Below are 57671 nucleotides of genomic sequence, written 5' to 3' on the forward strand. Positions count from 1 at the left end.
AAGCCCGCCCAGTCGGCGCCGCGCCCGAAGCCCGCCCAGTCGGCGCCGCGCCCGAAGCCCGCCCAGTCGGCGCCGCGCCCGAAGCCCGCCCAGTCGGCGCCGCGCCCGAAGCCCGCCCAGTCGATATGTCGGGCGCTTCGCGCCGCGACATATCGGATTTTTCGTATAGGTCCGAGTCGGCGAGGCTCAGGCCAGTGGGAGTGGCGCGGCGCCGAGGTTGTGCACCGAGGACTTCAAGGGCTTCGTGCTCATCAGGTAGCAGGTGAACGCCTGGTCGCTGCCGAGCCACTCGTTCGCCGTCTTCGGGCCGACGGAGCCCGCGGTCAGGTCCGTCCGGCCGCCGTCGGCGGGGAGGCCGAGATAGCTCAGGCCCACCGAGGTGCAGCCCTTCGCCGTGGCGGACCGGACGGCGGTTTCGTCGAATGGGGCCTCGGGCGGAGTGATGGTGTAGACGCCCGAGTACTCGCCGTCGTGGGGGTCGGAGCACTGGACGTACCGGAGCTGATTGATGCAGGCGATGGCCAGGGGCGAATCCTGTGCCAGTGCGCCCTTGAGCGTGCCGGAGTGCGGCGCGAACTGGTCCCCGGCCGGGCCGGTCACCTCGGCCAGGCCGCACCCGAAGAATCCGTCGGTCGCGGGCTTGATCCACGCGGCCACGATCTGCAGGCGGGCCTCGTGCCAGCCGCCGCCGAGGAAGATCGGGCCCTCCACCAGACAGGCGCGGCGGGCCTGGGCGTAGAGCAGGGCCTGGGTCACCTTCACGTCGTCGCCCTTGGCGTCGTCGAGCCGGTGCAGCAGGTCCTTGCCGACCTGGCCGACGTGGAAGAGCTCGACGGTGTGCGGGCCCGCGCAGTCGACGGGGTCGCCGGCCCAGGGCAGCGCCGCCTTGGCCTCACCGGCGTCGACCTTGTAGCAGGTCCCGGCCTTGGGCGCGCCAGCCGGCGGCGTGCTGGGGATGTCGCGACCCTGCCCGCGCTCGTACATCCAGTAGAGCCCGCCACCGATGAGCGCCACGACCACGGCGATGAGGGCGACCCGCTTCATGAGGAAGCAGTCTGCGTTACTGGCCGGTAACTGTCCACCCCGGCGATACATGCTGATATTTCGGATAAGTCCGGATGCGGAGCGTTCGGACGTATCTGCCGCAATCCCCACGAACAAAGGACGCCCCGGACCGCACAAGGAGAGCGGCCCGGGGCGTCCAAGAAAGCAAGCGTCAGATCGCCCCGCTGCCCATGCCCTTGATGGACTTCGTGACGGTCTTCTTGTCGAAGAGCATCGCGTAGCACCGAGCCGACCGGTTGCCCCGGTTCCAGTTCTCCTCGTCGACCATCCAGAAGCCGATGCCGACCTGCTGGTGGTTGGTCAGCTGCGACGCCGTCATCCCGAGGTACTTGGCGCCGAGCGCCTCACACCCGGGCCGCATCGCCGTCTTGCGCTCGTCCGAGTTCGACGGGAACGGGCGGTCGGTCGACGTGTAGGTGCCGACGTATTCCATGTTGTGCGTCGCCGTGCAAGTCGTCGGCGTGTAGTCCAGCCACGTCTTGCCGTCGGTGTCGTAGACCTCCATGGCACACCCGAGCGCGAGCGGCTTGTCCCCGCTCAGCGCGCCCTTGAGGCTGCCCGAGCGGCTGACCGGCTTGTCGCCGTCGCTGACCACCTCGGCGAGGTCGCAGCGCAGGTAACGCGCGCCGGCCGACCACTGGGTCGAGGAGGGGACGAGCACGAGCAGCTCGAGGCGGCCGTCGTAGTAGCTGCCGCCGAGGAACTTCTCGGCCTCGGTGTTGCACTTGGTCCAGCCGTCCTTGAGCGCCTCGCCCTTCGGCGGGGTCGTGCCGCTCGCGGCCGCGCCGGTGAGGTCGCCGACGTAGAAGGTCTCGCTCGCGTGCGACGAGGAGCACGAGTCCACCGACTTGAAGGAGAACTGGGTGGTCGTCGCGGTGGCGAAGTAGTCGACGGACGTCGAGTAGCAGGCGCCGACCGGCGGCGGCGGGATCTTGGGCGTGGTGAGCATCGCCCAGTCGTCGGTCAGGTCCTTGTCGGTGCCGGCCGGCGTGCCGCAGCCAGCCAGCACGGCCAGGGCCATCACCGGCACCAGCGCCGCGATCAGCTTGCGCGCCATCCTCGTCTGTCCCTCCCCCGGGCCTCGGCAGATGCCACGGCCGTCCGCCTCACCATAGACGGACTTGGCAACGGGCCGATAAAGGCGCTTAAGAGCGGACGAGGTCGCCCCGGACGGGAGAACCGGCCATTCCGGGCACGGCGTCGGCGGGGTCGGAGCCGAGCTCGATCACGCGGTTGTCGGCATCGACGTGGACGATCCGCGGCTGGTAGGAGCGGGCCTCGGCGTCGGCGAGCTGGGCGTAGGAGATCAGGATGACCAGATCGCCCGGATGCACCAGGTGCGCCGCGGCGCCGTTGATGCCGATCACGCCCGAGCCGCGCGGTCCGGCGATGACGTACGTCTCCAGCCGAGCCCCGTTCGTGACGTCCACGATCGCGACCTGCTCGCCGGCGAGCAGGTCCGCCGCGTCCATCAGATCCTCGTCGACTGTCACGGATCCGACATAGTGCAGGTCGGCCTGCGTGACCGTGGCGCGGTGAATCTTGGACTTGAGCATCGTGCGGATCACAGCTCGGCTCCCAGGTTGTCGATCAGTCGGGTGCCGCCGACCCAGGCGGCGGTCAGGGCGCGGGCGGGACCGTGCGTGGGCGCGGGCCCGAGCATCGGGTCGGTGAGCACCAGGTAGTCGGGCTTGACCTCGGGCACCGCGGCGAACTCGGCCAGCCCGGCCTCCACCGAGCCCGCGGCCACCGTGGCGGTCAGCGCCCGGTGCAGGACCAGCGCGGCCTCGCGCTCGGCCGGGGCGAGGTACCGGTTGCGGCTGGACAGCGCCAACCCGTCGGCCTCGCGCACGGTCGGCACCCCGCGGACCTCGATCGGCAGGTCGAAGTCGCGGACCATCGCGCGGATGAGCGTGACCTGCTGGTAGTCCTTCTCGCCGAAGTACGCCAGGTCGGGCCGGGTGAGCTGGAAGAGCTTGTTGACCACGGTGAGCACCCCGTGGAAGAAGCCCGGACGGCTGGCGCCCTCGAGCACATCGCCGAGCGGGCCGGGATCGACGCGGACCGCGGGCTCGCCCAGCGGGTACAACTCCTCGCGCGTCGGGGCGAAGACCATGTCGACACCCTCGGCGCGGGCCAGCTCGAGATCGGCCTCCATGGTCCGCGGGTAGCGGTCGAAGTCCTCGTTGGGGCCGAACTGCAGCGGGTTCACGAAGATCGTGAGCAGCACCGACCTCGCCTCGGCGCGGGCCTGCCGGATGAGCGCCGCGTGCCCCTCGTGCAGCGCGCCCATGGTCATCACGACGGCGACGTCGCCCGGGAGGGCACCGGCACGCAGCGAGGCGCGATCGGAAACGACCTTCATACAATGCGCTCTTTCTGTGCGGTGGCCAGAACGTCGAGCAGGGGCGAGGCGTCCTGCGGGCGCAGGCGGCCCGCGGCGATGACGCGATCGGCGGTCCTTCGGGCCAGCGCGAGATATGGCGGTACCGAACCCGGATCCACGGCGTCGAGAGCCCGCAGGTGCTTGCGAACGGTCCCGGCGTCCCCGCGCGAGACCGGCCCCGTGATCGCGGCGTCGCCGAGCCGGAGCGTGTTGTCCAGGGCGGCGCCCAGCAGCGGGGCCAGCACCCGCTCGGGCTGGTGCACGCCCGCGTCGCGCAGCCGGTCCATCGCCTCTGCGACGAGCGTGGCGAGGTGGTTGGCGCCGTGGGCGAGCGCGGCGTGGTACAGCGGCCGCCGCTCCTCGTCGATCCACTCGACGATGCCGTGCAGGTCGCGGACCAGCCCCTCCGCGAACGTGTGCAGCTCGTCCGGGGCGGTCACGCCGAAGGAAATGCCGGCCGCGAGGCGCTCGAGGTCGGCCGCGGTGCCGGTGAAGGTCATGGCCGGGTGCAGCGCGAGCGGGAACGCGCCGGCCGCCGCGACCGGGGCGAGCACGGCCAGCCCGTGGGCGCCGGAGGTGTGGGCGACGATCTGGCCCGGGCGCAGCGCGCCGGTCTCGGCGAGGCCGGCGACCAGGGCGGCGAGGGCGTCATCGGGGACCGCCAGGATGACGAGGTCCGCGGCGGCGGTCACCTCGTCGGCCGGCAGCAGGCGCGCGTTCGGTATCAGTGCCGCGGCGCGGGCCTTGGAAGCGGCCGAGACGGCCACGGCGGCGACAACGGTGTGGCCGGCTCTCTCCAGGAGAGCGCCGAGCACCGCACCTACTCGCCCGGCACCGATGATGCCGATGTTCCTGCTGGTGGCAGCGTTGTGCATGCGATCGATCCAGTCCTCGGAAGTGGGGTACCGGTCGATCAGAAGTATGCGTCGCAGCGGGCAAAGCGGACAGTTGTTTGTGGGATTCTCAACAGCCCGCCTCGCCCGCCGTGATGCACTAGAGCCGGTGGTGCAGGTACTCCTTGATCAGCGCCTTCGCCTCGCCCAGCACGACGGGGTCGCCGTCGGTGGACTTGCGGAAGGCGAGCTTGATCAGCGCGTCCGCGGCCTCGACCGCGATCGCCAGCACGAACTGCAGCCGCTGCCGGTCGAGGATGCCGAAGCGCTCGACGAGCAGGCCGGACAGCTGCGAGACGATCACGTCGTTGTTGTCCCGCTCGTCGTCGAGCAGGTGGATGTCCACGACGTCGCCGAAGTGCAGCGTGCGGAAGCCCGGCACGGTGCGGTGCATGTCGATGTACTCGTCGATGGCCGCGTCCACCGCGTCCCACCAGTGCGAGATGCTCTCGTCCTCGGACAGCCGGGCGCCGAGGCGCTCCAGGTAGCCCTCGAGGCTGCGCAGCGTCAGCGCCTGGACGATCGCGCGCTTGTCCGGGAAGAACTGGTAGACCGAGCCGATCGCCACCCCCGCCCGCTCCGCCAGCAGCGTCGTGGTGAGGCCGTCGTAGCCCACCTCGTCGACGAGCTCGGCACAGGCGTCGAGCATCCGCCCGACCCGCGCCACGCTGCGCCCCTGCACCGGAACCCGGCGCAGCGGCTTCGTCCCGGCGCCGGCCACTGTCTGCGTCGCCACCCGGTCTTCCCCCTCTACCTCGTCGGGCCTGGCCCATAGCCCAGTTGCCCGCCTTTGAAACCTACTCACGTCAACGACCGGGCACGATCGACGGATAGGGCATTTCACCCTTGTGATTGACGGGGGGCATACATGAAGGGTACTCAGGTTTCGTGACTTCTCCGTGGACCAACTGGGCCGGCAACCAGACCGCGACCCCCGCCCGGGTCGCCCACCCCGGCAGCGCCTCTGAGCTGGGAGAACTCCTCCGCGCGGCGGCCGCCGAGGGGCTGACGGTGAAGGCCGTCGGCAGCGGCCACAGCTTCACCCCGACGGCCCTGACGGATGGTGTTCGGGTGGAGCTGGACCGGATGGCGTCCCTCGTCCGGGTGGACGAAAGCCTGGTCACGGTCCAGGCAGGGATGAAGCTTTCCACGCTGAACGCCACGCTGGCCGCCAACGGGCTGGCGATGCCCAACCTCGGCGACATCGACGCGCAGACCATCTCCGGCGCGCTGTCGACGGGCACGCACGGCACCGGGGCCAAGTACGGCTGCCTGTCCACGTTCATCGAGGCGCTGACCCTGGTCACCGCGGACGGCACGGAGCTGTCCTGCTCGGCGACGCAGAATCCGGACCTGTTCGCCGCGGCGCGGGTCAACATCGGCGCGCTCGGCGTGCTCACCTCGGTGACCCTGCGCTGCGTGCCGACGTTCACGCTGCGGGCCGACGAGCGCCCGGCGAGCCTCGACGACGTCTGGTCGGGCCTGGACGAGCACGTCGGGGGCAACGACCACTTCGAGTTCTACTGGTTCCCCTACACCGACCGCGTGCAGATGAAGCGCAACAACATCGTGCCGGCCGCGGACACCCCGCTGCCGGGCTGGCGCCGGTGGCTGGACGACGACTTCCTGTCCAACACGGTCTTCGGGGCCGCGTGCCGTCTCGGTCGCGCCGTTCCTTCGACGGTACCGACGGTCAGCCGCATCTCCGCCCGGGCGCTCTCCGCGCGCACGTACACCGCGACCTCCCACGAGGTCTTCTGCACCCCGCGCCGGGTCCGGTTCGTCGAGATGGAGTACGGGCTGCCCCGCGAGGCGCTGCGGGAGGCCTTCGACGGGCTCCGGAAGATCGTGGACGGGCTGCCGTACAAGATCCAGTTCCCGGTCGAGGTGCGCTTCACGGCGGCCGACGACATCTGGCTGTCGCACGGCTACGGGCGCGACAACGCGTACATCGCCATCCACCAGTACGCCGGCGCGCCCTACGAGGAGTACTTCCGCCGGTTCGAGGAGGTCACGACGCCGCTGGGCGGGCGCCCGCACTGGGGCAAGATGAACTTCCGCACGGCCGAGTCGCTGGCCCAGGCGTACCCGCGCTTCGCCGACTTCACCGCGATGCGCGACAAGCTGGACCCGAACCGTGTGTTCGCGAACGTCTACACGGAACGGGTCCTCGGCGCCTAGTCTTCCGTCTTCTTGCGCGACGAGGTGGCCTTCTTGGGGGCCGCCTTCTTCGCGGGCGCCGCCTTCTTCGCGGCGGTCGTGGTCTTCTTGGCGGCCGTGGCCTTGGTCGCCTTCTTCTCCGGAGCCGCCTTCTTCGCCGCCGGGCGGGCCTTCTTCGGCGCCGGGCCCTTCGCGCGCTTCTCGGCCAGCATCTCGCTCGCCTCGTCCAGGGTGAGCGTGTCGACCGCCTGGCCGCGGCGCAGGGAGGCGTTGAACTCGCCGTCGGTGACGTACGGGCCGAATCGCCCGTCCTTGATGACCAGCGGCTTCTCGGTCGCCGGGTCCGCGCCCATCTCGCGCAGGGGCGGCTTGGCGGCGGCGCGCCCGCGGGTCTTCGGCGCGGCCAGCAGCTCCAGCGCCTCCTCGACCGTCAGGGTGAACAGCTGCGCCTCGTCGGCCAGCGAGCGGGTGTCGGTGCCGCGCTTGATGTACGGCCCGTAGCGCCCCGGCGAAGCGGTGATCTCGTTGCCCTCGGCGTCGTTGCCGACCACCCGCGGCAGGGTGAGCAGCTGCAGGGCCTGCTCGAGGGTCAGCTCCTCCGGGCTCTGGCTGCCCAGCAGCGAGGAGGTCTTGTCGCCGCTGGCCACGTAGGGCCCGTAGCGGCCGGCCTTGACCACGATCAGCTCGCCGGTGTCGGGGTGCTCGCCCAGCTTGCGCTCGCCGCCCTGGCCGCCGACGAAGAGCTCGGCGACCTTCTCGGGGGTGAGCTCGTCCGGCGCGATGCCGTCGGGCACCGGCGCGCGGTCGCCCTCCTCACCCTCGGGCGGGTTGGGGAGCGTGCGCTGCAGGTAGGGGCCGTAGCGGCCGACCCGGACCACGACGTCACGCCCGGCCTCGTCCCGGAACAGCGGGATGGAGTTGATGCCGCGCGCGTCGATCTCGCCGAGGCGCTCGGTGACCATCCGCTGCAGGCCGCCCTGACGGGGCACGGAGCCCTCGTCGCCGGTGTCGCCGCCGAAGTAGAACGGGTGCAGGAAGTTCACCGCGCTCTCGTCGCCGTTGGCGATCTCGTCGAGCACGTTCTCCATCGAGGCGGTGAAGTCGTAGTCGACCAGCCGCGGGAAGTGCTGCTCGAGCAGCCCGATCACCGCGAAGGCCAGGAACGACGGGATCAGCGCCTGGCCGCGCTTGAACACGTAGCCGCGGTTGTTGATCGTCTCCATGATCGACGCGTAGGTCGACGGGCGCCCGATGCCGAGCTCCTCCATCGCCTTGACCAGCGAGGCCTCGGTGTAGCGGGGCGGCGGCTGGGTGGTGTGGCCGGCCGGGGTGAGCCCCTTCTCGGTCAGCGGCTGGCCCTTGACCAGCACCGGCAGCCGGCGCTCGGCGTCGTCGGCCTCGGCGGTCTCGTCGTCGGAGGACTCGACGTAGGCCCGCAGGAAGCCGGGGTCGGTGATCGTCTTGCCGGTGGCGCCGAAGTCGACGGACTCCTGGGCCGGGGTGACGGCGTTGATGCGCACCGAGGTCGAGTTCCCGACCGCGTCGTTCATCTGCGAGGCGATCGTGCGCTGCCAGATCAGCTCGTACAGCTTCAGCTCGTCGGCGCTGAGCTCCTTGGCCACGTCGCCGGGCGTGCGGAAGCTGTCGCCCGCGGGGCGGATGGCCTCGTGCGCCTCCTGGGCGTTCTTGACCTTGCCGGTGTACCGCCGGGGCTGCGGCGGCACCGCGGCCGCCCCGTAGAGGTCGTGGATCTGCTGGCGCGCGGCCGCGATCGCCGCCTCGGACAGGTTCACCGAGTCGGTACGCATGTAGGTGATGTAGCCGTTCTCGTACAGCCGCTGCGCGATGCGCATGGTCTGCGCCGAGGAGATCCGCAGCTTGCGGGCCGACTCCTGCTGCAGCGTCGAGGTGATGAACGGCGGATACGGCTTGCGGCGGTAGGGCTTCTCCTCGACCCGGGTGACCGTGAACCGCTGGCCCTCGAGCCGGGCGGCCAGCCCGCGGGCGCCGGTCTCGTCGAGGTGGATGACCCCGGCGTTCGGCCGGACCCGGCCGGTCTCCGGGTCGAAGTCGCGCCCGGTCGCCACGCGGTCGCCGTCGATCGCGATCAGCGTCGCGTTGAACGTGCGCGTGTCGTTCTCGGGGAGCAGGCGGGCGATGATGTCCCAGTACTCGGCCGAGCGGAACTTCATCCGCTGCCGCTCCCGCTCGACCACGATCCGGGTCGCCACCGACTGCACACGGCCGGCGGACAGGCCCCGCTGGACCTTCTTCCACAGCACCGTGGACACGTCGTAGCCGTAGAGGCGGTCCAGGATGCGCCGCGCCTCCTGGGCGTCGACCAGCGAGCGGTTGATCTCGCGCGGGTTGGCGACGGCGGCCTGGATGGCGGGGCGCGTGATCTCGTGGAAGACCATCCGCTTGACCGGCACCTTGGGCTTGAGCGTCTCGAGCAGGTGCCAGGCGATGGCCTCGCCCTCGCGGTCCTCATCTGTGGCGAGGTAGACCTCGCTGGCCTGCTTCAGCAGGTCCTTCAGCCGCGAAATCTGCTTCCGGCGGTCGGCGGAGATGATATAGACCGGGGTGAAATCGTTGTCGATGTCGACGCCGAGGTACGCCCAGGGCTTGCTCTTCAGCGCGTCGGGCATGTCCTTCTTGCCCACCGGCAGGTCACGGACATGGCCGAAACTCGCCTCGACGAGGTAATTCGGGCCGAGATAACCCGAAATCGTCTTGGCCTTCGCCGGCGACTCCACGATCACCAGCCGCTTTGTGTTGGCGGAGTTCGGCACAGTTCTCCCCGGTGCGGACGGACAGACGTCAAACGTAACGCTCGCTTTGGCGCCGAGTTGCGCAATGGGACGTCCCGGCTGTCGGCTTACGACACGCCGATCGGCGCCACGGTACACCCATGCACAACCGCGACCTGCCGGATCTTGTCAACGTGTCGCGCTACGTGCCTGGTTTATGCCGTTTTGTCGGGGCCGTTCGCGGGAAATCACATATACGGAGCGGCTCGATCATCCTACGGGGGGTGATCTGCGGCTAGGCGGGCCAGACGCCGGCGGGCGCCTCGGCCGGAACCTCGCCCACCAGCTCCGCGAGGCGGCTGATACGCCTGGGTCCCACGATGCGGTACGCCGGGTCGCCGGAGTCGGCCCCGACGAGCACCGCGGGCAGCCCGACCGCCACGAGCGCGTCGCCGACGGCGATCCAGTTGTCGGCCACCTGCCGGTCGATGACCGTCGGCTCGCGCTCAACATCGGGCGTGATGGGGTCCAGCTCGACCGCGGGCAGGTCGTCGACCCACTCGCCGGCGTCGAAGACCTCCTCGGCATCGGCGAACTCGTCCGGCCCGGGATCGAAGGATGTGATTTTGCTCTCGCTCTTGCGCTTACGGACGTTCGGAACCTCGCTTTTCGGCCTCGGGGGCGCCTGAGGGGGTGGTTCCTCCAGCTCAAGCGGCTCGAAGACGATCTCGTCGATCTCGAGGACCTCCGGCGGCGTCACCGGGCGCGGGGCGAGGCGCAGCAGGTAGGAGCGCGGCCCGTCGTAGGTGCCCGCCGCCGCCACCCACAGCCGCAGCCGGCGCCCGTCCAGCGCCAGCGTGGGCGGGGACACCTTCGCGCCACTGTCGTCCAGCCAGACGGCGGCGAGGGGGGCGAGCAGGGCGGAGTACGACGTCCGCAGTTGCCACCGGTCCTCCTCGCCGGTCGGCTCGCAGGTCACGGTCAGCCCGCGCAGTTCCAGCTCGGCCCGCAGCACCGCGCCGCGCCAGGCGTCGTCGACCACGATCGAGACCCGCCCGGTCCCGCCCATCCGGCCCACCTGCCCGGCCCCGGCCAGCAGCCCCTCGAGGTCGAGCGGCGCCGGCGGGCGCGCCTCGACCCCGAACAGCGACAGCTGCCGGGCGCGGGTGGGGGTCATCGGCACTCGGGCACCTCGTCGAACGCCTTCTGGAGGTCGGACGGGCCGACGTGGGCCGGGTCGATGGCGCTGCGCTCGTATTCGTCCTTGAGCGTCGTGAACGCCTTGCCGACCTCGCCGTAGAAGGTCTTCGCGTTGTCGGTGGGGATCCCGGACACGGTCCGCTTGGCGTTGCCGTAGGCGTCGCGGGCCTTGGCCAGCGACGCGGTGAACCGCTCGGCCACCTGCGCGCCGTCGTCGACCCGGGGCACCCCGGCGCCGTCGACCCCGGCCCGGGCCTTCTCGCTGGACGCCTCGGCCCCCGAGAGCAGGTCCACGATGTTCGTCTTGGTCTGGGCCGGCGTCTTGGCCGCCTGGAGCTGCTGCTGGGCCTTGCTGGTCAGGTCGGCGATCTCGGCCCGCCAGGGGGTCAGCGCGACACACACCTGCTTCGCCCACTGCTTCGGTTCCACGCCGTCCTGGCCGCACCCGGCCAGACACAGGGTCAGGGCGGCGACTAGGACCCGGACGGCTCGCATAGATGCAGCGTAGATCCGATCGTCTGTTCGAGAAACACAACGCCCCGGCCGAGTGTCGGCCGGGGCGTTGTCGTGCGGGTGCCTCGTTACGCGGTGACCTTCTCCGACGTGCTCTCCGTGGAGGAGGCGCCGTTGCCGTCGCCGGCGTCGACCGCCACCGACTTGCGCTTGCTGACCAGCACCGCGGCGGCGATGATCAGCACCGCGACGATCGCGATGGCGTAGCGGGCGAACTGGTTGCCGTTGCCGACGGTCATGGTGACCACGGCGGGGGCGATCAGCAGGGCGACCAGGTTCATCACCTTGATCAGCGGGTTGATGGCCGGGCCGGCGGTGTCCTTGAACGGGTCGCCGACGGTGTCGCCGATGACCGTCGCGGCGTGGGCCGGCGAGCCCTTGCCGCCGTGGACCCCGTCCTCGACCAGCTTCTTCGCGTTGTCCCACGCGCCGCCGGAGTTGGACAGGAAGACCGCCATGAGCGTGCCCGTGCCGATCGCGCCGGCGAGGTAGGCCGCCAGCGGGCCGACGCCGAGGCCGAAGCCGACGGCGATGGGCGCCAGGACCGCGAGCAGACCCGGCGTGATCAGCTCACGCTGGGCGTCGCGGGTGCAGATGTCGACGACCTTGCCGTACTCCGGCCGCTGCGAGCCGTCCATGATGCCCGGGAACTCGCGGAACTGCCGCCGGACCTCGAACACGACCGCACCCGCGGAGCGGGCCACGGCGTTGATGGCGAGGCCGGAGAACAGGAACACGACCGCGGCGCCCACGAGCAGGCCGACCAGGTTGCCCGGGTTGGCCACGTTGAGCAGGATCGCGGTGGCCGCGTCGTCGGCCTTCTCCCCGGCGCTGAGGAGGGCGTTCTTCATCGTGTCGGTGTACGAGCCGAAGAGGGCGGTCGCGGCCAGCACGGCGGTGGCGATCGCGATGCCCTTGGTGATCGCCTTGGTGGTGTTGCCCACCGCGTCGAGCTCGGTCAGGGTGCGGGCCCCGGCCTCGTCGATGTCGCCGGACATCTCGGCGATGCCCTGCGCGTTGTCGCTGATCGGGCCGAAGGTGTCCATGGCGACGATGACACCGACGGTGGTGAGCAGGCCGGTGCCGGCCATGGCGACGGCGAACAGCGAGAGGGTGATCGAGCCGCCACCGAGCAGGAAGGCGCCGAAGACGCCCGCGCCGATGACGATGGCCGAGTAGACGGCCGACTCGAAGCCGACGCTGACGCCCGCGAGCACGACCGTGGCGGGGCCGGTCAGCGCGCTCTTGCCGATGTCCTTGACCGGGCGGCGCTCGGTCTCGGTGAAGTACCCGGTCAGGGCCTGGATGATCGCGGCCAGCGCGATGCCGATGACGACGGCGATGATGGCCGTGACGTGCGGGCCGAACGGCGGCGCGTCGTCACCCGAGGCGTTCTTGAGGGCGTCGAGCGCCGTGGTGCTGCCGGTCAGGCCGCTCCACTTGGCGGGCAGGTAGAACAGCGCGGCCGCGCTGACCAGGATCGCCGAGACGACGGCGGAGATGTAGAACGCCCGGTTGATCGCGACGAGCCCGTTGCGGTCGGACTTGCGCAGGCGGGTGAGCGCAACACCGAGGATCGCGATGATCACGCCGACGGTCGAGACGATCAGCGGGAACACCAGGCCCTGCTCGCCGTAGGCGGCACGGCCCAGGATCAGCGCCGCGACCAGCGTGACGGCGTAGGACTCGAAGAGGTCCGCCGCCATACCGGCGCAGTCACCCACATTGTCACCCACGTTGTCGGCGATGGTCGCCGCGTTGCGCGGGTCGTCCTCGGGGATGCCCTGCTCGACCTTGCCGACCAGGTCGGCGCCGACGTCCGCGGCCTTGGTGAAGATGCCGCCGCCGACCCGCATGAACATCGCGAGCAGCGCCGCGCCGAAGCCGAAGCCCTCGAGCACGATCGGCGCGCGGTCCTTGAAGATCAGCACCACGAGGGCGGCGCCGAAGAGGCCCAGGCCCACGGTGAGGAAGCCGACCACACCACCGGTGCGGAACGCGATCTGCATCGCCTTCTCGCGGCCGCCGTCCTCTCGGGCCGCCGCCGCGACGCGCAGGTTGGCGCGGGTGGCCAGCGCCATGCCGGCGCCGCCGATGAAGGCCGAGAAGACCGCGCCGACGACGAAGAACGCCGACCGGCCGATCTTGATCATCGTCTCGTTGTCACCAGCATCGTTGACCGGGAGCAGGAACAGCAGCACCACCGCGATGACGACGAAGATGCCGAGGGTCCGGAACTGACGCACGAGGTACGCGCTGGCGCCCTCCTGCACCGCCCCGGCGATCTCCTGCATCTTCGGGGTGCCTCGACCTGTCGACAGGACCGCCTTGACCAGCGCGGCGGCGAAGCCGAGCGCCACGAGGGCGATGACCAGCGCGACGACGATGTAGGTCAGATTGCTCCCGGATAGGGAAATCTCGCCGGCTGCGACGAGTTGTACGGACATTCGTTGTCCTCCTGTACCGACACATGACAGCGCCGCGAGCGGTCAGGCCGGCGGCGATTCTCCCCGCGGGGAGCGTGCTGAGCGCCCGAGGTACCCAATGACCAGGGACGTCATACACGATCGCCGTACTCTAGCCGGATCACGTGTCAGTGGTCACACCGACTTGCGTGTTTGCATAATCGCTCTTTGTCGATTTTCTCACGCCGACGCGCGTTTCACCCTGTGCTGGCCAGTGAGCGGCCACTCCGCTTCGCTCACGTACTGACCACGCGTCAGTCGCTGGACCGCTCCAGCGGCCAGGACATACGGACCTCGGTGCCGACACCCTCGGATAATTCGGACACGTTCAGGTCGTCCACGAGGCCGGCCAGCAGGGCCAGGCCCATCCGGGCCGCGACCGCCTCCTCCGCCAGCAGGTCCGGCGGTGTCGTCAGCGGCAGGGCGGGATCGGAGAGCAGCACGACGGCCTCGTCCTGCGGCGTGCGGTGCACCATCGCGCCGTTGGCCGCCCGGTCCACGACCCGCACGGTGAAGCGGTCGCCGTCGGCCATCGCCACGTCGACCAGGGCGTCGAGGCCGTGGGAGCGGTGCAGCGCGACGGCCCGGGAGCACGCCTCGCCGATCGCCAGGCGAACCTCTTCGAGCAGCTCCTCGGCCACGCCGGCACGGCGCGCGACGGCCACCCCGACGAGCCGGGCGGTCCGGACGTGCGCCGGCGCGGGAGAGAAGGAGAGTCGTACCGTCGGCATGGACCTACGCCGGGGAGTCGGTGCCCGCGCCGCTGGCGGCGATCGCGGCATCGACGGTGTCGTACAGCTGGAAGACGCGGTCCAGGGCGGTGATGCGGAAGATCTTCAGCAGCCGCTCGTGCGCGCAGACCAGCCCGAACGACCCGTTGACCGCGCGAAGCCGCTTGAGCGCGCCGACGAGCACGCCGAGCCCGGTCGAGTCGAGGAACTCCACCCGGCTCAGGTCGACCACCACGTGCCGGGCGCCCTGCTCCACGAGCTCGACGAGCTTCTCGCGCAGGCGAGGGGCGGTGTAGACGTCCACCTCACCGCCGACTTCGAGCACCTTGTGGTCGCCGGAGTCGTACGCCGACAACGACAGCTCCATGCGGACCTCCTCCTCTGGCGGCCAGAATGTGCGAGCCCTCCAGGGGCATCTAACCATCGACGCCCCCGTCAGGCGACGCTCCACCCCCATTCCCACATTCGCCCGGCGTGTACCGTGATTCACCTTTCGAACAGGTGTTTTAGAGTGCTGACGTGCTGCTCCACACCGAAACGCTCCCGCGCCGCGCCGGCACCGTCGTCCCGTGGCCGGACTGGGTGCCGCCGGATCTGCGTGCGGCCTTCGGCTTCGAGCCCTGGCGGCACCAGGCGGAGGCGGCCACCGCGGCCTGGGAGGGCACCCACACGGTGGTCGCGACCGGCACCGGGTCCGGCAAGTCGCTTGCCTACCAGCTGCCCGCGCTCGCCCGGCTGCTCACCGATCCGCGGGCCACGGTGCTGTACGTCGCCCCGACCAAGGCCCTCGCCGCCGACCAGCTCCGCTCGCTGACGGAGCTCGGCGTTCCCGGCCTCTACCCGGCCACGTACGACGGCGACACCTCCCGCGAGGAGCGCGACTGGGTCCGCCAGCACGCGCGGGTGGTCCTCACCAACCCCGACATGCTCCATCACGGCATCCTGCCCGGCCACGGGGCCTGGTCGCGGTTCCTGCGCGGGCTCGCCTACGTGGTGGTCGACGAGTGCCACGCGTACCGCGGAGTCTTCGGCTCCCACGTCGCGCACGTCCTGCGCCGCCTGCGCCGGGTGGCGGCCCGCTACCGCAGCGCTCCGGTGTTCGTCCTGGCCTCGGCGACCTCGGGCGACCCCGCCGCGTCGGCGCTGCGCCTGACCGGGGTCCGCTGCGAGCCCTTCGTCGACGACGCCTCCCCGCGCGGCGAGATCACCTTCCGCCTCTGGGAGCCGCCACTGCTGACCGACGACGGCCCCCGCCGCTCGTCACTCAGCGAGACGGCCTCGCTGCTGGCCGACTCCGTCGCCCGGGGCACCCCCACCCTGGCGTTCGTCCGCTCCCGCAAGGGCGCCGAGCTCGTCGCCACCATGGCCCGGCACAACCTCGACCTGGCCGTCCCCGGCCTGGGCGCGCGCGTCGCCGCCTACCGCTCCGGCTACCTCCGCGAGGACCGCCGCGCCCTCGAACGCGACCTCCTGGACGGGCGCCTCCTGGGCCTGGCCTCCACGAACGCCCTGGAGCTCGGCGTCGACCTGACCGGCCTCGACGCGGTGCTCATGTGCGGCTACCCCGGCACGATGGCGTCGCTGTGGCAGCAGGCCGGTCGCGCCGGAAGAGCGGGAAGAGCCGCCAGTTGTACTCTCATCGCCCGCGACGATCCCCTGGACACCTACCTCGTCCATCACCCCGAGGCCCTCTTCGGCCGCCCGGTCGAGGCGACGGTCTTCGACCCCGCCAACCCGCACGTCCTGGCCCCGCAGCTCTGCTGCGCCGCCGCCGACATCCCCCTGACCGAGGCCGACGTCGAGCTCTTCGGCCCGACCACCCGCGACCTCCTGGACGCCCTGGTCGCCGCCGGCATGCTCCGCAAGCGCCCCGCCGGCTGGTACTGGACCGAGCGCGACCGCCCCGACGTCGACCTCCGCGGCGCGGGCGGCGGCCCGATCGCCGTAGTCGAGTCGTCGACGGGTCGCCTGCTGGGCACCGTGGACACCGGCTCGGCCCACCAGCAGGTGCACGACGGCGCCGTGTACCTCCACCGCGGCGCCACCTACGTTGTCGACAAGCTCGACCTCGCCGACAACTGCGCCCTCGTCCACGCGGAGGACCCGGACTGGAGCACTCACCCGCGCGATGTGACCTCGATGGTGATCCTCTCCGTGCGCTCGACCCGAACCGCGGGGCCCATCACCCTGTCGCTGGGCGAGGTCGAGGTGACCAACCAGGTGGTGAGCTACCAGCGCCGCAAGCTCATGTCGGGCGAGGTGATCGACAGCGTCCAGCTCGACCTGCCGGAGCGAATCCTGCGTACCGTCGCCGTCTGGTGGACCATCGACCCCGACGCCCTGGACGAGGCCGGAATCCCCGACGTGGAGTGGCCGGGCGCCCTGCACGCCGCGGAGCACGCGGCGATCGGCCTGCTGCCGCTGATCGCGACGTGCGATCGTTGGGACATCGGCGGCCTGTCGACCGCGGCCCACGCGGACACCGGCCTGCCCACGATCTTCGTGTACGACGGCCATCCTGGCGGCGCCGGCTTCTCCGAACGAGCCTTCGAGACGGCCGCGACCTGGCTGCGAGCAACGCACGACGCAATCCGAGCGTGCCGCTGCGAGAACGGCTGCCCGTCGTGCGTGCAGTCCCCGAAGTGCGGCAACGGCAACAACCCCTTGAACAAGCCCGAGTCCGCGCGCCTCCTGTCCCTGGTCCTGCAACACATCTGACGCCACGCAGCCTCCTCTTCCCGGCCTGCAACACACGCGCGCCTTCTCACCCCGACGGCGTGCTCGGCGAGCGGGTCCGCGCCGCCGTGGTGCCCCGCGACGGCTTGGTCCCGTAACGCATCTGACGGCACGCAGCGGCTACGGGCCTCCTCACCCCCGACGAGGCGCTCGGCGAGCGGGTCCACGCCGCCCATGGCGCTCCGCGACGGTCTGGTCCTGCAACGCACCTGACGGGGGCGCAGCGCCGGGCGAGGACCGCGAGCAGCGCGCCTGGTCGCGGCGGGCGACGAACCGGCCGAGGCCATGATCGCGTGTCGAGGGGGCCCGGATTCGCCAGTCCGGGCCCCCTCACACCAGGTCAACGTTCGCTCAAACGCACTCCCCTCTCCCGACTCTCCCGGCCCCTCACGCCGGGCCCCTCATGCGTGCCGCTCCGCCCGCGCCCCGACGGGACCACCCACGGGCCCTGGTCTTCCCCGCCCTGCTCTACGGCTTCCTCGCCCAGCTCTGTGGCTTCCGCGCCCTGCGCCGGCCCGGCCCGAGCTCTGGCCTTGGCCACGATCCCGCTCCGAGTGCGCACCTCCACCGTCACCGTGACGATCGGCCCACCGACCTCGCACTCCGCAAGCCGCCCTCCGTTCTCCACCGCGAACCGCTCGGCCGCCGCACAGGCCGCCCCCTTTCCACGGGCCGCCATCAGCGCCCCGGCCAGCGCCGCGAAGTCGGCCGCGTTCTGCGCCCGATGCCGAGCCACGACGACTTCACCCGCGGCCAAGATCCCGATGGCCAGCGCCACCAATGCCAGCCCGACCCCGAGGCAGATCAGCGACGCCGACCCGCGCTCCCGCCCTCCTCTCCCCAGCCCTGCGCCCAGTCCCCGCTTCACGGCCCGGCGGCGGCCTGCGGCTCGACCATCGCCACCGCCGTCTGCTCGACGAAGAACCCCGCGAAGATCGGGCTGGTCACCTTCCGCCGCACGGTCACCCGCACCACGTCGCCGTCGTGCACGACGGCGACCACCTCGGTCCCCGAGCCCAGCTGCGGCACCTGCTCCCCCCGAGCCGCGGCCCGGGCCGCCGTCCCGGCACTGTCGATCACCGAGATCTTGTTGGTCAGCACCGTGAGCGAGATGACCCCGGTCATCAGGAGCAGCAGCAGGACGGGGATCGTCATCGCCACCTCGAGCGCGGCCGACCCGCGCTCGCGATGCCCTCGATGACTGGCCGCCACCGCCCGTCTTCGCCGATGCCGCGCACTCTTGCCCGACGCCGATGCCGACGCCGGCTTCGGCTTCGGCTCCGGGACGGTCTCGACCGGAAGCGTGACCGGCGTGACTGGCGCGAAGAACCCGCGCCACGGCGGAACGGCCGCCCTCCCCCGGGCAGTCACGCCGGGTCCTTCATGATCAGCTCGGTGAGGTGGACCCGCATCGCATCCGAGTGAGCGATGCCGAGCAGCACCCCGACGATGATGATCCCGACGATGACCAACGCCGCGTACTCGATGGAAATCGCCCCGTCGTCCCGCCGAACCAGGGCCAGAAAACGGTCTTTTGCCACGTGCATGTCTCTCCTTCAGGAATTGGGACTTCTCGTTGTGTCGGTTCAGCGCAGCGAGGCGGCGCGCCACACGGAGCGCGGACTTTCACCGCCTCGCGTGCAGCCCTCGCCGCGCGGCGGGAGCAGCCCTCGCCGCGGCGGGCGCGGCACGCTCACAGCGCGGTGAAGACACGGCGAGGCAGCGCGCCACACGGAGCGCGGACTCCCACCACCGCGGAAGCAGCCCTTACCGCGCGGTGGGAGCAGCCCTCGCCGCGCGGTGGGAGCAGCCCTCGCCGCGCGATGGGAACGGCACACCTCACAGCGCGGTGAAGACGCCACGGACGAACGCGGCGAGGAGCGGCACGATCCCGACAAGGACGAACGCGGGCACGAAGCACATCGCCACCGGCAGGATCGCGAGCACCCCCACGCGCCGAACCGAGGCGCCGGCGGCCGCCGCCCGGGCCACCCGCAGGTCGGAAGCCTGCCGGTCGAGCGTCCGCGTGAGCGCGAGCCCATGCTCCGCACTACGAGTCGCGGCCCGAGCGAATCGCTCCCCGCCCGGCAGATCGGCCAGCTGCCCCCAGGCCTTCTCGGGCGACGCCCCGAGCCGCAGCGCCCTCCCGGCCCGGACGAGCCGCTCGCCGACCGGCCCGCCAAGCGCTTCCCCGACTGCGAGCGCGGCGCGATCGGGCGGCGCACCGGCCCGCAGCGCGGCCGCGAGCAGATCCGCCGCGAAGGGCAGATCGGACCGGGCGGTCGCCCGCTCCCGCCGCACATGAGCCGGCTCCGCGCGGCCGAGCATCACGAAGCACCCGCCGGCCACGACCAGCCCGACGACGACCCCGTTGCCTCCGCCGACGGCCAGCGCCGTCGCCGCCCCGGCCGCCAACGCGGCCGGCCAGCGCTTCCAGGCCTTCACGACCGCACCTCCACCCGGCCACCGACCAGGACGCCGATCCCGAGGCCGCCGCGAGCCACGTGCGGTCCCACGAGCCAGCAGCCGAACGACACGGACACCCGCGGGCCGAGCGGGAGCCGCCAGCAGATCCAGGCCTCCATCAGCGGACCTCCGCCGTCGCCGCGCTGACCATCCGGCTCGTCCACAGCAGGCCCAGCCACTGCATCCCGACCGCGGTCACCGCGCACGCGGCGCCGAGATGTGTGTGCAGGAGCTGCCGGGCCGGGTCGACGCCGACCGACGCGCCCACCCATAGGCCGAGCAGCGGCAACGGGAGCAGCACCGCGGTCGAGGTCTGGGCCCCGGCCAGCTGTGCGGCCATGTCGGCGCGCAGGGCCTGCCCGGACCGCAGGTCGGCCTCGACGCGTTCGAGCAGTTCGACGAGCGGGACGCCGAGGCTCTCGCTGAGCCGGTACGCCGCGCCGAGCCGAGCCCGGGCCGCTTCCACCGCGGGCCCGTCCGAGCGCACCGGACCACCGCTCGCGGTGGAGCCCGCGATCGGGACGCCCTTCGAGGGAGCCGGGTCCGCGAGCAGAGCGTTCAGGTTCGAGCCGTCGGACAGCGCTCCCGCCCGCAGGCCCTCGGCCGTTGCGTCCACGGCGTCGAGCAGGCCCGTCACGAGCCGCTCGCCGTCTCGCCGGAGCAGGTGGCGGCGGACGGCGAGGAGGGCCATCAGGGAGTACACCCCGATGAGCAACGCCGCGACCGGCCCCTCGATCACGAGTGCCCCGCCCGCGCCCAGCAGCGGCACCGCCGAACACACGCGCGCCGGCCGCCGCAGCAGCAGTTGCTCCAGCCGGGGCCGCGTGTTGGGACGGCGCCGCGCCTCCCGGCTCACGCGCGCCAGGCGAGCGGCCGGGCTCCGGGCGCACAGCCAGAAGGCGACCCATCCCGTCACCAGCAGTGCCCCGGCCACCAGAGCCAGGTCGATGGCGGTCACGACCAGCCGCCCTCGGGCGTGTACTTCCAGCGCCCCTCCGCCTCGGGCGCCTCCACGCCCCGAGCCGCCAGCATCTCGGCGAGATCGGTAGCGCCCGGCCCCGGCCCGCTCCCGCGCCGCCAAGCGGTGATCACGACCGCGGTGTGACGGTCCGGGTGCCGCGCGAGCACACAGATCTCGGTGAGCTCGCGACGGCCCGTGGCGGTGCGGTGCAGGTGCACGACGATCCGCAGCGCGGAGACGACCATCGCGTGCAGGGCCGCCCGCGGCACACCCCCGAGGAGCCCCAGCGCCTCCAGCCGGGCCGGCACGTCGGCGGGTGAGTTGGCGTGCAGCGTGGCCGCCCCGCCCTCGTGCCCGGTGTTCAGGGCGCCGAGCAGGTCGATGATCTCCGCGCCGCGGCACTCGCCCACGATGAGCCGGTCGGGGCGCATCCGCAGGGCCTGGCGCACCAGGTCGCGCAGGGTCACCTGGCCGGCGCCCTCGACGTTGGCGACCCGGGCCTGCAGCGCGACCACGTGCGGGTGGGCCGGGCGCAGCTCCGCGGCGTCCTCGACGATCACGAGGCGCTCGCCGAACGGGACGATCGACAGCAGCGAGGCGAGCACCGTGGTCTTGCCGGTGCCCGTGCCGCCGGTCACGAGATACGGCAGCCGGGCCGCCACCACCGCCCGCAGCAGCCCGGCCGCGCCCGGGTCGAGCGTGCCGCAGCGCACGAGCTCGTCGAGGGTGAACGCGCGCCGGCGGAAGGTGCGCAGCGACAGGTACGGTCCGCGCAGCGCCACCGGCGGCAAAACCGCGTGCATGCGGGTGCCGTCGGGCAGGCGCACGTCCACGAACGGGCTCGCGTCGTCCAGGCGCCGGCCGGCGTTGGAGGCGAGGCGCTGGGCGAGCTTGCGCACGTAGGCCTCGTCGCCCATCGACCCGGCCACGCGCCGCAGGCTGCCCTCGCCGCGGTCGACCCAGATCTCGCCGCCGTTGACGAGCACGTCCGTCACGCTCGGGTCGGCCAGTAGCGTCGCGAGCGGGCCGGTGCCGGCCATCTCGTCGGCGAGCCGTCCGGCGATGGCGGGCAGGGCCGGGGGTGTCGCGAGGCGCGGGGTCGTGCCGGTTTTCGCGAGGCGTGGGGTCGTGCCGGTCTTCACGCTGCCGCTCCCGCCTCGGGACTGACCGGGCCGAGGCCGACGCCGCCAAGGATGTGGCGGCAGAGCGCGACGAGCGAGCCGCGGCGGTCGTGCGCCGGGCCGCCGCCGCGCTCGAGGCGGGCGGGCAGCTCGCGCTCGGAGTGCAGGGCGCCCGCGACGGGCAGCCGCAGCACGTCGCCGATCTGGCGGGGCCGCACCTGGCCCGGGTCCCGTACGACGATCTGGACGGCATCGGTGTGCGGGGCAAGGGTCGCGGCGACGCGCGCGGCCGCCATGCAGGCGCGCATCTCGGCCGGGACGACGAGCAGCACCAGGTCGGCGGCCCGCAGTGCCAGGGTCGCGGCGTCGTCGAGGCGCCGGGGCAGGTCGGCCACCACGAGGTCGCGGCCGCGGCCGCCGGCGTCGAGCGCGGTGGCCATGGCCGCGGGCGGGAGCCCGCCGGCGGTGTCCGGGTCGCGGCCGCAGGACAGCAGCGCCACGCCCTCGCGGCTGGGCAGGGCGGCGAGGAGGTCGGCGGGGTCGGCGGCGTCCTCGATCGCGGGCCAGCGCAGGCCCTTGAGCTTCTCCCAGCCGAGCGCGAGGTCGGCGCCGCCACCGAGCGGGTCGGCGTCCACGAGCAGGGTGCTCAGTCCGGCGCGACCCGCGGTGAGCGCGAGCCCGGCGGCAAGCACCGTCGCGCCGGCACCGCCCCGGCCGCCGATGCACGCCAGCACCCGCCCGCGGACGGCGGTGGCGACGCGGCGGAGTTCGCGCACGAGGTACGGCTCCCCGTCGGGAATCCGCACGATCCGCTCGGCACCGAGGTGCTCGGCGAGGCCCGCGACCCGTTCCATCCCAGGGCTTCGGGTCAGCAGCATCACCCCCGCGCGCTCGGGCAGCCCGGCGCGCACGAGTGCGGGCGCGGCCTCGTCGCCGATGAGCACGAGCGGTGCGGAGCGATATCGGCGCCGGGCGACATCGGGGCCGGGCGCCACGTCGAGCTCGAGCGCGTGCCGGTTGGCGAGGTCGACGAGCTGGTCGAGCAGCGCGGGGTCGTCGGAGACGAGCAGTGGTCGGTGCACGGAGGGCTCCACGGTCGTGAGCGGTTCGGCTGGCTGCGCCCACCCTGGACTGCTCGGACCGCCGCCCGCTCGACGTCGGGGCCGGATCTGTGGATAACCGACCGCTTGTGGACAACGTCCCCGGACGCTGTCGATCTGCTATGAGAAAGCTGACAAATTCGGACAGGACGGGCGCGGGATCCTACGGGTACCGAATCGAAAACATGAAACCGTGAACGCTCAACAAAGCACCCGGCGTCAATACGGGCTAACCGCCGCGAATGTCCGCAGCCGCCGCCCAAAAGGCCATGTGGCCGAAATCCGGCAACTCACACGAAGCGCGAAAGCGCCTGAGAAGGGGACGACCCCCGCCGGGGGGTGACGGGGGTCGCCGGGGGTTCGGCTCCGGGGGGGTCGAGCCGAACCCGCTCAGCGGTTACGGGGGGTGCAACCGCCGAGGGTCAATAACGGGGCTCCGCCATGATGACGTGAAACCTCGTCGCAAACATAAGCATGCCTGAGTCGACCGCCATACGTCGAGTAGGACCGGCCCGCAACACGCCCAGGACACCAATCAATATTTCACTGTGGGGTAACTCAGGCGTGATCGCACGCGACCGAGCGTGATCCAGTCGGCCTTTGGACTGGCCTTGGACCGGCTTTGGACAAGTCCGGACACCACGGACCGCCTCGCGACGCTACACTTGCCCGCCGTGGGGCGTAGCGCCGCGTTTTTCGATCTGGACAAGACGGTGATCGCCAAGTCGAGTGCCTTGGCCTTCGGTCGACCGTTCTATCGCGACGGGCTGATCAGCCGCCGCGATGTCATCAAAGGTGCCTACGCACAACTGATTTTCCGCGTCGGCGGCGGCTCCGACGAACAGACCATGGCTCGCACCAGGGACTATCTTGCGGCGCTGGTCAAAGGCTGGCGCGCCGAGCAGGTCCGGCAGATCGTGCGGGAAACACTCGACGAGTTGATCAATCCGTATATCTATGCCGAGGCCGCACTGTTGATCGAGGAACACCGCGCCGCGGGCCGCGACGTGGTGCTCGTCTCCACCTCCGGCGACGAGATGGTCCGGCCGATCGGCGAGCAGCTCGGCATCACCGACATCATCGCCACGCGCATGAACGTCGGCGAGGACGGTTGCTACACGGGAGAGATCGACTTCTACGCGGCGGGCCCGAACAAGGTCGTCGCGGTCAAGGAGCTCGCCACCGAGCGCGACTACGACCTGACGTCCTGCTACGCCTACTCCGACTCGGTCACCGACGCCGGGCTGCTGAGCCTGGTCGGGCACCCCACCGCGGTCAACCCCGACCGGGGGCTGCGCCGGATCGCGGTCGAACGCGGCTGGCCGATGCTCGACTTCCGCCACCCGATCCCGCTGAGCCGGCGCCTGCGCGAACGCCCCGCCGTGCCGGTGGCGGCGGCCGCGATCGGGCTGGGCGCGGTCGTGGCGATCGGGCTCGCGCTCTACAGCAAACACCGCAAGGCCCGAGCGGCCCAGCTGGCCGCAGCGCCCGCCTCCTGAGCAGCGCGGTCATGGCGATCAGGCTCGCCGCGACACCCGCCTCCTGAGCCCCACCAGTCACATTCTGGCGCTCGGGGGTTCCGATCGGACCTCACGCGGCGTAGAAAAGGAAGTGCGAGGTCAAGGCCTCGTGCACGGCCGCCGGGCACCCACGAGCGATCAGCCGCGGTAGGCGCGTTGCAGCGGAACCGCAAGGACCGCTGACAACGGACTCAGGTGCTCGCATGGTAACCCGGATCGGACGTGTGTGGCGGCGCCTCCCAACCGAGGCGCCGTCCACTGTGTCCGGGGAAAACGGGGCACAAAAGATCGCAGACGCGATCTAGGCTGTCGCAGCCATACCCCCATCCATCCCCGGAGGCAACACCCATGAACGCTGCTCTAGGTGAGATCAGCGCGGGCCAGGAGCTGGCCTACATCGGCCTGCTCTGCGTCAGCGGCCTCATCTGCATCGCCATCGGCGCGATCGGCTTCGGCCTCAACTCGGTCGGCCAGCGCGTGCTCAACGTCGTGATCGGCGTGGCCTTCATCGGCTACGGGCTGTACCTGCTGATCGGCGACCCCGAGTCGGTCTACATCATCTGGTACGTGTTCATCGTGCCGATCGTGCTGATCATCAACGTGGTCAAGGCGGCTCGGGCCCGCAGCAGCAACTGAGTGCCGGAAGGCCGCGGGGACCCCCTACCCTGCGGCCTTCTCGCACACGTCGAGCAACTCCTCCGCGGCGCGCTCGGTCGCCGCGGAGAAATGACGCAGCCATGATCGAATGCCATCAGGTGTACCGGTGGCAAACGCGTTGGCCGACCCGACGTACTCGGGTTCGCGGCTGCGGTGCCCCACATCCATCGCGAGCAGTCCCCGCGGGTCCAGCCCGCCCGCCACGAGGGTCAGCCGGGCCGCGGCTCGGGCGACGACCCCGTTGGGCCCGGCGAAGGCCTTGAGCGCCAGCAATTCCCCGTGTACCACCGCCGCCTGCAACAACACCGGCGCGTTCGTGCCCCCGGTGACCAGCGCGGCCAGCGCGTCCAGGCGCGGCACGACACCCGGGTCGGCCGGCCGGCCCAGCTCGCCGGCGGCCACCACGTCCCGCGCGACCAGCGTGTGCAGCTTGGCCAGCACCTGCCGTGGCGCCTTCGTCCACGTCCCCGACAGCCCGTCCAGCGCGGCCGTGGCCCGCAGCGCACCCTGCACGACGGGGTCGGTGACCACGCCCGCCCGCACGCCCTCCAGATCGAAGCCGTGGGTGTCGAGCGCGGCGCTGGCGACCGAGGTGCGCAGCGCGATCTCGGCTGCTACCGGCCCACCCGAGCGGCGCAGCGCCCGGTGGCGCATGGCGGCGTCGACCGCCGCGCGGGCCTGATCGAGCGCGGGGCGGACGTCGGCGAGATCCAGCAGCGGGGCGAGGGGGTCGGACGGCACCCGTTGACGGTACAGTCCCGCTACTGTGAACAAAGTTTAGAGAAGAGGCGCCTTCTTTTCTGTCACACCCCCCAACTAGCCTCAGTGCGAGAGCTGGACCACATCGAGGAGCCATCTGCGATGAGCGAGACCTTGGAAAACCTTCTCAACGAGACACGGCAGTTCCCGCCGCCTGCCGAGTTCGCCGCCGCCGCCAACCTCACCGAAGGCGCCTACGCCGAGGCCCGGGCGGACCGCCTCGCGTTCTGGGAGCAGCAGGCACACCGGCTGAGCTGGGCCAAGGAGTGGGACCAGGTGCTGGACTGGTCCAACCCGCCGTTCGCGAAGTGGTTCGTGGGCGGGCAGCTCAACGTGGCCTACAACTGCCTCGATCGCCACATCGAGGCCGGCCGCGGCGACAAGGTCGCCATCCACTTCGAGGGCGAGCCGGGCGACACCCGCACGATCACCTACGCCGACCTGCACCGCTCGGTCTGCCAGGCCGCCAACGCGCTCACCGACCTCGGCGTCGTGGCCGGCGACCGGGTCGCGATCTACCTGCCGATGATCCCCGAGGCCGCGGTCGCGATGCTCGCCTGCGCCCGCATCGGCGCCACACACTCGGTCGTCTTCGGCGGCTTCTCGGCCGACTCGCTCAGCGGCCGCATCAACGACGCCAGCGCCAAGCTGGTCATCACCGCCGACGGCGGCTTCCGCCGCGGCAAGCCCAGCGGTCTCAAGAGCATCGTCGACGAGGCCGTCGTCAACACCCCGAGCATCGAGAAGGTCCTCGTGGTCCGGCGCACCGGCCAGGACGTCGAGTGGAACGCCGAGCGCGACCTGTGGTGGCACGAGACGGTGGAGACCGCCGCCCCCGAGCACGCCGCGCAGCCGTTCGACGCCGAGCACCCGCTCTTCATCCTCTACACCTCGGGCACCACGGCCAAGCCCAAGGGCATCCTGCACACGTCGGGCGGCTACCTCACCCAGGCCAGCTTCACCCATCACGCCGTGTTCGACCTCAAGCCCGACAGCGATGTCTACTGGTGCACCGCCGACATCGGCTGGGTCACCGGGCACAGCTACATCGTCTACGGGCCGCTGTCCAACGGCGCCACCCAGGTCATGTACGAGGGAACGCCCGACACCCCGCACCGCGGCCGGTTCTGGGAGATCGTGCAGAAATACGGCGTGACGATCCTCTACACCGCGCCGACCGCGATCCGCACCTTCATGAAGTGGGGCGACGACATCCCCAAGCAGTTCGACCTGTCGTCGCTGCGCCTGCTGGGCTCGGTCGGTGAGCCGATCAACCCCGAGGCCTGGATGTGGTATCGCGAGAACATCGGCGGTGACCGCTGTCCGATCGTGGACACGTGGTGGCAGACCGAGACCGGCGCCATCATGATCTCCCCGCTGCCCGGCGTGACGGCGGCCAAGCCCGGCTCGGCCATGCGGCCCCTGCCCGGCATCTCCGCCGACGTGGTCGACGACCAGGCCAACTCGGTGCCCAACGGCGGCGGCGGTTACCTCGTGCTCCGCGAGCCGTGGCCCTCGATGCTCCGCACGATCTGGGGCGACGACGAGCGGTTCAAGGAGACCTACTGGTCGCGCTTCGACGGCATGTACTTCGCCGGCGACGGCGCCAAGAAGGACAACGACGGCGACCTGTGGCTGCTCGGCCGGGTCGACGACGTCATGCTCGTCTCGGGCCACAACATCTCCACCACCGAGGTCGAGTCGGCGCTGGTCAGCCACCCGAAGGTGGCCGAGGCGGCGGTCGTGGGCGCGACCGACCCGACCACGGGCCAGGCGATCGTCGCGTTCACCATCCCGCGCGGCGGCGTCGAAACCGAGGGCGAGGCGGGCGAGGCCCTGATCCAGGAGCTGCGCAACCACGTCGCGAAGACCCTCGGCCCGATCGCGAAGCCCCGCCAGATCATGCTCGTCGCGGAGCTGCCGAAGACCCGCTCGGGCAAGATCATGCGCCGCCTGCTGCGCGACGTCGCCGAGAACCGCAGCCTGGGCGACGTGACCACGCTGCAGGACTCGACCGTCATGGACCTCATCGCGTCGGGCATGCAGTCCGGCAAGGCCGAGGACTGACGCTCACTCGCTGACACGGCCGCCGGATTCGGGACGCACAACGCCCCGAGTCCGGCGGCCGACGCGTCGACACCCAGGCCCATGGCGTCACGCCCGACCTGCTCACGTTCCCACCAAAAGAAGTCGCCGCCCCACCAGAAGAACCGAGCACGAGCCAATCGACGCCGACGCCGCACCCGAGCCCTGCCCGAGACGGCAGCCGGCGAACCATGGCCCCGCCCCACGCCAAGGTCGCCGCCTCCGACGCACACCACGGCCGTCGCGCACCGTGGCGGCGCCGCTAGGGTGGTCTGTCATGGCACGCAAACGTGGCAAGCACGGGCAGTACCGGCCCGGCGATGAGTATTTCCTGCCGCTGACCGACGCCGAGCGGCGCGCGCACGCCGATGCTCTCACTGCGGTGCATGCCGGGCACCGCTGCGCCGAACACGCCGAGAGCCTCTGCCATGCCGGCGAGTACTACGCCATGCTCGGCGAGCACGACCGGGCCGAAGAGGTGTTCCGCGAGGCGCTCGGCATCGAGGACGCCGAGCCCGGCAGCACCCAGGCCATGTACGCCTCGTTCCTGCTCGACCGGAACCGCGACGACGAGGCCCTCGCGCTGATCGCCACGGTCCGGCGCCTGCATCCGGAGAACCTCGACGTGTACGTCATGATCGGCGAGGCCCTCGAGACCAACGGCTACCCGCAGCAGGCCGCCCGCTGGTTCACCGCCGGCCTCGTCAGCCGGCTGGGGCACCTCGCCGACCTGCAGGGCAGCGATCTGCACACCGACTTCGACGTCTTGATGCTCGCCAATGGGCGGTTCCGGGTGCGCCAGACGCTGGGCCTGCCGCCCGACCACATCGACTCCCTGGTCCTGGAGGAGCGGCAGGCCGCGGAGGTTCTCGCCGAATCGGGCTGAAAGCCGGGACGCACGGAAAGCACGGAAAGAGGGGCGGCCCCCGGGACCGGGGCCGCCCCTGGAACGCGTAGGTGGAGCTACGCGTAGATCTTCACTGGAGTGTAGGTCTGGCGCGGGAAGATCTGGCCGACCTCCGCATCCGTCAGCCCGAAGCGGCCCTGCGCGACGGAGCCGAACACCGAGAACATGTTGTTCATCTCCGGCACGTCGCCGTTGACCAGGGTGTCGAGGCCGTTCCAGGTGCCCAGCAGCTTGCCCGCCAGCTTCTTGCCGGACAGCACGATCACGCCGCCGCCGTGGCCGTGGTCGCTGCCGCCGCCGTTCTCGGCTACGCGCCGGCCGAACTCGCTCGAGACCATCACGGTGACGTTGGCGGAGAGGTCGGCGCCGAGGTCGTCGAAGAACGCGGCCATGCCCGACGCGAGCTCGCCGAAGTGCTGGGCGAGGTAGCCGCCCCGGGTGCCCTGGTTCTCGTGGGTGTCCCAGCCGCCCATGCCGATCGTGGCGATGCGGACGTTGGCGCCGCCCTTGATCAGCTGGGCGAGCTCCTTGAAGGCGTTGCCGACGCCGGTGTACTTCGCGTTGTTCGCCGGCGTGTAGCCCTCCTGCGCCAGCTTGCTCGCGAGCGTGAGCGCGTCGATGCCGGCCTTGACCGGGGTCGCGATCGGGTGGTCGACGCCGGTGAAGAGCGTCTTGATCGCGTCGACGGTCGGCTGGCGGAACTTGCCGTCGCCGTTGACGTTCAGCGACGCCACGCTGTTGAGGGCCAGGGCGCCGCCGCCGCCGACTAGGGAGCGGGGCAGCGTCGAGCCGATGCCGACCGCGCGGAATGCCGTGCCGGGGCCGAGCTTGTCGGCCAGGTTCGTCAGCCAGCCCATGCCGCCCGTCTCGGCCGGGAGCCCGCCGAGCTGGCAGGTGTCCGTGGCGGCGAAGTGGCTGCGGTCGAGCCGACGGTCGCTGACGCCGGGGATGAACGCGAGCTGGCCGGCGTCGAGGTACTTCTTCAGCGGCGCGAACGACTCGTTGAGCCCGAACCCGCGGTCGAGCGCGATCGAGGTGTTCTCCGGCAGCGTGAAGCTCGGCCGGACCCGGTTCAGGGTCGCGTCGTTCATCGGCGCGAAGAGCGAGAGGGCGTCGGCCCCGCCGTAGAGGAACACGTGGATGAGCGTGCCCGTCGGGGTGGCCGCGAACGAGGCCTGCGTGGTGATGAACTGGCTCGTCGCGAGGGCCGTGGTGGTGGCCGCGGCGCCGACGAAGAACTTGCGGCGGGTGACGCCCCGGCCGTCCTCCTGCTCGTCCTCCTGCCGGGACAGCTCGAGGTACCGGTCGCGAACGCTCTTCTGCTCTTCCTTCACCACCTCGGCCTCGGCCCGCAGGGCGGCCTCGAAGCGGTTGGGACCGAGCCGCAGCAGGTCCGGGACCTCCGGGTGGAGCAACTTCTTCCGCACTGGCTTCTCCATGGTGTGCCGCCTACCGGAGGTGGTGGTGGGGAGTGGCGAAGATCGCGCGCATGACCGACGCGATGCCGCCGTTGAACGTGGCGTCCACCGGGGTGGAGGCGGTCATCGTCGGGCTCACGATGTGCAGGATCGCGGTCTTGCGGTCGTTGTCGAGCGTCACGTTGATGAGCTTCTTGGTGAGCGCGTCGAGGTATGCGCCCGCGGTGCCCGGCGGGTTGGCGATGAGCGCCTCGGGCTTGGTCCACGTGAACTGGCGCCGGCCGCCGGTGATCGCGGTGTACGCGTCGTTCCACTGGTTGACCATGGTGCCGGCCGAGGTCCAGGCGACGTACACGTCGGCGTACCCGTTCGGCGTGGGCAGCTCCATCGGCGCGTGGCCGAACTCCTCGAGCTTGCGCATGATGTCGCCGAGGCCCTGGACCATCGGGCTCACGTTCGTGTTGTTCGACGTGAAGTTGGCCGGGGCGTCCGCGCCGATGTCGAGCGCGCGGTAGGTGGCGGTCAGGTATTCGCCCGGCCGGCGCACCTTCTGCCCGACGGACTCCCAGAACTCCGTGCGCGACAGCATCGTCATCAGTACCGCCGACATGTTGCTCTTCTTGTCGAGGTACGTCTTGGCCATCGCGTCGACGAGGGTCTTCGGCGGGACGTCGGACACGAATCGCGTCGCGAGGTTCTGCGCCATGTACTGCGCCGTGTTCGGGTGCAGCGCGATGTACCGGAAGTACGCCTCCTGCACCGCCTCGCCCGCCTTGGCGTCGCCGTTCGGGTGCGTGAAGCCCATGATCTTCACGGGACCGACGTAGTGCTGCTCCGGCCGGTACACGTACTGGTTGTCCCGGATGCTGCGCCCGGTCTGCAGCATGGCGGCCTGGCGCACGTCGGTCTCGTTGTACCCGTTGAAGGCCCCGACGGTGTAGAGCTCGAGGTTCTCGCGGGCGAGGTTCTCGTTGACCTGGTCCTTCGTCGAGTCCTGCTGGTCGAGGTAGCGCAGCAGCGCCGGGTGCTTGTTCGCGGCCACGAACATGTCGACGTAGTTGCCGAGCGCGTACTTGCGGATCACGTCGCGGTCGAAGGACGCACGGGTCAGCTCGTTGCCGTCGTGGAAGGCCGCGACGTGCAGGAAGTCCTGGAAGAAGTCGACCATCATCTCGAAGAGCTGGCGGTCGCTGAAGATCTGCTTGGCGATCGCGTACCGGACGTTCTGGTCATCCGCGTGGATGCCCTTCTTGTCCAGGTCGTCGCGCTGGGCCTTGAGCTGGTCGTACGACATCGCATAGGTCACGAGCTCGGCGTCGGCCTTCTGCTCGCCCCGGGTCAGCGGGATCGTCTCGGGCTTGAGCTGCTTGTCGATCCAGCCGTTGATGCCCAGCTTGTTGATGTCGCTGATGACCTTGGTGGTCGGCCCGAACGTGAGCCGGCTGGCCAGGTGGCGAACCGGGTCCTTCTTCGGCAGCACGGTGTTCGCCTTGACCATGGCGGCCTTGGAGGCGTCGTTCGGGGTGCCGAAGGAGGCGCCGGACGTGGGCGTGTTCTTGCGGATGCCCAGGCCCGCCTCGCCGTTCATGAGGCTCTGGTTCTGGTCGACGTACGCCGGGATGGTGTTGTCCACCGGGGCGTCGGCCGCGGCCGGGTCGGTGCCCGGGTGCGCGCCCTTGCCGAAGAACTGCGTCACGGCGTACGCGCCGCCGCCGATCAGCGCGGCCGCGCCGCCGCCGATCGCGATCATCGCGGTGCGCCGGCGCCAGCTCGACCGCTCGTCGTCGTAGTCCGCCTCGTCGTCGATGTCCGGCAGGCTTTCGCGGCCGCGGGGCATCGCGTTCGGGTCGTAGAAGTGCGGCCCGGAGCCGCCGCGGTCGGCGGGCATCGAACCGTTCCCGCGCGGCCCGGCGGAGCGGGGGTCGCCGTAGCCCGGCCGGCCGTAGCGACCGGTCTGGTCCTCGTAGCCGGACTCGTAGTACGAGTCGTCGGCGTACGGGTCGTAACGCTCGTTCATCTACCGGTCCCGATCAGACGAATGGGGGCGCGCATTTGTCGATCGGAAGGTAGTGGCTGCTCAGATGCCGTACAACCCGAGCTTGAAGCGTGCTGACCAGGACTTAAGACAACCGCGGTGACCCAAGGTCACCGGCGCTGTGACAGTAGCCTTGAATGCGCTCCTGAGCTGCTGAAACACTTGTAACAACGGGGCGGTTAAGGAACGGTTTACACAGGTACATTTAAGGTGTCGTTGCAATTCGTGAGGTGTCCGATTCAGGCTGATTCGTCCATGCGAATGTGTCGGTACTCCACCCCGGCGCACGTGGGCCCGTGGGCGATCGACATACGCCGTTCGTCGAGGTCGAGGACGAGCGCGAACAGCGATTCGGTCCGGTCCGCCTCGGCGGCGCCCGGCTCGTCGTGGCGGCAGATGGACTGCGGGAACCCGCCGTGGTCGCGCAGCACCGCCTTGATCCGGTCCTCGTCGATGAGCCCGTCCCCGAGCAGGCGGCGCGCCCGGGCCGAGCGGAAGAACGAGGAGCTGCCGATGCACTTGAGCGTGTCGACGGCGCGAAGCGCGCTCTCGAAGTGGTTCGCGTGCGTGATCACGCCGTCGGACGGGTGCAGGAATCCCACGTCACCGGGGGCGACCTCGACGTCGATCGCCTCGCCCGGCGTGCCGTCGGCGAAGGCCTGGCCCATGAGCAGGTTGATGCTCGCGCCGCGCGGGACGGCGCACACGGCCCTGAGCGCGGCACCCAGGTGCGGAGCATCGAGGGCGGCGCGGAGCAGGACGTGGTAGGGCACACCGCCGTCGCGCCGGTCGTGCTCGGTGCCGAGCATGTTGACGCAGACGCCGAGCCCGGCGTCGTTGAGCCCGGCCTTGGCGAGCATGCCGGCCTCGGTGAGCGCGAGCACACGGCGGCCGAGCTCATCGGTCGTGTCGAGCAGCAGCGCATAGGGGCGCTGGTCGGGATGCCAGTCCCAGTTCTGCGCGAGCAGCGTGTGCCCGCCGGCGGTGCGCTGATCGAGCACGGCGATCGCGGTGCACTCGCTCGGCTCGGCACCGGGGTTGGCGCTGTACAGCAGCTCCGTGCGGCCGTTGAGGGCGTAGATCTCGTCGACATCCACCCGGGCGCCCTCGGCCACGCCGTCGAGCATTTCGGCCACTCGCGGTGCGTGACGGTGGGCCGCGTCACGAAACAGCGCTCCGTAACCGCGGGCCTGCTCGACGTCGATGCCGACCGCGGCGAAACGGGTCAGGTAGTTCGCGGTGTTCGCGGCAATTGCGTGAGCTGCGACCGAACCGTACGTGATGCCGCACTTACGGGGAGTGCCGGTGGCGGAAATCAACGGCAACGGCGGGTACATGGGCTGAACGCTAGCCGGTCGCCTGGCGTGATTTCGACCGGCTTGGCCCTACGCTGAGCGGCATGAACCCCGCGATAGACGACACGTGCGTCATGATCGACGGGCCGTGGTCGCACCGTTTCGTGAGCGCCAACGGCAACCGATTCCACGTGGTGGAGGCCGGCACCGGACCGCTGGTGCTGTTCCTGCACGGGTTCCCGGAGTTCTGGTACGCCTGGCACAACCAGCTCCCGGCCCTCGCCGACGCCGGCTTCCGCGCGGTCGCCGTCGACCTGCGCGGCTACGGGGCGAGCGACAAGCCGCCGCGCGGTTACGACGGGTACACGATGGCCGGCGACGTCGCCGGGCTCATCCGCGCCCTGGGCGAGCGCAGCGCGATCCTGGTCGGCTCGGGGTACGGCGGGATGATCGGCTGGGCCACCGCCGCGTTCCACCCGAAGATGGTCCGCCGCCTGGTCGTCCTGGGCGCCGCCCACCCGCTGCGGCTACGCGCCGGGCTCGCGACCGACCCGCGGGGCCAGCTGGCCGCGGCCAAGCCGGTGCTGCGCTTCCAGGTGCCCCGCTTCGAGCACGTCCTGACGCGCCACGACGCCGCGCTGGTCGGTGACTACCTGCGCCGGTGGGGTTCCCCGGAATGGACTTCCCGGGAGTCGTACCGCGAGTACGAGGCCTGCTGCCGCTCCGCGATGCAGATTCCGCAGGCGGCCTTCTGCGCCCTGGAGACCTATCGCTGGGCGGTTCGCTCGGCGCTGCGGCTGCAGGGGTACCGCTTCGTGAAGCTCCTGCAGCAGCCGATCACGGCCCCGACGCTCCAACTGCACGGCGCACTGGACCCGGCGGTGCTGCCCCGCACGGCCCAGGGATCCGGCCGATACGTGCTGGCCGAGTACGAGTGGCGGCTCCTGCCGAACGCGGCGCACTTCCCGCACCTCGAGCAGCCCGACCTCGTGACGGGCGAGATCATCCGCTGGGCCAAGGCCGGCTGAGCGCGGGTTCTTTCGCTCTTGCCCCGCGGACCTGGCTAGGGCGATCCCTCCGGCCGAAGGCCCTCGGATCGCCCTATTGTCTGGCGGGAGCAACGGTCCGCAGGTGACGCGGCCCGAGCCATGGTCATACGCGGTATTCGCGCAGGTCACTGACCTCGGCGCGCGGGGCCCAGCCCTGGTAGACGCCGTAGTCGAACTCCTCGAGGCCGAGCTCGGCGGCGACCGGGGCGCGGCCGCCGGTGTATTCGACGCGGAACCAGCCGTCGTGCTCGCCCAGGACGATGAACGGCTGGTCGCGCCAGAAGCAGGTCGTTCGGACGTAGACGAGTTCGTCGACGTCGCCGCGCGCGACGATGCGGCGGTAGCGGCCCGGGCGGACCTCCTCGAAGCCGTCGCTCGAGTCGGGGCGGTAGAGCCGGACGTCGTCGCCGTCGGGGCTGGCCTCGTACTCGGCGCCGAGCCACCGCGCCGCGTAGCCGTCTCGGATCACGGGGTCGCCCTCCGCCAGGCCGGCCCGTCGGCGTCGAGGCGGGCGATGAGGTCCTGACGGCCGTCGCGGCGCAGGCGCCACAGCTCGGCGTTGTGCGGCAGGCGCGCGCTGTCGACCTTGAACTCGGCGATGACGTCGCTCGTCTCGCTCGGGGCGAAGCCGTTGCCGCGGAACGGCGGGCGCTCGATGACCCAGCCCTCCATCGCGCGCATGGCCTCGGGCGACGACCCGCCGTAAGGGATCCGGTACAGGTCGCCGCGGTAGGCGATCCAGCGCAGGACGTAGGCCTCGTCGGCGTCGGGCTTGAACGACGACCCGGCGTAACCGAGGCCCAGCGCGTTGTAGAGCTGCTCGGGCGTCTCGAGGTGGCCGACCTCGCCGGCGCGGTGCACGAAGCCCGAGACGCGGTCGTAGTTGCGCTCGAGGTAGTACGAGAGCTGCTCGGGCGAGATCGGCTTCTGCATGACCTGCTCGAGGCCCGAGCCGGGCGGCTCGTACGCGGGGCGCTGAGCCGGCTGCGGCTCCGGCTTGGGCGCCGCGGCAACGGGCTGCTCGTCCGGGTCGTCGACGCCGAGCCCCATCTCGGTCGCCCAGCTCGCGAGCTGGATGACCTCGGTGCCGGGCAGGACGGCGCCGGAGGGCGACTCCGGGTTGATCGCGAACGCCAGCTGGTCGCCGGGCGGCCACTGCCGGATCAGGCGCGTGAACTTGATCCAGCTGCCGCGCGCGTCCTCGCCGAGCCGCTCGGACATGCGCTCCTGCGACGTGAACACGACGAGGTGCGGCAGGCCGTTCATGTGCTCGGTGCGCCACCTCGCCGGCTCCACGGGCCCGTCGCCGGTCCAGAACGGGATCAGCACCTTGGCCAGCAGCAGCGTGGACAGGAACCGGTCGGTGCTGTTGGCCTGGACGGCCTCGAACAGGTCCTTCTCGACCGTGTTCGCCGGGCGGAAGTCGGCCGCGGGCACCTTCGGCCGCTCCGGCTCCGGCTCCGGCACGGGCGCGGGGGCCGGCGGCGGGGTCACGACCTCGGCGTCGACGATCTCGTCGTGCAGCCGCACCGGGGCGTCGTCGACGATCTCGGGCTCGACCACGGACTCCGGCGGCTGCGGGGTTTCGTCCTGGTACGCCCACGAGAACCCGGCGTCCTGACCCGCCTCGGCGTCGGCCTGGTACCCCTGCCCCGTGGTCGGAAGCGCGTCATCCATCACGGGCCGGAACCCGCTGGCGGACGCGGCCTCGCTCGGCGGCGCGGTGCTCTGGTCGTCGAGCTTCGGGAGGTCCTGGACCACGGACTGCTGGAAGTCGGGGCGCTCGGCCTCGCCGTCCTCGAAGAACGAGCGGAGTGCGAGTGACGGCTCGGCCGCCACGGGCGCGGACTCGGCGTCGCGGGCGGGGCCGGGCAGGAAGAACGAGCCGGTGTTCTCGCCCGTGGGCGCGTCCGCCGACGGGCGCGTGTCCGTCCACGTCGACTCCGGGCGCTCGTTCCAGGCCGGAGCGGGCTCGGGATCGGTCACGGGCGGGTGCTCGGCGAGCGACTGCATGCCCGAGGCGAACGACGGCTGAGCCGGCTCGTTCTCGGGCTCGGAGCGGAGGTCGGCGAGCGCGGCGTACGGGTCGCGGACCGGCGGGTCGTCCGTCCGGGACTCGCCGAATGCGTTGAACGGCCGCGGCTCCGCCTCGTCCTCGAAGAACGGGCGCTGCTCGTCCTCGCGGGCCGGCGGGTCCCCGAAGAAGCCCTGCGGCGGCTCCGCGGCCGGCGGCTGCACCTCGGGCCGCCCGCTGAAGAACGCCCCCGGGGCCTCGTCGACGACAGGCTCGGCCGGCGACTGGGTGCCCCAGGCGGAGAACGGCTGCTCGGCGGGCTGACTGTTCGCCCACGCGCTGTCCGCCCAGGAGGTCTGGCTACTTTCGGGGCGCGCCGGCTCGGCGGGCGGCTGTTGCGGGCGCGAAGGCGGATCGAAGCTGTCCGCCCAGGAGGTCTGGCCACTCTCGGGGCGCGCCGGCTCGGCGAGCGGCTGCTGCGGGCGCGGAGGCGGATCGAACAGGCCCCGGCCGCCCGCGTCGGGCCCGTCGGCGAAGAACGGGTGCTCGTCGAGGCCGGCCGCGCGGCCGAAGCCGGCGCTGTGCGCTCCTGCGGACGTGTCGCCGAAGGACTTGGACGGGGTCTCGTCGGCCTCGGGGCTCTCGACGTCGAGGCGGCTGAAGCCGGGGCGGTCGAACACCGGGCGATCGAACGGCAGCGGCGCGGACGGGTCCGGCTCGGGCGCGGGTGCCGGCGATACCGGCGTCGGGGTGGTGGGTGCGGCGGCAGATGCGGCCTGCGACCACGACTGGCCGCCGTTCGGGGGCTCGGCGGGCTGGAAGGCCTCGCCGCCGCTGCGGGCGGCGAGTCCGGGCCGGCCGGGGCGAACGTCGGCGGAGCCGGTCCACCCGGACCGGATCGGCTGCGTCGCCTCGCTGGGCGCGACGGGCTCGGCGGGCGGGTAGGGCGCCGGCTCGGCGGGCGCGTACGGCGCAGGCTCGGCGGGGACCGGCCGGGACGACAGCGGGTCGCCGGAGCGATAGGCGCCGGAGCGGTACGAACCGGAGTCCGCGGCACCCGGCCGCGGCGGCAGGACCTCGCCCGAAATCGGCCGGGTCGGCAGGGGCTCGCCCTGGACCGGCCGGGACGGCAGCGGCTCCCCCGAGCGCGGGCCGGTGCCCGAACCCGGTCGCTGCGGCAGCGTCCCACCGGGGCGGAACGTCGGCTGCGAGTCGGCCTCCGGCCGCGAGGTCTGCGGCTGCCGCGTCGGCAACGGCGGCCCCGACGTCAGCGGAAGGTCGGGCGGCGGCTGCCACGCGGCCGGAATGACCGCCTCCGCGTGCTCGGTGTAGATCTCGCCGAGGCTGCGCGCGGGCTCGCGGCGCGGCCAGTACCGACGCGGATCCCCGCCCTCGTCGCCGCCCCCGGCGGGCCTGGAGGGCAGACCGGAGTCGCCGGCCGGGCGCTGGGGCAGGCCGGAGTCTCCCGCGGGTCGCTGGGGCAGCCCGGAGTCCCCGGCCGGTCGCTGCGGCAGGCCGGAGTCGTTGGCGGGTCGCTGGGGCAGGCCGGGATCGGCCGCCGGCCGCATGGGCGGGCCGGGGTCGCTGAGCGCGCGGGAGGGGCGGCCGGTCGGACGCCCGGGCAGGCCGGACGGCGGGCGCTCGGCGGGCGGACCCGATGCGGGACGCTCGACGCCCGAGAACAGCTCGCGCTCCCCCGGCACGTCCAGCGGCTTGCGGTCGGAGTCGTCGAAGAGCGCGCGCGGGGCCGCACCCGGGAACGACGCTCGGCCGCGGACCGACCCGGCACCCGAGGTGGGCGCGGGCGAGGTCGGGCCGTTGTCGACGGGCGGCGGAGGCGCGGGACGAGCGGGCGCGGCCGGCGGGGGCGTGAAGGGCCGGCCCGCGGAGCGCTCGAAGTTGATCGGGCGATCCGCCCGAGTGGGCAGGAAGGCCCCCGGAGGCGCCACATCCGGCATTGGTACCTCACGCCGAGGCGGCGCGGGCGGGACCGGGGGCGCCGGGGGCTGCTCCGCCTTCATGCGCTGCCGCTCGATCGGCGTCGGCGCGGGCTGGGTGGGCACCGGGCGGACGGGCACCTGCGCGGTCGCGCGGGTGCGCTGCGACGCCTGCTCCATGCGCGCCCGCGCCCCGAGGGTGCGCCCGGGCAGCCGGACATCGCCGCGGCTGATCTGGGTCACGAACCACGACGGCAGGTAGCCCTCGATGGGCAGCCCCGGATTGACCGCGAGCCACCACTCGACGTTGGGCCAGATCCCCGCGAGATCGCGGAACGGCACCCGCCGGTGCGTGCCGGGGTGCCCCGCGAGGCACTCCTGCAGCGCGGACGGGGAACTGAAGGCGAGCACGTGCGTGCGGCCCTCGGTGGTCCAGGTGCCCCACCCGCCGTCGCTGCCGGACGAGCTGTCGGGCGCGATCGGCAGCAGGACGTCGGTGCGCGCCAGGATGCGGAAATACTGCTCCTGGTCGTTTGCGCGCAGCGCGTCACGCATGGCGACCTCGGCCTCGGTGGCCGGCTCCCACTCGCTCAACGGCCACCCCCTCTTCGGGCTCGGAAACCGCCGCGTCGCGAAACCTAACCTATATGGCCACGGCAATTCGAGGGGTACGACGCGAGCAAGCGCTTCGGCCAGCATAGCGATCGAAGGCCGGGGGCTCACAGGGCTGTCTCATTCGCGGCACCCGTACGAGCCATTCGACGTCTGAACCCGTCGAGTCGGACGACAGGAGCGCAGCAACGGGGCAGCCCATCGATGCCTCAGCCCCTAGCATGACGCCCATGCCCCGCCGGCGCATCTCGACCGCTTTGGTGGCTTTGTCGACTTTTGCGGCAATGCTCAGCATGAGCCCGATCGCGCACGCTTGGGCCCCCGGCGCCTGCCCGAGCCCGCCACGCCGGCCCGAGCCCGCGCCGACCGGGGTGCCGTGGCCTTCGCAGCGGTACGACCAGTCAAGGCTCAACGCTCTTGCCGACGGCCACGGAATCGTGGTCGCGGTCGTCGACTCCGGCGTCGACGCGCGCAATCCCCAGCTGCGCGACGCCGTCCAGCCCGGCCCCGACCAGCTCGACGGCGGCGACTCCGCGCTCGACTGCGTCGGCCACGGCACCGGCGTCGCGGGCATCATCGCGGCCCGCCCGTCCCCGGCGACGGCGTTTCGCGGCCTGGCCCCGGCGGCCACGATCCTCGCCCTGCGCGTCAGCGAGCAGATCGAGGGCGACAACGGCACCCTGACCGGCCGCCGCGGCACGCCCGCCGGACTCGCCAACGCGATCCGCGACGCCGTCGCCCACAAGGCGCGGGTCATCAACCTCTCGCTGGTGTCGTACTCCGACGATGCCTCCGTCCGCGACGCCGTCGCGTTCGCCCAGCGCAACGACGTCGTGGTCGTGGCCGCGGTGGGCAACGACGCCGAGCGGGGCAACCGCACCCCGTACCCGGCGGCCTACGACGGCGTCATCGGCGTCGGCTCGATCACGCCGGACGGGCGGCGGGCCCCGTCGTCGCAGACCGGCGCGTACGTGGACCTGGTCGCCCCCGGCTCGGGGATTGTGACGACCGCAACACCGGAGGGATGGGCGACGATGGACGGCACCAGCTTCGCCGCCCCGTTCGTGTCGGCGGCGGCCGCGCTCCTGCGCCAGTACCGTCCCGAGCTCTCCGCCCCGGAAGTGGCCGCCCGTCTCATCGCGACCGCCGACGGCGGACCGGCCGGGCCGGGCTACGGCGCCGGGGTCCTGAATCCCTTCCGCGCCCTCACCGAGCTCACCGGAGCCTCGCCGGACCCGGGCACCCGAGCCCTGGCCGAACCCGGCCGGCGTGACGCCGCCGCGCGAGCCGCGGCCACCCGAACGACGCTGGGCTGGGCCTGGGCGGGCCTGGCCGCGATGCTCCTGGCGCTCGCCGTGGCCGTGATCCTCCCCCGAGGACGCCGGCGCGGCTGGCGGCCCGGCCTCCGAGCGCTCCGGCCCGCACCCGAGCCGGCCGCGGACCGCACGGCACCGGCGTTCGGCTCCCAAAGCTGAGGGCAGCGCCCCTCTTCTGCAGAGGTGCGCCGCCCACTGACGCCGGGAGCCGTGCGTCAGCCACTGCCCGGGAAGAGGTGCGTGTTGCGGGCCTCGGTCTCCTGGTACCGCTGCATCGCCTCTTCGACACCCACCTTGATGTCGCGCAGCATCTGCGCGAGGTCGGTGCCGGCCCGTTCCCAGTTCGCCTGCCGCAGCGCGTAGGCGTCCTTGGCGTCGCCCTCCCAGCCGCCCGTGAGGCGCTTGCCGAGCTGCGACACCTCGTCGAGGCGCGAGTGCAGCGTGTTGAGCGCGGTCTGGATGGACTGGCTCGTGTGCTCGAGCGCCCCGAAGTCGACTACCAGCATGTCGTCCATGTGAGCCTCCGGCCTCAGCCGCCGAGCGCGGACAGGTCGGCGTTCCCGGCGCGGCGCATCGCCCCGGCCGCCTCGGCATCGGTGGCGCCGTAGTTCCGCCCCGCCGTGCGCAGGCCCTCGGACGTCTCGAGCAGGTTCCGGTTGAGCACGCCCTGGTCGTGCTTGAACGCGAGCTTCACCTGCTCGAAGGTGCGCCCGCCGGCCCCCTGCCACCCCGCGCGGGTCACTTCCAGCTCCCGCATCAACGTGTTGAGCATGCCCTGCAGCTCGCCGTTGACCTGCTCGAACCGCTGCGCGGCCGAGCTGAGCTCGGCCTGTTGCGCCTGCGTGGTCTGCACCACCGGCGATCACCCCGTTTCTCCTTGTGGACGTGGGCCGGCCCGGAGCCCTGTACGCAACGACAGCGGCCGATAACCCTTGGTCAGCCCGAAAACAGGCCGACCGTATCGGCCTCGACCGATCCCCCACCAGTCCCAATGCTTCGCTGTGGATAACTTCCGGCATTTCGCCCAACGGTCGAACCGGGGCCGCGGTGGGTGCCGGGCTCTAAGATGTCCGGCATGGCGGAGGGCCGCTCGTTCATCAAGTGGGCCGGCGGCAAGACGCGGTACGCCGCCCAGCTCGTCGCCGCCGCGCCGCCGTTCACCGGCCGCTACTGGGAACCGTTCATGGGCAGCGCCGCCGTCTTCTTCGAGCTGCGCCCGGCCAAGGCGGTGCTCTCCGACGCCAACCCCGAGCTCGTGGCCTGCTTCCAGGCCGTCGCCGCCCAGCCGGAGGCGGTGATGGAGCGTCTGGACGCGATGGCGAACACGCCCGAGGAGTTCGAGCTCGTCCGGCGCCAGGACCCCGCGAGCCTGGGCCCGGTCGAGCGGGCCGCGCGGGTCATCTACCTCAACAAGACCTCCTTCCGGGGCCTGTGGCGCGTCAACCGCCGCGGCGCGTTCAACGCTCCCTATGGGGCCTACGACCGCCCGTACTATCGCCGCGAAACGCTCCTGGAGGCCTCCCAGGCGCTCGCGGGAGCCGACGTGCGCCTGTGCGACTTCGCCGACGCGCTGCGCGAGGCGGCCGCGGGCGACTGGGTGTTCCTGGACCCTCCGTATCTGCCCGAGGGTGGGTTCGCGGATTTCAAGCGGTACACGCCGGGGCAGTTCCGAAATGCCGACCACGAACGGCTGGCGGCCGCGATGCACGACGCGTCGAGGCGCGGGGTGTTCCTGACGATGACGAACAGCGACACCGACGCGACGCGGCAGATCTACGCCGGCTTCAACGAGACTCGCATGGCCACGCGCCGCGACATCAACCTGCGCGCATCCGCCCGAGCGAGCTTCGACCTGGTGCTGACGAACTACTGATCAGCCCACGACGGCGGCGGCCGCGCCCGGGTCGAGGGCCGGACCCGCGGGCAGCAGCGCGACCAGTTGACTCGGCACGGTGACGGGCTGCTCGCCGCCGAACCCGAGAGCGCCCAACGCGTCGGGCACCGGCACGGTGTGGCGCCTCCCGAGATCGGTGACCAGGGTGACCACACCCGTGTCCGTCCGCACCAGCGCGCCGCTTCCGGGCCGGACCACCACGCGGTCGGCCAGCACCGCGCCCTCCGCCGTGGCCGCGGCCGTGCGCAGCGCGTGCGTGAGGTCGGGGAGCTGGGGGTCGAGGGTGAGGGCATCGGCGGTACACACCGCGTGGGGAGGGCTGTCGACCAGCTCCGGCGGCACGGCGGGCAGCGCACCGTCGGCACCCGGGTCCGGCGCGAACGCCCTGACCTGCCGGCCCTGCACCAGCGCGGAGAACTCCGCGGGGCTGAGCGGCAGGAGCTTCCCGCCCGGCTGCACGCTCTGCGTCTCGGGCGCGGCGAGCAGGAGCTGGGCCTGCAACGGCGTGACCGATGCGAGCCCGTCGGCGGTGACGACGAACGCGTCGGTGCGTTGCCCGGCCGACACGCCGTACAGCTGCCCGATTCGGCCGGCGGGCACCGACCTTCCGCGGTCCGGCACGGCCGGGGTGACGAGGTCGGTTCCGCTCGGTACCGCGTGCAGCAGCGCCTGCGCCGCCGCCACCCGCGGTCGCGCGGACCAGACCAGCGCGGGCAGGGCCGCGGCGGGCTGCCGGACGAGGTGCTTGAACCCGTGCCACAGCAGATAGGTCTGCTGGTCCGCGGAGGTCATCAGCAGGCCTTTGTCGGCTGCGGGTGTACCACCTGAAGGCCCCCCACCCACGAAAAGCACCGACCCGTCGGGCGTCGAGCACACCGCCCACGGGCCCTTGAGCAGGGCGGAAGCGGGCGGCAGCGAGCTCGGCGCGCCCGGGATGCCCAGGGTCTCGCCGCGCGGCGCCCCGGACAGCGCCGAGCGGGACACGACGACCGTCGGCGCGCCGGCCGAGCCGAGGATGAGCAGCGCGGACGCCTGGTTGAGGACGGGGTGGAGGACCTCGTCGCGGTACACGAACAGGGCTCCCGACTCCTGCTCGACGATCACCGCCTTGTCGTTGCGCCATTTGCCAGAACTCCCAGGGCGCAGCGCCCCGACCACGGCCGCGCCGCCGACCCCGAGCGCGGCGAGCAGAACGCCGACCAGCGTGGCCCCCGCGACCCGGCGAAATGGCGGCTGAGCAGGATCGGTGTCGCGGACGACGAGGGCGGAGACGACCCGCTGGACCACGAACTGGTACGACTGCAGCTGGTCCTGCCGCGACGCCATCGGCCCCCCAAAATTGTCGTACCGGCGCCATACGATAAGTCCCTCACTTCATCGGCGGGGGGCGATATGTCGGCGGGGACGCGAGTGGCGCTCGGCCAAGGCGCGATCGCGCTGCCGGCCGTGGCCTGGGCGCTCGGCGGCGGGGCGCTCGCGGCGATCCCGGTCGCCCTGGTGCTCCTCGTGCTCACGCTCCTACCGCTGGCGCGCCGCTTCCGCCGGCGCGATCTTCCCGTCGGCGCCGGACCGGCCGCGCTGCTCGGCCTGGTCCGGCCGGGCGCGACGACCTCGACCATCGACGTCGACGGCGCCGATGTGGGCGTGCTCGAGGACACCGACGGCCTAGCTGCGATCATCCGCGTCGGCGACCTGTCCGGCCTGCTCGGCACCGCCTTACCGCCCTTACCAGCGCTCAGCTCGCTGCTGCCGGCGCCCGGGCCGGATGTGCCGGAGGTGCGCGTCCAACTCCTGATCAGCGCGGTCACGGCCGCGGCGCCGTCACCCACGCCGTCCACGACCTCATATCGCCAGCTCACGGACGGTCAGGTGCTCGCGCGCCAACGAGTGCTCGTCGCCGTGCGAGTGCGCCGGGCGGGCGGATTCCGGCGAGCCGATCTGGAGCAGTCGCTCCTGGTCGCGCTGCGTCGTGTCGATCGCCTGCTCTCCCGAGCGAGACTGCCGGCTCGGCCGCTGTCGGCGATCTCGGCGCTGGCGGCGATCGCGGAGGCGGCCCAGCACGACCCGGCTCACGCCGTGCGCGAGACATGGTCGGGCCTGCAGCTCGGCGGCCTGCACCAGGCGGCGTTCCGGGTCCGGCGGTGGCCCGAGCAGGGGCCGCTGATGAGCCGCCTGCTGACGCTGCCGGCCTCGGTGACGACGCTTTCGCTGGCCGCCCAGCCCGTCGCCTCCGGCTCCGGCCCGCCCGCCGGCGCTGGCGGGCCCCCGGTTCGGGCCGAGCTCGTCGTGCGGCTGGCGACGCCCGACGCGGCCACGCTGGCGCAGGCGAGCGCGGCGCTGCACCGGCTCGCCGAGAGCATAGGGGCGCAGGTGGCGCGGCTCGACGGCGCTCAGCTCGACGGGCTCGCGGCGACGCTGCCGCTGGGCGGGGGCGCGCCGCGGGATGACGCGGTGCTCGCCGGGCTCGTGGCGGGGCGCGACGGGCTCGCGCTGGACGGGGCCGAGCCGCTGAGCGTGAGCGCGCCGCGGCTGGCGGCGGCCGCGCCGGTGATCGGCGGCGAGGGGGTCATGCTCGGCGTCAACCGCGGCGGGGAGCCGATGGTCGTGCGCCTGTTCCGGCCGGAGCCGACGCGGGCGACACTGATCGGCGGCGCGCGGTGCGCCCAAGTGGTCATCCTGCGAGCGCTGGCCACCGGCGCGCGGGTCGTGGTCCAGTCCACGCGCCCGCACGAGTGGGAGCCGTTCCGGCGCAGCCTGGGCAACGCGGAGTCCCTGGCCCTGATCCCCCCGGGCCGCGTGGCCGACCCGCCCCCGGCCACGTCCACGTGCCCGCAGCTGCTGGTCGTGGACGTGGGCCCGGTCCCGGGCCGGGCAACCCCGGTGCCGGAGACCGCCTGGCGTTCGGTCCTGTTCCTGCGCGACGAGCTGACCTCGGCGGACGTCGACCTGCTGACCCGCTCCGACCTCGCGCTCCTCCAGCCCTTGAGCCCCCACGAGGCCGCCCTGGCCGGCGAGGCCCTGGGCCTGGGCACTTCCCGCGACTGGCTGACCAAGATCGGCCCGGAGATGCTGGCCGTGGTGGTGAGCCGCAAGACCGTGCGCTGGACCCACCTGTCGCCGACGCCGATCGAACTCCAACTGACGGGAGGCCCCGCCCGCTGACCAACCCACCACCCCGCTGCCCGCCCCTCTCACGACGGCCGCCGGGCACCCGCGACGGACGCCGGGCGCCGGGCTGCGCGAGCCCGCAGCAGACGGCGGGCGGCGGGGCGGCGGGCGGCGGGCGGCCAACAGCGGACGGCCCGAGCCCGCAGCGGGCGGCGGCGGCCAGCGGGCGCCACAGACCATCCCCTTGCCGACGCAAGCCCACAGCGGACGGCGGACGGCGACAGCGGGGGCGGGTGTTGCGAGCCCACGGCGGACGGCGGGCGACGGGCGGCACGAGCCACAGCGGCCGGCGGACGGCGGGCGGCGGGCGGCACGAGCCACAGCGGCCGGCGGGCGGCGGACGGCGGCCGGCGGAGGCCACGGCCGGAGCGGGCGAAGGGCGACGGCGAGGCTCACGACCGGGCGTCTTGCGGGCGCTACTCGGCGGTAGGTGAGGCGGCTGGGTGAGCGTCAGTCTCGTTGCGTGGGCATTGGGGTGATAGCGGGGTGTTCCGGACTGGCCGCGACGTGGCACGATCACCCGCATGGGAATCCTCATCCGGCTCGCCGTGAGTGCGTTTACGGTCTGGCTGGCGACGCTCGTGATCTCGGGGATCACGGTTGAGGGCGACACCGGGCGCAAGGTGGTCACGCTCGTCGCGGTGGCGGTGATCTTCGGGGTCGTCAACGCGGTGCTGCGGCCGATCATCAAGACGATCGGGTGCTTCGCGTACATCCTCACGCTCGGGCTCATCTCGCTCATCGTCAACGGGGCGTTGCTGCTGCTCACGAGCAAGATTGCCGAGTATCTGGACCTGCCGTTCCGGGTCGACAAGTTCTGGCCCACGGCCGTACTCGGGGCGCTGTTCATCGGCGTGGTCAGCTGGCTGCTCAACTTCTTCGTGCCGGACGGCAAGGACAAGAAGCGCCGACGGGACGACCGGGACGACTACGACCGGCGGCCCCCTCGTCCGCAGCAGTATGGCGGTGGGTACCAGCAGGGCTACGGCGACCGGAGCAACCAAGGCTATGGCGGCGGCAACCAGGGATACCGCGACTACCGCTGAACCCACGCACGACCGAGCGCCGTAGGGCCAAAAGCACACGCCGGCCGGAGCGCGACAAGAGGCCGAGAACGGGAGGCCGGAATGGGTCTCCCACGGTGACGAAGACCATCACGTGAGGGGCGGGTCCACGACCCGCCCCTTACCGTTTGGGCATACGGTGTATGGCGTGGACCCGCTGCGCCGTGGATATCTCTCCGCGTTCTCCGCCAACGTGCTCTGGGGCGTCTTTCCGCTGTACTTCCACGCACTGCGCCCCGCCGGCGCGGTCGAGGTGCTCGCGCACCGCATCGTGTGGTCGGTCGTGACGATGACGCTCGTGCTCGTGGCCATCCGGCACTGGCGACAGGTCCGGGAGCTGTTGCGGCAGAAGAAGCGCATGGCGGGCCTCGCGGTCGCGGCGGTGCTCATTGCCGTCAACTGGGGCGTCTACATCTTCGCGGTGAACACGGATCGGGTGGTGGAGGCCTCGCTCGGGTACTTCATCAACCCCCTCTTCGTCATCCTGCTCGGCGTGCTCGTCCTGCGCGAGCGCCTCCGCCCGCTGCAGTGGACCGCGCTCGGCATCGGCGCGGTCGCGGTCGTGGTGCTCAGCGTGGACTACGGGCACCTGCCGTGGATCGCGCTCACCCTGGCCGGGTCCTTCGGCTGCTACGGGCTGGTCAAGAAGCGGCTCGGGCTCCCCGCGGCCGAGGGGCTGTTCCTGGAGTCGGGCGTGCTGACCCTGCCCGCGCTCGTGTACCTCATCTGGCTCACGACCCAGCACCAGTCGACGTTCGGCACCGTCTCGGCGTGGCACTCGGTGATGCTGGCCGGCAGTGGCGTGCTGACCGCGGTACCGCTGCTGCTGTTCGCGGAGGCCGCCAATCGCGTGCCGCTGTCCGGGCTCGGAATGCTGCAGTACCTGACGCCGACCCTGCAGCTGATCATCGGCGTCGCGGTCTTCAGCGAACCCCTCCCGCCCGCGCGGCTGGCGGGCTTCGCGATCGTCTGGCTCGCGCTGGCCGTCTTCAGCTGGGACGCGATCCGAGTGGCCCGGCGAAACCGGGCCCGGCGCGGCGCGGCGGCGGCCGCCCAGAAGGAAGCGACCGCCGCGGCGATGTGAGTGAGTAGAGGGCCGAGCGTCAGGTTCGCAGCAGCGCCGTCCCGTCGCCCTTGCGGATCTCGATGTGGTCGATGTTCGACTCCTTGAAGCCGCTGTGCGCCGACAGCTGCATCTCGTCCCCCGGCCGGGCGGTCCACGTGCTGACCACTTCGGCCTGACCGGACTTCGGTACCACCACGAGCGTGTACGTCCACTTGGCGTACTCGTCGCCCTCGCCGCTCTTGTACGCGCACCGCATCCGCACGGTCGCCCCGTTCGAGTCCGGCGAGACGGCGAGCGACGCCGTGATCGGCACGGTTGAGGCCACCTCGCGCATCGACTCGTAGTCCGGCTGCCCGACGCCCACGGCGCGCACGCCGACGACCGCGAGCACCCCGAGGAACGCGGCCACGAGCGCGGTGCCGACCGTCTGCCAGCGCCGCCGCCGACGGGCCGTGCGGCGGGCGCTCTGGGCCCGGTCGAGCACGCGCGGCAGCAACGGGTCGACCGCGCTGCCGTTGACGGTCGCGGGCACCGCGGTGGGACCGGCCCAGCGCGCGTCGGCCGGGAACGGCGGGCCGTCCGGGTCCGGGGAGTCCTCGTCCGGATCCAGTGCGATCTGCGCGGCGATCTCCGGATCGAGCCGGCCGAGCAGCCCCGGCAGGTCGGAGAACTCCGCCACCTCCGCACGGCACTGCGCACAGTCGGCGAGATGCCGCTCGTATGCCTCGCGCTCGGGCGGCGACAACGCCCCCAGCACGTAGACGGCCGAGTCATGGAGGTGCTCACACCTCATTGCGTCACCCCCAACTCCTCTAGGACGACCTTCAGCGATCGCAGTGCGTAGTATGTGCGCGACTTGACCGTGCCCGGGGGCACGCCGAGCCGCTCCGCCGCCTCGGCCACGGAGCGCCCCTGGTAGAAGCACTCCACCAGGACCTCGCGGTGCGGGCGGGAGAGCCGGGTCAACGCCTCCGCGATCACCCAGGACTCCACCGCGCGCTCGGTCTCGTCGACCACGACCGGAGTCTCCGGCATCTGGTCGGTGTAGACCTCGCCCACCCGCGCCGAGCGTCTTCGCCACGCGTCGATGGCGAGATTGCGGGCGGTGGTGAAGAGCCAGGCTCGGACCGAGCCACGGGCCGGGTCGAGCGCCTCCGGGTGTTGCCAGGCCCGCAGCAGGGTTTCCTGCACGAGGTCCTCGGCCCGTTGGCGGTCGCCGGTCAGTCGCAGGGTGTGCGCGAACAGCGCGTCGCCGTGCTCCGCGTGGAGCGCCTTCAGCAGGTCAGCATCGTCTCTACTCACGCTTCGTTATGGTTCCGATCCCTTCCACCAGCTTCTACGCACTAATACGCAGAGAGGTTCAGGTGGAGAACACATGTCGCCGATGCGACACGGGTCACGTGGGCGCGAGCGAGTCCGGGATGCGGGCAAAAGCCGCGGAATGGCCTACTCGGCGAGGACGGTGGCCAGGTGGTGGGCCGTGGCCAGGAGCCGTGTGCGCACGACCTTGGCCGACGACATCAGCTCCGCCGGCGGCAGCGCGCACGCCAGCACCACCCGCCGGTCCTGGTCGCGGTCGTTGACCACGATCACGGCGGCGCACGCGAGGCCCTGGCGGAACTGCCCGATCTCGATCTGCATCCCGCGGCGGTCGCCGGCGGCCAGGTCCGAGTCCAGCGCCTCCGGAGAGGTCAGCGTCGCCGAGGTGTAGGCGCGCATGCCGTACTCCTTCAGGAACCGCCAGCGCTGGTCCGCACTCATCGTGGCGAGCAGCGCCTTGCCCAGCGCGGTCGCGTGCGCGGCCTCGTCGTAGCCCGGCACGAGATCGTCTGCCGGCGGGGTGCGCGGCCCCTCGGCCATCGCGGTCACCGCCACCCGGCCGCCGACGAAGCGGCCCAGGTAGTGCGTGTACCCGGTCTCGGCCGCCGCGCGACGCAGACGGTCGATGACGGCGCCCGGGCCGCGGAACGCGAGCACGAGCTCGCGGTAGCGGTCGGCGATCTCCAGGCCGACCACATAGGTGCCGTTCTCCCGGCGAATCACGTAGCCCTCGTAGGCCAGGGTCCGCACCAGGTGGTACGTGGTGGCGACGGTGAAGTCACATCGGCGCGCGATCTGCTTCACGGTCAGACCACGGGGCGACTGACCGACCGCCTCCAACACTCGTAGGGCCCTCGAAACGCTTCGAATCAAATCCGAGGGCTCGGCTTGTGGATCCCGCACCGCCGCCCCTCCCAGACCACAGCAGCAACTGGAGTCACACCATATGAAATCGGAGAGGGTGGAGGGAACATTCTGATCATTTATGGGGCGAGGTCAGGGGAAATGCAAGGGCTGCACATAGCGATGAATGCACCATTTTGGACATGGTGATCGTGTTACTCACCTTGCGACACGCCGAGTTGTATGAGTAATGGCCATAAGTGAAGGTTAACAACCTGAGTAGGTAATCGCACATCCTAGGAGTACTGCAAGCGGAAGTGCGCATGCGTCACTTCGGGGCGTCATCGAGCCGTCGCGCCCCGATGTCGGGCCGGGTATCGCGCCATATGGCGTTGAGCAATGTGTACGGCGACAACTTGCACCCGGTCCGGCCGGTACCAGCCCATGAAAAAGCGACCGACGCCGGTGAACTTACATTGACCGGCGTCGGTCGATACCTTGAAAGGTCAGTTGGTGCGGTCCGCGATGAAGTCGCAGAGGGAGTCCAGGGCGGCCCGGGCGGGCACGTCCGGCAGCACCGTCAGGGAGGCCCGGGCGGCGTCCGCGTAGCCCCGCACGGTCTCCCTGGCCTGCTTCAGGGCGACGGAGTCGCGCAGCAGGCCGAGGGCCTCGGCGTGCAGGGCGTCGTCGGTCACCGGCCCGGCCGCGAGGATCTCGCGCAGTCGCACCGAGGCCGCGTCGTCGTCGGAGGACGCCAGCGCGTACAGCACCGGAAGCGTCGGCACCCCCTCGCGCAGGTCGGTGCCGGGCGTCTTGCCCGACTCCGTGGCGTCGCTGGCGATGTCGATGAGGTCGTCGGAGAGCTGGAAGGCGATGCCGAAGGTCTCCGCGAACGTCGCCAGCGCCTCGACCTGCTCCGGCGGGCACCCGCCGAACATCGCGCCGAAGCGGGCGCTTGTCGAGATCAGCGAGCCGGTCTTGTGCTCGAGGACGCGCAGGTAGTGCTGGATCGCGTCCTCGCCGTCCAGCGGGCCGGCGGTCTCGTCGATCTGGCCATGCACCAGGCGGGAGAACGTGCTCGCCTGGATCTTCACGGCGTCGACCCCCAGCTCCGCCGCGAGGTCGGCGGCGCGGGAGAAGAGGTAGTCGCCGACCAGGATGGCCAGCGCGTTGCCCCAGCGGGAGTTGGCGCTGGGCGCGCCGCGGCGCACCTCGGCCTCGTCCATGACGTCGTCGTGGTAGAGCGTCGCCAGGTGGGTCAGCTCGACGACCGCGCCGGCGATGACGACCTCGCGGGACGTCGCGTCGCCGAACTGCGCCGCCAGGCCGACCAGCAGCGGGCGCACCCGCTTGCCACCCGCGTCGACGAGGTGGCGGGCCGCCTCGGTGACCATCGGGTTGGCGCTGTGCACGGAGTCGATCAGCACCGCCTCGACGTCCCGCAGGATCGCCGCCACGTTGCGCTCCAGCTCCGGATCGGCCAGGGTCAAGCCCACCGACGCGACCGACTGCACGGTTCCCGTACTCACCACAGCTCCAACGATGCCATACGAACTCCCGACTCCCGATACAGGGACGTCCCCACGTGGCAGGCCACGGGGGACGTCACCGTCGGTGTTGCTGACAGGCTAGCTGAGGAACTTGCCCGCGTTCTGCGTGACCTCGAGCAGCGCCCCCGGCGCGATGCCCAGGACCAGCGTCGCGACCGTCCCGATGACCAGCGCGGCCGCCGTCATGGCGCCCGGGATGGACACGGCCGGCGTGGCCTCGCCCGGCTCGGACAGCCACATCATGACGACCACACGCAGGTAAGGGAAGGCGAGGATGGCGGAGCTCACCACGCCGGCGATCACCAGCCAGGTCTGGTTCCCGTCGATCGCAGCCGCGAACACGCCCACCTTAGCGGTGAAACCGCTGGTCAGGGGCAGACCGGCGAAGGCCAGCAGGATGAACGTGAAGAGCGAGGCGTACAGCGGCGAGCGCCGCCCCAGCCCGGCCCAGCGCGACAGGTGCGTGGCCTCGCCGTCGGCGTCGCGCACCAGGGTGACGACCCCGAACGCGGCGAGCACGGTGAAGCCGTACGCCACGAGGTAGAACAGCGAGCTGGACAGGCCCTTCTCGTTCAGCGAGATCACGCCGATGAGCAGGTACCCGGCGTTGGCGATCGACGAGTAGGCCAGCAGGCGCTTGATGTCGGTCTGGGTGACCGCCAGGATCGCGCCGATGATCATCGTCAGCACCGCGATGGTGCCCAGCACCGGCTGGATCGTCCACTCGGTGCGGTGGAAGCCCACGTAGACCAGGCGCAGCAGGCCACCGAACGCGGCGACCTTCGTGCAGGCCGCCATGAGCGCGGTGATCGGCGTCGGGGCGCCCTGGTACACGTCCGGCGTCCACACGTGGAAGGGCACCGCGGCCGCCTTGAACAGCAGGCCGATGGCGAGCATGGCCAGCCCGACGTACAGCAGGATGTCGTCCCTGCCCCCGGACTGGATGGCCGCGTCGATCGCCTTGAAGTCGACCTGGCCCGCGTAGCCGTAGACCAGCGCGATGCCGAACAGGAAGAACGCCGACGCGAACGAGCCGAGCAGGAAGTACTTCATCGCGGCCTCCTGCGACAGCAGTCGCCGGCGGCGAGCCAGCGCGCAGAGCAGGTACAGCGGCAGCGAGAAGACCTCGAGCGCGACGAACATGGTCAGCAGGTCGTTCGCCGTGGTGAACAGCAGCATGCCGCCCAGAGCGAACATGGCCAGCGGGAAGACCTCGGTCGCCCCGCCCGTGCGCTGGGCCTGCTCGCGGTCCCGGTCCGTGTTGGCCGTGACCGCGGCCTGGGCGACGAACGCGCCGCCCGGCTCCAGCGTCCGCTCGCCGATCAGCAGCAGCGCGACGATGCCGAGCACGATGATCGCGCCGGAGAGGAACAGGCCCGGCTTGTCCACGGCGACCGCGGACGCGGCGGTGATGACCGGCTTGTCGCCCTGGCGGATCACCATGACCAGCGCGGCCACGAGGCCGGCCAGCGCCAGGGGGAGCTGGACGGTGTGCCGCACCCGCTTGGGCACGAAGCCCTCGACGAGGACCCCGACGCAGGCGACACCGAAGAGGATCAGCATCGGGGCCAGCGCCGCGTAGTCCAGGTGCGGCAGTTGGAGTTTGTCGTTCACTTGCCGGCCTCCACGGTACCCACGGTGGGTTTCGGGTCTTGCTTGCCGACGTCCTGCATCGTCGCCTTCACCGCCGGGTTGATCACGTCGGTGAGCGGCTTCGGGTAGAAGCCGAAGAGCAGGATCAGGGCAATCAGCGGGGCGACCACGACCGCCTCGCGCACTGACAGGTCGCGCCCCATGGCCTTGATCTCGGCCAGCTGCGGGTTCGGGGTGCCCTGCGTGGTGCGCTGGATCATCCAGAGCACGTATCCGGCCGCCAGGATGATGCCGGCGGTGGCGATGATCGCGACCGTCTTGTTCACCGTGAACGTGCCGATGAGCACCAGGAACTCAGAGACGAAGGGCGAGGTGCCGGGCAGCGCCAGCGAGGCGAGACCCGCGATGAAGAACACGCCCGCCAGCACCGGCATGAGCTTGCCGGCGCCACCGAAGTCGGTCACCAGCGCGCTGCCCCGGCGGGCCACCAGCATGCCGACGACCAGGAACAGCAGGCCGGTCGCGAGGCCGTGGTTGACCATGTACAGCACCGCGCCCGTGCCAGCCTGGCTGGTGAAGGCGAAGATGCCGATGCCGATGAAGCCGAAGTGCGCGATGGACGTGTAGGAGACCAGGCGCTTGAGGTCCTTCTGCCCGATCGCCACGAGCGCGCCGTAGATGATGCCGACCAGCGCGAGCGTGAGCCCGAGCCACGCGAAGTGCTTCGACGCGTTCGGGAAGAGCGGGAGGCAGTACCGCAGGATGCCGAACGTCCCGACCTTGTCCAGCACGCCGACCAGCAACGCGGCCGCACCGGCGGGCGCGGCGCCACCGGCGTCGGGCAGCCAGGTGTGGAACGGGAAGAAGGGCGCCTTGATCGCGAAGGCGACGAAGAACCCGAGGAACAGCCAGCGCTCGGTGTTGGTGGAGAAGTCGGCGTTGACCAGCGTCTGCCAGTCGAACGTCTGGCCGCCCAGCACCCACAGCCCGACGAGCGCGGCCAGCATGAACAGGCCGCCGAGCAGTGAGTAGAGGAAGAACTTCACCGCGGCGTACTGCTTGTTCTTCCCGCCGTAGGAGCCGATCAGGAAGTACATCGGCACCAGCATGACCTCGAAGAACACGTAGAACAGGAACACGTCCTGGGCGGCGAAGACGCCGATCATCGTGCATTCGAGGGCGAGGAGCAGGGCGAAGTACGCCGGAACCGACCGCTTGCTGTTCTCCGCGTCGTGCCAGGAGGCCAGGATGACCAGCGGCACCAGCAGGGCGACCAGCGCGATCATGACCAGCGCGATGCCGTCGACGGCGAAGGTGAACTTGGCCCCCCACTGCGGGATCCAGGTCCAGGAGTCCTTGAGCTGGAAGCGGTCGCCGTCCGGCTTGAACTGCGTCCACAGGCCCACGCCGAGCGCCAGGATCACGACCGACCAGCCCAGCGCGACGCGCTTGGCGAGCTCGGGCTTGTCCTTGGGCAGCAGCGCGACCCCCGCCGCGCCGACGAGCGGCGCGGCCGTGAGGACGGTCAGGTATGGAAAGTGGCTCATCCGAACCTCACCGCGAGCGTGGCGGCCACCACGAGCACCGCACCTCCGAGAATGGAAAGGGCGTAGGAGCGCACGAACCCGGTCTGGGCCCGGCGCATTCGGCCCGATCCGCCGCCGACGCCCGCCGCGAGGCCGTTGACCAGCCCGTCGATGCCGCGGTTGTCGAGGTAGACCAGGGCGCGGGTCAGGTAGCGACCGGGCGCCTCGAACACGATCTCGTTGAACGCGTCCGTGTACAGGTTCTGGCGGGCGGCCGTGACCAGCGCACCGGCCGGCTGCTCTTCCTCCGCGGTGCCCTTGTTGAACAGCACGATGGCCAGGAACGCGGCGAGGACCGTCAGCACCAGCGACAGCGTGGTGATCAGCCAGTGGGCCAGCACCGGCTCGTGCTCGACGTGCTCGGCACCGAAGGTCGGCGTCAGCCAGTCCGGCACCGAGGTGGCGAGCAGGCCACCGGCGGCCACCGAGCCGATCGCCAGGACGATCAGCGGGATCGTCATGACGGCCGGCGACTCGTGCGGGTGCTTGATGTCGTCGGTCCAGCGCTTCGGGCCATGGAAGGTCAGCCAGAACAGCCGGGTCATGTAGAAGGCGGTCAGGGCCGCGCCCAGCATCGCCGCGCCGCCGAAGAGCCAGGCCGTCCAGCCCTCGCGCTCGAAGGCAGCCGCGATGATCGGTTCCTTCGAGAAGAAGCCCGAGAACGGGAACATGCCGATGATCGCCAGCCAGCCCAGGCCGAACGTGACCCAGGTGATCTTCATGTACTTCCAGAGCCCGCCGAAGCGGCGGATGTCGGTCTGGTCGTGCATGCCGTGCATGACCGAGCCGGCCCCGAGGAACATGCCGGCCTTGAAGAAGCCGTGCGCGAGCAGGTGGATCAGGGCGAGCGCGTAGGCGCCGCCGCCGAGCCCGACGCCCAGGAACATGTACCCGATCTGGCTCACCGTCGACCAGGCCAGCACCCGCTTGATGTCGTCCTTGGCGCAGCCGATGATGCAGCCGATCAGCAGCGTCAGCGCACCGACCGCGACCACCACGGTCTGCGCGTCGGGCGAGGCGTTGAAGATCGGGTGGGAGCGGGCGACGAGGTACACGCCCGCGGTCACCATCGTGGCCGCGTGGATCAGGGCCGAGACCGGGGTCGGGCCCTCCATCGCGTCGGGCAGCCAGGCCTGCAGCGGGAACTGACCGGACTTGCCGGCCGCGCCGAGCAGGAGCAGCAGCGCCATCATCAGCACCGTGCCCTGGCCCAGGCCGCCGACGCTGTTGAAGACCTCGTCGTAGTTCACCGTGCCGAGGTAGGCGAACATGATGAAGATGGCGATCGCGAAGCCCGCGTCACCGACGCGGTTCATCAGGAATGCCTTCTTACCGGCGGTCGCCGCGCTCGGGCGCAGGTACCAGAAGGAGATCAGCAGGTAGGAGGCGAGGCCGACGCCCTCCCAGCCGAAGTAGAGCATCACGTAGTTGTTGCCGAGGACCAGCAACAGCATCGCCGCGATGAACAGGTTGAAGTACCCGAAGAACTTCCGCCGGCCCGGGTCGTGCTCCATGTAGCCCACCGCGTACAGGTGGATCAGGGAGCCGACGCCGGTGATGAGCAGGACGAACATCGCCGACAGCGGGTCGAAGAGCAGCCCCATGTCCACGTGGAAGTTCCCGACGTGGATGTAGTCCCAGAGCGTGATCTCGACGCCGGAGCGGTTCTCCAGCCCGCGAAGGGTGAAGAAGTAGGTCAGGCCGAGCACGAACGACACGGCGACGCTCAGGACGCCGAGCCAGTGACCCCAGCGGTCGGCCCGCTTGCCGAGCAGCAGCAGGATCGCCGCGCTGGCCAGCGGGATCACCGGAAGCAGCCAGAACGAGCCCAGCCACCCGGTCGCCGCCGAGTAGGCGATATGTTCCACCACCCGCTCCTTAGTACTTCAGCAGGTTCGCGTCGTCGACGCTGGCCGAGCGCCGAGTCCGGAAGATCGACATGATGATCGCCAGGCCGACGACGACCTCGGCCGCCGCCACGACCATGACGAAGAACGCCATGATCTGCCCGTCGAGCGTGCCGTTGATCCGGCTGAACGTGACCAGCGCGAGGTTGGCCGCGTTCAGCATCAACTCGATGCACATGAACAGCACGATCGCGTTCCGGCGGACGAGCACGCCCATCGCGCCGATCGTGAACAGGATCGCCGCGAGGACGATGTAGTACGTCGGAGTCACTTCTCGGTCCCCTTTGGTGCGACGTCGGCGGACGTCAACTCCCGGGTCGGGAGGATCTTGGAGATGCTGCGGTCGGACGGCGTGCCGTCGGGCAGCCGCGCCGGGGTCGCCACCGAGTCGGAGCCGGCGAACACGCCGGGGCCGGGCTTCGGCGCCGGGTAGTTGCCCGGGCGGAAGCGCGCCACCATGCGCTCCGGCTGGCTGATCTTCTCTTCCTTGCGCTTCTCGATGTGCGCCAGGATCATCGCGCCCACCGCGGCGGTGATGAGCAGCGCGGACGTGACTTCGAAGACCCAGACGTACTTGGTGAAGAGCAGGCGGGAGATGCCCACCACGTTGCCGGGCGCGTTCGCCTCGACCAGGCCCTTCGGCTCGATGCCGCCGAGCGCCCGGTAGAGCCCGATGCCCAGCAGCAGCGCGAGGCCGACGCCCAGGATGATGGCCGCCATCCGCTGCCCGCGCAGGGTCTCGATCAGCGAGTCCGAGGAGTCGCGGCCGACCAGCATGAGCACGAACAGGAACAGCATCATGATCGCGCCGGTGTAGACGATGATCTGCACCATGCCGATGAACGGGCCGGCCTGCAGGATGTAGAACACGCCCAGGCTGAGCATCGTGATGACGAGCGACAGCGCGGAGTGCACCGCGTTTCGCGCCCAGACCATGCCGATCGCGCCGAGCACGGCGAGCGGCCCGAGGATCCAGAAGGTGACGGCCTCGCCGCCCTTCACCTCGCCCGCGGACGCAAGCGTCTGCAGCGCCAGGGTACTGGTCACGAGTGGACCCCCTTGTACCGCTCGGCACCCGCGGAGGTGCCCGGGTTCTCCAGCGCCCCGACGTAGTAGTCCTTCTCGGAGTCGCCCAGGCGCATGTCGTGCGGCGGGCGCTCCATCCCCGGCAGCAGCGGCGCGAGCAGCTGCTCCTTGGTGAAGATCAGGTCGCGGCGGTTGTCGCGGGCCAGCTCGTACTCGTTGCTCATGGTCAGCGAGCGGGTCGGGCAGGCCTCGATGCACAGCCCGCAGAAGATGCAGCGGGCGTAGTTGATCTGGTACGTCTGGGCGTAGCGCTCACCGGGCGAGAAGCGCTCGTCCTCGGTGTTGTCCGCGCCCTCGACGTAGATCGCGTCCGCCGGGCAGGCCCACGCGCACAGCTCGCAGCCGATGCACTTCTCGAGCCCGTCCGGCCAGCGGTTGAGAATGTGCCGGCCGTGGTACCGCGGAGCCGGCGGCTTGCGCTGCTCGGGGTACTCCTCGGTGAC

General features: G+C 71.4%; 49 protein-coding genes and 2 pseudogenes (1 of these 51 running past the window's edge). 12 read left to right on the top strand and 39 right to left on the bottom strand.

What is annotated here, in order from left to right:
- Window positions 1-186 precede the first annotated feature (186 nt).
- The 6 genes from ABT369_RS04005 to ABT369_RS04030 all read right to left on the bottom strand — a co-directional run bounded on the left by ABT369_RS04005 (window position 187) and on the right by ABT369_RS04030 (window position 4993).
- Window positions 187-1044, bottom strand: a complete 858-nt coding sequence (locus tag ABT369_RS04005; RefSeq protein ID WP_350610184.1) for a septum formation family protein — start codon at window positions 1042-1044, stop codon at window positions 187-189.
- A gap of 172 nt (window positions 1045-1216) precedes the next feature.
- Window positions 1217-2122 (bottom strand): septum formation family protein, encoded by a 906-nt coding sequence (locus tag ABT369_RS04010; RefSeq protein ID WP_350610185.1) that lies wholly within the window; start codon window positions 2120-2122, stop codon window positions 1217-1219.
- A gap of 88 nt (window positions 2123-2210) precedes the next feature.
- On the bottom strand, window positions 2211-2633 hold the full coding sequence (gene panD, locus ABT369_RS04015) for an aspartate 1-decarboxylase (protein ID WP_350610186.1): 423 nt from the start codon (window positions 2631-2633) through the stop codon (window positions 2211-2213).
- Window positions 2630-3430, bottom strand: a complete 801-nt coding sequence (gene panC, locus ABT369_RS04020) for a pantoate--beta-alanine ligase (RefSeq protein WP_350610187.1) — start codon at window positions 3428-3430, stop codon at window positions 2630-2632. Before panC ends, panD begins: the two co-directional genes overlap by 4 nt.
- Window positions 3427-4374 carry a Rossmann-like and DUF2520 domain-containing protein gene (locus ABT369_RS04025; protein WP_350610327.1) on the bottom strand — a complete coding sequence of 316 codons (948 nt, stop codon included), beginning with the start codon at window positions 4372-4374 and terminating at the stop codon, window positions 3427-3429. The genes panC and ABT369_RS04025 overlap by 4 nt, the downstream gene beginning before the upstream one ends.
- A 70-nt stretch (window positions 4375-4444) precedes the next feature.
- On the bottom strand, window positions 4445-4993 hold the full coding sequence (locus tag ABT369_RS04030; RefSeq protein WP_350610328.1) for a TetR/AcrR family transcriptional regulator: 549 nt from the start codon (window positions 4991-4993) through the stop codon (window positions 4445-4447).
- 239 nt (window positions 4994-5232) lie between these two features.
- Between ABT369_RS04030 and ABT369_RS04035 the strand changes: the two genes are divergently transcribed.
- Complete coding sequence (locus tag ABT369_RS04035; protein ID WP_350610188.1) at window positions 5233-6525, top strand: D-arabinono-1,4-lactone oxidase; 1293 nt, start codon at window positions 5233-5235, stop codon at window positions 6523-6525.
- Here ABT369_RS04035 and topA read toward each other — a convergent pair.
- The 6 genes from topA to ABT369_RS04065 all read right to left on the bottom strand — a co-directional run bounded on the left by topA (window position 6522) and on the right by ABT369_RS04065 (window position 14530).
- Complete coding sequence (gene topA / locus ABT369_RS04040; protein WP_350610189.1) at window positions 6522-9296, bottom strand: type I DNA topoisomerase; 2775 nt, start codon at window positions 9294-9296, stop codon at window positions 6522-6524. The genes ABT369_RS04035 and topA overlap by 4 nt on opposite strands.
- 253 nt (window positions 9297-9549) lie before the next feature.
- Window positions 9550-10431 (bottom strand): hypothetical protein, encoded by an 882-nt coding sequence (locus ABT369_RS04045; protein ID WP_350610190.1) that lies wholly within the window; start codon window positions 10429-10431, stop codon window positions 9550-9552.
- Window positions 10428-10949 (bottom strand): hypothetical protein, encoded by a 522-nt coding sequence (locus ABT369_RS04050; RefSeq protein ID WP_350610191.1) that lies wholly within the window; start codon window positions 10947-10949, stop codon window positions 10428-10430. Before ABT369_RS04050 ends, ABT369_RS04045 begins: the two co-directional genes overlap by 4 nt.
- A gap of 86 nt (window positions 10950-11035) precedes the next feature.
- The gene (locus ABT369_RS04055; protein WP_350610192.1) at window positions 11036-13414 is read right to left on the bottom strand and encodes a sodium-translocating pyrophosphatase; all 2379 of its coding nucleotides are present in this window, start codon (window positions 13412-13414) and stop codon (window positions 11036-11038) included.
- A gap of 272 nt (window positions 13415-13686) precedes the next feature.
- Window positions 13687-14163, bottom strand: a complete 477-nt coding sequence (locus ABT369_RS04060; RefSeq protein WP_350610193.1) for an ATP-binding protein — start codon at window positions 14161-14163, stop codon at window positions 13687-13689.
- Between the two features lie 4 nt (window positions 14164-14167).
- Window positions 14168-14530 carry an STAS domain-containing protein gene (locus ABT369_RS04065; RefSeq protein ID WP_350610194.1) on the bottom strand — a complete coding sequence of 121 codons (363 nt, stop codon included), beginning with the start codon at window positions 14528-14530 and terminating at the stop codon, window positions 14168-14170.
- 152 nt (window positions 14531-14682) lie between these two features.
- Here ABT369_RS04065 and ABT369_RS04070 point away from each other — a divergent pair, with 152 nt between their 5' ends.
- Window positions 14683-16881: a DEAD/DEAH box helicase gene (locus ABT369_RS04070; RefSeq protein WP_350610195.1), complete on the top strand. Its 2199-nt coding sequence runs from the start codon at window positions 14683-14685 to the stop codon at window positions 16879-16881.
- Between the two features lie 358 nt (window positions 16882-17239).
- Here ABT369_RS04070 and ABT369_RS04075 read toward each other — a convergent pair whose 3' ends face one another.
- From ABT369_RS04075 to ssd, 8 genes are all read right to left on the bottom strand, one after another.
- Window positions 17240-17767 (bottom strand): Rv3654c family TadE-like protein, encoded by a 528-nt coding sequence (locus tag ABT369_RS04075; RefSeq protein ID WP_350610196.1) that lies wholly within the window; start codon window positions 17765-17767, stop codon window positions 17240-17242.
- On the bottom strand, window positions 17764-18054 hold the full coding sequence (locus tag ABT369_RS04080; protein ID WP_350610197.1) for a TadE family type IV pilus minor pilin: 291 nt from the start codon (window positions 18052-18054) through the stop codon (window positions 17764-17766). The genes ABT369_RS04075 and ABT369_RS04080 overlap by 4 nt, the downstream gene beginning before the upstream one ends.
- Before the next feature lie 212 nt (window positions 18055-18266).
- Entirely contained in the window at window positions 18267-18446 is a 180-nt protein-coding gene (locus ABT369_RS04085) for a DUF4244 domain-containing protein (RefSeq protein WP_350610198.1), read from the bottom strand.
- A gap of 292 nt (window positions 18447-18738) precedes the next feature.
- The gene (locus ABT369_RS04090) at window positions 18739-19344 is read right to left on the bottom strand and encodes a type II secretion system F family protein (RefSeq protein WP_350610199.1); all 606 of its coding nucleotides are present in this window, start codon (window positions 19342-19344) and stop codon (window positions 18739-18741) included.
- Complete coding sequence (locus ABT369_RS04095; RefSeq protein WP_350610200.1) at window positions 19341-19484, bottom strand: hypothetical protein; 144 nt, start codon at window positions 19482-19484, stop codon at window positions 19341-19343. The genes ABT369_RS04090 and ABT369_RS04095 overlap by 4 nt, the downstream gene beginning before the upstream one ends.
- On the bottom strand, window positions 19484-20323 hold the full coding sequence (locus ABT369_RS04100) for a type II secretion system F family protein (RefSeq protein WP_350610201.1): 840 nt from the start codon (window positions 20321-20323) through the stop codon (window positions 19484-19486). The genes ABT369_RS04095 and ABT369_RS04100 overlap by 1 nt, the downstream gene beginning before the upstream one ends.
- Window positions 20320-21468: a TadA family conjugal transfer-associated ATPase gene (locus ABT369_RS04105; protein WP_350610202.1), complete on the bottom strand. Its 1149-nt coding sequence runs from the start codon at window positions 21466-21468 to the stop codon at window positions 20320-20322. The genes ABT369_RS04100 and ABT369_RS04105 overlap by 4 nt, the downstream gene beginning before the upstream one ends.
- The gene (gene ssd, locus ABT369_RS04110; RefSeq protein ID WP_350610203.1) at window positions 21465-22529 is read right to left on the bottom strand and encodes a septum site-determining protein Ssd; all 1065 of its coding nucleotides are present in this window, start codon (window positions 22527-22529) and stop codon (window positions 21465-21467) included. The genes ABT369_RS04105 and ssd overlap by 4 nt, the downstream gene beginning before the upstream one ends.
- Window positions 22530-23212: 683 nt before the next feature.
- Here ssd and ABT369_RS04115 point away from each other — a divergent pair.
- On the top strand, window positions 23213-24046 hold the full coding sequence (locus ABT369_RS04115; RefSeq protein ID WP_350610329.1) for an HAD family hydrolase: 834 nt from the start codon (window positions 23213-23215) through the stop codon (window positions 24044-24046).
- Window positions 24047-24415: 369 nt separating this feature from the next.
- Window positions 24416-24703: a hypothetical protein gene (locus tag ABT369_RS04120; protein WP_350610204.1), complete on the top strand. Its 288-nt coding sequence runs from the start codon at window positions 24416-24418 to the stop codon at window positions 24701-24703.
- A gap of 24 nt (window positions 24704-24727) precedes the next feature.
- Here the strand turns inward: ABT369_RS04120 and ABT369_RS04125 are convergent, their stop codons facing one another.
- A complete protein-coding gene (locus ABT369_RS04125) occupies window positions 24728-25465 on the bottom strand; it encodes a Fic family protein (RefSeq protein ID WP_350610205.1) in 738 nt (245 codons plus the stop codon).
- 120 nt (window positions 25466-25585) lie between these two features.
- On the opposite strand from ABT369_RS04125, the gene acs reads away from it, so the two are divergent.
- On the top strand, window positions 25586-27550 hold the full coding sequence (gene acs / locus ABT369_RS04130; RefSeq protein WP_350610206.1) for an acetate--CoA ligase: 1965 nt from the start codon (window positions 25586-25588) through the stop codon (window positions 27548-27550).
- A 295-nt stretch (window positions 27551-27845) separates the two neighbouring features.
- Window positions 27846-28454 carry a tetratricopeptide repeat protein gene (locus ABT369_RS04135; protein ID WP_350610207.1) on the top strand — a complete coding sequence of 203 codons (609 nt, stop codon included), beginning with the start codon at window positions 27846-27848 and terminating at the stop codon, window positions 28452-28454.
- Window positions 28455-28531: 77 nt separating this feature from the next.
- Here ABT369_RS04135 and ABT369_RS04140 read toward each other — a convergent pair whose 3' ends face one another.
- From ABT369_RS04140 to ABT369_RS04150, 3 genes are all read right to left on the bottom strand, one after another.
- Complete coding sequence (locus tag ABT369_RS04140) at window positions 28532-29902, bottom strand: DUF1501 domain-containing protein (protein WP_350610208.1); 1371 nt, start codon at window positions 29900-29902, stop codon at window positions 28532-28534.
- Between the two features lie 22 nt (window positions 29903-29924).
- Window positions 29925-31910, bottom strand: a complete 1986-nt coding sequence (locus tag ABT369_RS04145; protein WP_350610209.1) for a DUF1800 domain-containing protein — start codon at window positions 31908-31910, stop codon at window positions 29925-29927.
- A 257-nt stretch (window positions 31911-32167) separates the two neighbouring features.
- Window positions 32168-33265 carry a C45 family autoproteolytic acyltransferase/hydrolase gene (locus ABT369_RS04150; protein ID WP_350610210.1) on the bottom strand — a complete coding sequence of 366 codons (1098 nt, stop codon included), beginning with the start codon at window positions 33263-33265 and terminating at the stop codon, window positions 32168-32170.
- Between the two features lie 62 nt (window positions 33266-33327).
- Between ABT369_RS04150 and ABT369_RS04155 the strand changes: the two genes are divergently transcribed.
- A complete protein-coding gene (locus tag ABT369_RS04155) occupies window positions 33328-34251 on the top strand; it encodes an alpha/beta fold hydrolase (RefSeq protein WP_350610211.1) in 924 nt (307 codons plus the stop codon).
- 124 nt (window positions 34252-34375) lie between these two features.
- On the opposite strand, the gene ABT369_RS04160 is transcribed toward ABT369_RS04155, so the two are convergent.
- Window positions 34376-34741: a UCP033725 family protein gene (locus ABT369_RS04160; protein ID WP_350610212.1), complete on the bottom strand. Its 366-nt coding sequence runs from the start codon at window positions 34739-34741 to the stop codon at window positions 34376-34378.
- Window positions 34738-38817, bottom strand: a complete 4080-nt coding sequence (locus ABT369_RS57910; protein ID WP_502891693.1) for an SseB family protein — start codon at window positions 38815-38817, stop codon at window positions 34738-34740. Before ABT369_RS57910 ends, ABT369_RS04160 begins: the two co-directional genes overlap by 4 nt.
- Before the next feature lie 248 nt (window positions 38818-39065).
- Between ABT369_RS57910 and mycP the strand changes: the two genes are divergently transcribed.
- A complete protein-coding gene (mycP, locus tag ABT369_RS04170; protein WP_502891694.1) occupies window positions 39066-40310 on the top strand; it encodes a type VII secretion-associated serine protease mycosin in 1245 nt (414 codons plus the stop codon).
- A gap of 56 nt (window positions 40311-40366) precedes the next feature.
- Here the strand turns inward: mycP and ABT369_RS04175 are convergent, their stop codons facing one another.
- Both ABT369_RS04175 and ABT369_RS04180 read right to left on the bottom strand, forming a co-directional pair.
- Complete coding sequence (locus ABT369_RS04175) at window positions 40367-40666, bottom strand: WXG100 family type VII secretion target (RefSeq protein WP_350610214.1); 300 nt, start codon at window positions 40664-40666, stop codon at window positions 40367-40369.
- A 14-nt stretch (window positions 40667-40680) separates the two neighbouring features.
- Entirely contained in the window at window positions 40681-41007 is a 327-nt protein-coding gene (locus tag ABT369_RS04180; RefSeq protein ID WP_350610215.1) for a WXG100 family type VII secretion target, read from the bottom strand.
- 219 nt (window positions 41008-41226) lie between these two features.
- Here ABT369_RS04180 and ABT369_RS04185 point away from each other — a divergent pair, with 219 nt between their 5' ends.
- A complete protein-coding gene (locus tag ABT369_RS04185; protein ID WP_350610216.1) occupies window positions 41227-42024 on the top strand; it encodes a DNA adenine methylase in 798 nt (265 codons plus the stop codon).
- On the opposite strand, the gene eccB is transcribed toward ABT369_RS04185, so the two are convergent.
- Window positions 42025-43371: a type VII secretion protein EccB gene (gene eccB, locus ABT369_RS04190; protein ID WP_350610217.1), complete on the bottom strand. Its 1347-nt coding sequence runs from the start codon at window positions 43369-43371 to the stop codon at window positions 42025-42027. It lies immediately after the preceding gene.
- Window positions 43372-43455: 84 nt separating this feature from the next.
- Here eccB and ABT369_RS04195 point away from each other — a divergent pair, with 84 nt between their 5' ends.
- The 3 genes and pseudogenes from ABT369_RS04195 to rarD all read left to right on the top strand — a co-directional run bounded on the left by ABT369_RS04195 (window position 43456) and on the right by rarD (window position 47361).
- The gene (locus tag ABT369_RS04195) at window positions 43456-45207 is read left to right on the top strand and encodes a type VII secretion protein EccE (RefSeq protein WP_350610218.1); all 1752 of its coding nucleotides are present in this window, start codon (window positions 43456-43458) and stop codon (window positions 45205-45207) included.
- Between the two features lie 530 nt (window positions 45208-45737).
- Window positions 45738-46085: pseudogene (locus tag ABT369_RS04200) on the top strand (phage holin family protein); the annotation flags it as partial.
- A 340-nt stretch (window positions 46086-46425) separates the two neighbouring features.
- Window positions 46426-47361: an EamA family transporter RarD gene (gene rarD / locus ABT369_RS04205; RefSeq protein ID WP_350610219.1), complete on the top strand. Its 936-nt coding sequence runs from the start codon at window positions 46426-46428 to the stop codon at window positions 47359-47361.
- 19 nt (window positions 47362-47380) lie between these two features.
- On the opposite strand, the gene ABT369_RS04210 is transcribed toward rarD, so the two are convergent.
- From ABT369_RS04210 to nuoI, 10 genes and pseudogenes are all read right to left on the bottom strand, one after another.
- On the bottom strand, window positions 47381-48136 hold the full coding sequence (locus ABT369_RS04210) for an anti-sigma factor family protein (RefSeq protein WP_350610220.1): 756 nt from the start codon (window positions 48134-48136) through the stop codon (window positions 47381-47383).
- On the bottom strand, window positions 48133-48624 hold the full coding sequence (locus ABT369_RS04215) for a sigma-70 family RNA polymerase sigma factor (RefSeq protein WP_350610330.1): 492 nt from the start codon (window positions 48622-48624) through the stop codon (window positions 48133-48135). Before ABT369_RS04215 ends, ABT369_RS04210 begins: the two co-directional genes overlap by 4 nt.
- Window positions 48625-48789: 165 nt before the next feature.
- Entirely contained in the window at window positions 48790-49566 is a 777-nt protein-coding gene (locus tag ABT369_RS04220) for an IclR family transcriptional regulator (protein WP_350610221.1), read from the bottom strand.
- Window positions 49567-50012: 446 nt separating this feature from the next.
- Window positions 50013-51035, bottom strand: a complete 1023-nt coding sequence (locus ABT369_RS04225; protein ID WP_497979496.1) for a polyprenyl synthetase family protein — start codon at window positions 51033-51035, stop codon at window positions 50013-50015.
- A 99-nt stretch (window positions 51036-51134) separates the two neighbouring features.
- A complete protein-coding gene (gene nuoN / locus ABT369_RS04230) occupies window positions 51135-52670 on the bottom strand; it encodes an NADH-quinone oxidoreductase subunit NuoN (protein WP_350610222.1) in 1536 nt (511 codons plus the stop codon).
- Entirely contained in the window at window positions 52667-54196 is a 1530-nt protein-coding gene (locus tag ABT369_RS04235) for an NADH-quinone oxidoreductase subunit M (RefSeq protein WP_350610223.1), read from the bottom strand. Before ABT369_RS04235 ends, nuoN begins: the two co-directional genes overlap by 4 nt.
- Window positions 54193-56103 (bottom strand): NADH-quinone oxidoreductase subunit L, encoded by a 1911-nt coding sequence (gene nuoL, locus ABT369_RS04240; RefSeq protein WP_502891695.1) that lies wholly within the window; start codon window positions 56101-56103, stop codon window positions 54193-54195. The genes ABT369_RS04235 and nuoL overlap by 4 nt, the downstream gene beginning before the upstream one ends.
- A gap of 10 nt (window positions 56104-56113) precedes the next feature.
- Window positions 56114-56413, bottom strand: coding sequence for an NADH-quinone oxidoreductase subunit NuoK (gene nuoK, locus ABT369_RS04245; protein WP_350610225.1), 300 nt, complete (start codon window positions 56411-56413; stop codon window positions 56114-56116).
- Window positions 56410-57177 (bottom strand): NADH-quinone oxidoreductase subunit J, encoded by a 768-nt coding sequence (locus ABT369_RS04250; RefSeq protein ID WP_350610332.1) that lies wholly within the window; start codon window positions 57175-57177, stop codon window positions 56410-56412. The genes nuoK and ABT369_RS04250 overlap by 4 nt, the downstream gene beginning before the upstream one ends.
- A pseudogene (nuoI, locus tag ABT369_RS04255) lies at window positions 57134-57671 on the bottom strand (NADH-quinone oxidoreductase subunit NuoI) (its annotated part continues 15 nt past the right edge of the window); the annotation flags it as partial. The pseudogene nuoI and the gene ABT369_RS04250, both read right to left, overlap by 44 nt.

It is taken from the genome of Dactylosporangium sp. NPDC000244 (assembly GCF_040300725.1).
Lineage (GTDB): Bacteria > Actinomycetota > Actinomycetes > Mycobacteriales > Micromonosporaceae > Dactylosporangium.

Coding starts and splice junctions, on each gene's coding strand:
- ABT369_RS04060 (WP_350610193.1), bottom strand. CDS start 14,163: ATGCCGACGGTACGACTCTCCTTCTCTCCCGCGCCGGCGCACGTCCGG.
- ABT369_RS04085 (WP_350610198.1), bottom strand. CDS start 18,446: ATGCACGTGGCAAAAGACCGTTTTCTGGCCCTGGTTCGGCGGGACGAC.
- ABT369_RS04030 (WP_350610328.1), bottom strand. CDS start 4,993: ATGCTCGACGCCTGTGCCGAGCTCGTCGACGAGGTGGGCTACGACGGC.
- panC (WP_350610187.1), bottom strand. CDS start 3,430: ATGAAGGTCGTTTCCGATCGCGCCTCGCTGCGTGCCGGTGCCCTCCCG.
- ABT369_RS04145 (WP_350610209.1), bottom strand. CDS start 31,910: ATGAACGAGCGTTACGACCCGTACGCCGACGACTCGTACTACGAGTCC.
- ABT369_RS04150 (WP_350610210.1), bottom strand. CDS start 33,265: ATGTACCCGCCGTTGCCGTTGATTTCCGCCACCGGCACTCCCCGTAAG.
- acs (WP_350610206.1), top strand. CDS start 25,586: ATGAGCGAGACCTTGGAAAACCTTCTCAACGAGACACGGCAGTTCCCG.
- ABT369_RS04175 (WP_350610214.1), bottom strand. CDS start 40,666: ATGGACGACATGCTGGTAGTCGACTTCGGGGCGCTCGAGCACACGAGC.
- ABT369_RS04235 (WP_350610223.1), bottom strand. CDS start 54,196: ATGAGCCACTTTCCATACCTGACCGTCCTCACGGCCGCGCCGCTCGTC.
- ABT369_RS04095 (WP_350610200.1), bottom strand. CDS start 19,484: ATGGAGGCCTGGATCTGCTGGCGGCTCCCGCTCGGCCCGCGGGTGTCC.
- ABT369_RS04055 (WP_350610192.1), bottom strand. CDS start 13,414: ATGTCCGTACAACTCGTCGCAGCCGGCGAGATTTCCCTATCCGGGAGC.
- ABT369_RS04065 (WP_350610194.1), bottom strand. CDS start 14,530: ATGGAGCTGTCGTTGTCGGCGTACGACTCCGGCGACCACAAGGTGCTC.
- mycP (WP_502891694.1), top strand. CDS start 39,066: ATGCCCCGCCGGCGCATCTCGACCGCTTTGGTGGCTTTGTCGACTTTT.
- ABT369_RS04210 (WP_350610220.1), bottom strand. CDS start 48,136: ATGAGGTGTGAGCACCTCCATGACTCGGCCGTCTACGTGCTGGGGGCG.
- ABT369_RS04185 (WP_350610216.1), top strand. CDS start 41,227: ATGGCGGAGGGCCGCTCGTTCATCAAGTGGGCCGGCGGCAAGACGCGG.
- eccB (WP_350610217.1), bottom strand. CDS start 43,371: ATGGCGTCGCGGCAGGACCAGCTGCAGTCGTACCAGTTCGTGGTCCAG.
- ABT369_RS04005 (WP_350610184.1), bottom strand. CDS start 1,044: ATGAAGCGGGTCGCCCTCATCGCCGTGGTCGTGGCGCTCATCGGTGGC.
- ABT369_RS04120 (WP_350610204.1), top strand. CDS start 24,416: ATGAACGCTGCTCTAGGTGAGATCAGCGCGGGCCAGGAGCTGGCCTAC.
- ABT369_RS04045 (WP_350610190.1), bottom strand. CDS start 10,431: ATGACCCCCACCCGCGCCCGGCAGCTGTCGCTGTTCGGGGTCGAGGCG.
- ABT369_RS04155 (WP_350610211.1), top strand. CDS start 33,328: ATGAACCCCGCGATAGACGACACGTGCGTCATGATCGACGGGCCGTGG.
- ABT369_RS04050 (WP_350610191.1), bottom strand. CDS start 10,949: ATGCGAGCCGTCCGGGTCCTAGTCGCCGCCCTGACCCTGTGTCTGGCC.
- ABT369_RS04010 (WP_350610185.1), bottom strand. CDS start 2,122: ATGGCGCGCAAGCTGATCGCGGCGCTGGTGCCGGTGATGGCCCTGGCC.
- ABT369_RS04080 (WP_350610197.1), bottom strand. CDS start 18,054: ATGACGATCCCCGTCCTGCTGCTGCTCCTGATGACCGGGGTCATCTCG.
- ABT369_RS04135 (WP_350610207.1), top strand. CDS start 27,846: ATGGCACGCAAACGTGGCAAGCACGGGCAGTACCGGCCCGGCGATGAG.